Genomic DNA, 55,782 nt, shown 5'->3' with positions numbered 1-55,782 from the left:
CCCGCCATAGACCCAGTCCAGCAATTCGACCGTGTGGACGATGGGCAGTTTCGCTGCACTGGCAATCTGGGTGATGCAGCCGATATTGCCTGTCGCAATGACGCTGGCGCCCGTCGCCTCGATGTTTTTCACCTTGCGGTCGCGCAGCGTGCGGGCAATCTCCGCCTGCATGATATTGTAGGTCCCGGCCGACCCGCAGCAAAGATGCCCCTCGGCAGGCTCGCAGACGGTAAAGCCGGCGGCTTTCAGCAAATCCTTCGGCTGCCGCGTCAGCTTCTGCCCATGCTGCATGGAACAGGCGGAATGATAGGCGACGACGAGATCCGCCGGTTGCGACGGTGCAGGCAGATCGAGGGTCGTCAGATATTCGGTGATATCCCTGGCAAGCCCCGAGATGACAGCCGCCTTGTCGCGGTAGTCCGGATCGAGCCGCAGCATATGGCCGTAATCCTTGATCGTCGTGCCGCAGCCCGAAGCCGTGACGATGATGGCGTCGAGCCCACCCGCGTTCAACTCACGCGTCCAGACATCGACATTGCGGCGGGCATCATCCAGCGCAGCCTCGTCGCGGCCCATATGGTGGACGAGGGAGCCGCAGCAGCCCTCGCCCTTCGGCACGACGACTTCAACGCCGAGGCGGGTCAAAAGGCGGATCGTCGCCTCGTTGATGCCAGGTTTCAGCACCGGCTGAGCGCAGCCGGTCAGGATGGCGACACGGCCCCGCTTTTCCCGCGCCGGCTTGTGCAGGCCCGGCTCGGCAAAGCGTGATTTTGCCGGAACGGATTTCGGCGCGAGTTCAAGCATGGCTGCAACCGGTTTCAGCGCCGGGATGGACCGGAACAGCGGCGCCAAGGGACGGCCGAATTTCGCTGCCGTCAATGACAGCCGGAAGCGCTGGGGATGCGGCAGAACAAACGCCAGCAGCGCCCGGATGAAACGGTTCATCACGGGGCGTTTATAGGTTTTTTCGATGTGGGCACGGGCATGATCGACCAGATGCATGTAGTTGACGCCCGATGGACAGGTTGTCATGCAGGCAAGGCAGGACAGGCAGCGGTCGACATGCCTGACAATCTGCTCATCGGCAGGTCGGCCATTTTCCAGCATGTCCTTGATGAGATAGATGCGGCCGCGCGGGCTGTCGAGCTCATTGCCCAGCGTGACATAGGTCGGGCATGTGGCAGTGCAGAACCCGCAATGAACGCATTTGCGCAGGATCTTTTCGGATTCGGCAACACCGGGGTCAAGCAACTGCTGCGGGGTGAAATTGGTCTGCATGCTACACTCCTGCAACCATGCGGCCGGGATTGAGGATACCGTCCGGGTCAAACTGCTGTTTCAGCCGCTTCGACAGGGCCGCCAGTGCTGCGGGCTGCGGTTCGAAGACGGGGGTGGCCGCGCGGACCGCGTCGGGCGCGCGCACCAGCGTGGCATGGCCGCCGCCATATTTGCGGATGAGGGCCCGGACTGCCTCCGCTTCGGGTTCACCGTCGAGCCGCATCCAGATGAGTCCGCCCTGCCAGTCATAATAAGCATCGGCCGCAGCGCCCATGCGCATGGATGCCACCAGCTTGTGAGCTTCCATCGGTGCCATGGACACACGCCAGACCGGCCGCTCGGTTCCATCGGCGAACGGAATGACGTCGCGCACCTCCTGCCAGAGCTTGCGCGATATCTCCCCGGAAATTTCCTCGATGGCACCGGCGGATGACAGCAGGCCGCGCAGCATCGCCACACGGTCGGCAACGGAGGGGGCAAAGCCCTCCAGCCGGAGCAGTGTCGAAGACTCGCCTTTCAGAACGCCGTCGATAACCCGTCCGCAAATGTTCACCGGCAAATGCGCGGCAGACGCCACCTCGCCGCTCGATCCCATGGCGATGGCCATGGCCCGTGCGGCCTCATCGTCCATCAGGCCGCGAACAACCAGTGTTGTCTCCGTCTCCGGCGCAGGCAAAACCTTGAAGGTGATTTCCGTTGCAATGCCAAGGGTACCCCAGGAATTGGCCATGCCCTTGGACAGATCATAGCCAGTCACGTTCTTGACCACCCGGCCGCCTGATTTGAACAGTTCGCCCCGCCCCGAGACGACGCGTACGCCCAGCACGTGATCGCGGGCGGACCCCGCCTTCAACCGGCGCGGACCGCACAGATTGGCGGCAAGGACACCGCCAAGACTGCCCTGCCCCGCCGCCTGTCCCAGCAACGGTCCGTAATCCATGGGCTCGAACTGAAAGGCTTGGCCCTTGGAGGCAAGCAGGGCCTCCAGCTCGGCGATGGGTGTTCCGGCCCTGGCGCTCAATACCAGTTCATCCGGTTCATAGAGCGTCACGCCGGAATAGTTCGACAGGGCAATCGTGTGCTCGGTCTGCAGCGGACGGCCAAGTCCGCGCTTCGACCCATGGCCGCAGACTTCCACCGGCGCGCCTTCGGACAATGCCCATTGCACCGCCTCGACGATTTCGGTCTCGGTTGAAGGGGTCAATATGGTCATGTCAGCGCGCCATGGTCTCAAACGTGTACATCATCAACAGCATCGATCAGAATCTCGGAATATCGGGAAAGGGCACCTGGCCGCGATGCACATGCATCCGCCCCAATTCGGCACAGCGATGCAACTGCGGAAAAACCTTTCCGGGGTTGAGCAGGTGCTTGTCGTCGAAGGCGCATTTCACGCGGATCTGCTGGTTGAGATCGATCTCGTTGAACATTTCCGGCATCAGCTCACGTTTCTCGACACCCACGCCATGTTCACCGGTGAGAACGCCGCCCACCTTGACGCACAGCCGCAGGATATCGGCGCCAAAATCTTCCGCCTTGCGCAGTTCATCGGGAATATTGGCATCGTACAGGATGAGCGGATGCAGATTGCCGTCCCCCGCATGGAAGACATTGGCGACGCGCAGCCCGTATTTTTCCGAAAGCGCGCGCATGCCCGCCAGAACCTGCGGCAGTTCCTTGCGCGGAATCGTGCCGTCCATGCAGAGGTAATCCGGTGAAATGCGCCCGACGGCCGGAAAGGCCGCCTTGCGGCCCGCCCAGAACGTCATCCTTTCCTCTTCGCTCTGCGATATGATGCAGGAGGAGGCGCGGTTCCTGCCGGCGATCTTCTCGACCATGTCGATCAGGTGGTTGACCTCCACCGCCGGACCGTCGAGTTCGATGATCAGCAGCGCTTCCACATCAAGCGGATAGCCCGCATGGACGAAATCCTCGGCGGCGTGGATCGCCGGACGATCCATCATTTCCATGCCGCCCGGAATGATGCCGGCGGCAATAATATCGGCAACGCATTGCCCGGCGGTTTCGCTTGAGGGGAAACCCACCATCAGCGCGCGGGCCGTTGCGGGCTTCTGCAGGATGCGGACGGTGACTTCCGTCACCACGCCGAGCAGCCCTTCCGAGCCGGTCATCAAACCGAGCAGGTCATAGCCCTCCGAATCCAGATGCTTGCCGCCAAGTCGCACGACCTCGCCGCTGATCAGAACCATCTCCAGCCCGAGGACATTGTTGGCCGTGAGCCCGTATTTCAGGCAATGCACGCCACCGGAATTTTCCGCGACATTGCCGCCGATCGAACAGGCGATCTGCGATGAGGGGTCCGGCGCGTAATAGAATCCTTCGTGCTCCACCGCCTTGGTGATGCCGAGATTGGTCACGCCCGGCTGCACGACAGCGACGCGGTTCGGATAATCGATTTCAAGGATGCGGTTGAACCGCGACATGACCAGCAGCACCGCGTCTTCGAGCGGCAGGGCGCCGCCGGACAGCGATGTTCCCGACCCGCGCGGCACGACCTTCACATTGTTGTCGTGGCAATATTTCAGGATTTGCGAAACCTGCCGTACGGTCTGCGGCAGCACGACGACGAGCGGAAGCTGGCGATAGGCGGTCAGTGCATCGGATTCGAATGCGCGCATTTCGTTGGTAACGTCGACAACGCCTTCACCCGGAACGATGGCCTGCAAGGCAGCAACGATCTCCTTGCGGCGCGACATGGTCGCCGCATCGGCCTTCGGCATCACCAATCCGGACATGAAACCTCCTCCCAGCAAACTCCATCAACTGGTAAATTATGTTTACCAGTGTCCATTCGAGTTTGTAAACAGTCTAAACTGTTGAACGGAGGTGGCACACAGCCAAAGTGACGCGTCTCACAGCAGACTTTCAAAACCTGCGACAAGCGCGACAAGCCCGAATTCAAAACCTTCATCCGGCGGGACATTTTCGAGCTTCCGGAAGGCTTGGCCGAGCAGCGGAAACTGCGTGCCTATTTCCGATGCCAGATCGGCCCCTGTCCCGTGGTCCGGCAGACTGTTTGCTGCCATGGCGGCCTGCTGTTCGAGCACCGAACCGACGACATAATGCCCGGCCGCCTGCAGGATGTACCCGGCCGCCACACTATCAAATCCTGCGGCAACCATGAAACCGAGTTGCGCTTCCGCAGCGGGATAGAGTGCCGGACTGGGCCGTGACCCGGCATGGACCCTGGCCCCGTCGCGGTAGGCGAGCAGGGCGCGCCGGAAGCTGCGCGCATTCTCGATCAGGAAATGCCGCCAGTCTTCATCCGGCAGCGGCAGGGAGCGGCTGTGGTTTTCAATCAGGATGGCCTCGGCCAGCGCATCGAGCAAAGCGGCCTTGTCCTTGAAGTGCCAGTACAATGCCGGCTGCTGAACACCCAGAGCTGCCGCAATGCGTCTTGTGGTCAGGCCGTCGACCCCGGTTTCGCCGAGCAGATCCAGAGCGGCTCGTATGACCGCCTCGCGCTGCAATTTGATATCATTTCGTTTTGCCATGCTTGACAATTTATCATCGATAAGTGAAATGCGTCTAGTTACTTATCAATGATAAATAAGAGTTATCCATGACTTTCGACAAATCCCTGATCGTGATTCTGACGACTGTTACCCTTGATGCTGTCGGCGTGGGCATGATCATGCCCGTCCTGCCGGAACTGCTGACGGGGCTGACGCATGCGGACAACGTTGCCGCGCATTACGGCATTCTCCTTGCTCTCTATGCGCTGATGCAGTTTCTGTGCGCGCCGCTCCTGGGGGCGCTGAGCGACCGCTTCGGCCGGCGGCCGGTGATCCTTGTCTCCCTGGCCGGGGCGACGCTGGATTATCTGGTCATGGCGTCGGCCATGGTGCTGCCGCTGCTCTATATCGGCCGCATCATTTCAGGGGTCACCGGCGCAACCATGTCCGTCGCAAGTGCTGCCATCGCGGATATCACACCGGAAGACGGCCGCGCGCGGCGCTTCGGCATGATCGGCGCCTGTTTCGGCCTCGGTTTCATCGCCGGTCCCCTGCTCGGCGGCATTGCCGGAGGATTCGGCATCCACTACCCGTTTCTGCTGGCCATGGCGCTCAACGGCGTCAACTTCCTGCTCGCGCTTTTCTGCCTGCCGGAAACCAGCAAAGGTGTGAAAGCGCCGCTTGCGGCCCAAAACCTCAATCCGCTGGGCGGTTTCCGCGGGGCGACCGGCATCAAAAGCCTGACGCCGCTCATTGTCGTGTTCACCCTCATGCAGCTCGTCGGTCAGGTGCCTGCAGCGCTGTGGATCATCTACACGCAGGACCGGTTCGCCTGGAGCGTTTCGACTGTCGGTCTCTCACTCCCCGCATTCGGCCTGTGCCACGCGCTCGTCCAGGGGCTGCTTACAGGTCCCATCACTGAAAAACTCGGCGAAAGGCGCACGCTGATCCTCGGAATGGGCATGGATGGCATCGGCTATGTGCTGATGGCCTTTGCCAGCCAGAGCTGGATGGTCCTGCCGATCCTTGTCTTCCTGTCCATGGGCGGTATTGCCAGCCCCGCGCTCCAGTCGATCATCACGCGACAGGTGGATGAAACCAGGCTCGGCGAAGTCCAGGGCATCCTCGCCAGCGCGACAAGCCTGACCGGCATCATCGGGCCGGCGGCGTTTACCGCCATCTACGCCACCACCCGGACCGACTGGAGCGGCTTTGTCTGGATTTCCGGCGCGATGCTGTACATTCCCTGCGTTCCGTTGCTGCGCGCCATCGCCTATCGCCGGGCGGCAGGCCCTTCAGGGGCTTGACCTTGTGCTGATCCCGCGGAAAGAGTGCGCCGATGGATCATCTGAATGACATGGAAATTTTTGCGCGCGTGGTTTCATCCGGCAGCATGTCGGCGGCAGGACGGGAGCTCGGCGTATCGCCCGCCGTCATTTCCAAGCGGCTGCGGCGGCTTGAGGAACGGCTGGGCACGCGCCTCCTGCAGCGCACCACGCGGCAGATTGCCCTGACCGAAACGGGGCAAGGCTATTACGAGCGGGTCCTGGCGATCCTGTCGGGCGTCGAGGAAGCGGAAGCTTTCGTATCGCGCCGTTCCGAACAGGCACATGGCCTGCTGAAAGTCTCGGCGCCAACCACGTTCGGACGCATGCATATTGCGCCGCATCTCGAACCCTTCATGCGGGCCAATCCCGATCTGTCCATCAATCTCGTGCTGACGGATGAATTCGTCGATATCGTCGGGGAAGGCTATGATCTTGCCATCCGCATTGCCGAACTGTCCGATTCCAGCCTGGTGGCGCGCAAGCTCGCACCGGTGCAACGGTATCTTGTCGCCTCGCCGCGCTATATCGCAGAACACGGAGCCCCGCGCTCCATTGCCGATCTCGACAACCACATCTGCCTCGCCGCCCACAACGGCGACCCCTGGCGGTTGAACGGACCAGATGGCAGCGTATCCCTGCGCCCGACCGGGCCGATCCTGACCAATTCCAGTGAAGTGGTGCGCGCCGCGGTGCTTGGCGGACTTGGCATAGCCTTGCGCTCCACCTGGGATATCGGGCCGGAGCTTGCCGCCGGCCAGCTGGTGCGCGTGCTGACCGACTATGCCGCTTCGCATAATATCGCGATCTATGCGATTTATCCCTCGCGCCAGTTTCTGCCAGCGAAGGTGCGGGTGTTCATCGACTATCTCGCGGGCCTTTACGGCCCCGTGGCGCCATGGGACCGGGTCTGATCATTCATCCTTGTGCGATCTGCGGATCGATTTCACCACGAACCACATGGCGAGGATCGCTATGGGAACGAACGCCGCGGTGACAACGGACGAGTGCAGTTCCGGCATATAGGCCTCGGCACCCTTGGCTAGATAATAGAACAGACCAACGACATAGTAGGAAATCGCGGCCACCGACAGGCCTTCCACCGTCCGTTGCAGGCGCAATTGCAGTTGCGCGCGCCGGTCCATCGAGCTCAAGAGATCGCGATTCTGCCGTTCCAGTTCCACGTCCACCGACGTGCGCAGCAGCGTGGCGGCACGCGACAGCTTTTCCGACAGGTTTTCCTGCCGTCCGCTGACGGAATGGCATGTGCGCATGGCCGGCGCCATGCGCCGCTGGATGAACGCCGCCCAGGTTTCATAACCGGTCACTGGCTCTTCCTGCAGCGCTGCCAGCCGTTCCAGCACGATGCCATTGTAAGCCCGGCTCGCCCCGAACCGGTAGAGGCTTGAGGCCGCATCGGCTTCGAGTTCCGCCGCAAGGGATGTCAACTCGTCCAACAGTTTGTGATTGTCGGCATCCGGCGCGCGCATTTCCGTCGTCAGGCCCGCCAGGCGGTCTTCGATGCGGCGAATGCGCGGCGACAGGGAATGCGCCAGCGGCAGTCCGAGCATGGCGAGGGTACGGTAGGTCTCGATTTCGATCACACGCTGCGACAAGGCACCGGCGCGGGCGGGCGACAGGCCGTTGTCGAGGATGAGAATGCGGGTCATCCCGTCGCCATCCTGCCGGAAATCCGTCACGATGCAGGCAAGTCCGTTCTCGACATCGCTGTAGCAGAGGCTTGTCGGATCGAATGCCTCGATCAAAGCCGCGGCGCCGGCATCCTTGCGGATGATCTCCAGCCGCACACCGTCGATCACCGTGCCGGGCGGATTGAAGCCCTCTCCGAAGGGATGCTGTGCAGCCTGGCCGGTGCGCGGCAGCGGACCTTCCCACAGATAGGTCGAGAATTCCGTGTGCCGCTCCCAGCGCAGCGTGCCATTGCCCCAGGGCATGATGTGGTGACGGGCATCGCGCGCCGGAGAGGCGACACCTATGCTGCGACTGAGTTCCGCCAGAACCGCATGATCGACCGTGGACCCACCCTCGGTCATGAATGCAAGCTGGATAAGAATGCGCGGCGTATCGATCAATGGATAGGGCCGCGCATGCACTTCTCCCAGCGCCACGGAACGCTCCGCATGCCCCGGAAAGCCCATCACACCCGGACTCGTGGCGGAGTTTGAAAACGCCGCTGCGGTTTTCAGTCTTTTCCCCTTCATATCGGCCCCTTGGTATAGACTGTTCACAAGATGGTGAACGCAATGACCGGCCCTTTCAATGCTCCTTTACGCCGGAAGGCTGCGGCTATGCGACGCTTGCCCACTGGATCAAAGAATTGACCAGTTTCGTGATTTGCCGATACGCTGGCACGACACATCACTCCTGCGGACGACTTTCAACATGAGCAGCCCGGTCTTTGCCCGCATCCATTCTTCCCGAACGGCCGACGACATCGTCAGCCAGATCGAAACATTGATCCTTGAGGGTGTTCTGCGCGTGGGCGACCGTTTGCCCGGCGAACGGGACCTTGCCGTACAATTCGATGTCTCCCGCCCCATCCTGCGCAGCGCATTCAAAGTGCTGGAGGCCAAGGGATTGCTTGTCGTCCGCCACGGCGGCGGAACATTTGTTGCCGATGTCATCGGCGAGGTCTTTTCCAAGCCCGTCATGGACCTGATCTCGAGCCATCCGAAGGCCGCGGCGGACTATCTCGAATATCGCCGGGAGATTGAAAGCATCGCAGCGGACTATGCCGCCCGCCGGGCAACGGATGATGACCGCCTGCTTTTGCGCGGGATCGTTGACGCGATGCAGCGCGCCTACGAGACCGATGACTTCAAAAGGGAAGCCGAGCTGGATGTCGAGCTGCACAGCACCATCGGAGAATGCGCCCACAACATCATTCTGCTGCACACGCTGCGGTCGTGCTACCGGCTTCTCGCCGACGATGTGTTCTACAATCGTACGATCATCTACGGTTTTCCCGGCGCCCGGGAAAAGCTGCTGCAACAGCACACGTCCATCGCCGATGCCATCATGGCGTCAGACCCCGAGGGCGCGCGGGCTGCCGTGCACAGGCACATCGACTTTATTGAGCAGGCACAAAAGGACGCGGCACGCAGCAATGCCTGGCAGGAAACGTCGCGGCTGCGGCGCAGGCAGAGGGAGCTGGACCGCCCATGAAGACAGTCGACTTCAAGCATGCGCGCGGTCCCGACCGCCTGCGGGTTTATGCCATCGGCGACGTGCATGGCCGCCTCGATCTGCTGCAGGAGATGCACCGGCGCATTCTGGCTGAAAACGCCAAGTCGCCGCCGTTCGACTGGGTGGCGGTACATCTTGGCGACTATGTGGATCGGGGCCCGGATTCCAGGGGGGTGCTGGACTATCTGGTCAATGCCCAGAGGAAGAATCACCGCATGCTGACGCTGGCGGGCAATCACGATATCGGATTTCTGGATTTTCTGGCCACCGGCGACATCAATGGAATCTTCGCCCGGCACGGCGGCAGGCAGACGGCGCGCTCCTATGGCGTGACGATCGATTTTGACGATCCGGCCTCGGTATCGGCGGGACGCTCCGCCCTGCTGCGCGCCGTGCCGGCAACCCATGTGGAGTTTCTGCGCGGCTTGCGGCGCTCGATGACACTGGGCGATTTTTTCTTCTGTCACGCCGGCATCAGGCCCGGCGTTGATCTCGACCGGCAAAATCCCGAAGATCTGATCTGGATTCGCTGGGAATTTCTCGACGATCCCCGGTTGCATTCCAAGGTTGTCGTGCATGGCCATACACCGGCCAGCGATGTGGAAGTGCGGCAGAACCGGGTCAATCTCGATACCGGCGCCTATGCCAGCGGGCGCCTCAGCGCCATCAAGATCGACGCTGAAGGCAAGTCTTTTCTGGAAGCGATTGTCTAGAAAAAGTCTTAACGCGAAGCGGAGCTGATTCCGTAGCCGTCGCTCGATACGGTGCGGCCTCCGGCATCAACCGATACCAGTTCGGCGCCCATGAAAAGGATCGATGCAAGCATCATTGCGGTCAAAAGGGCGGCACTTTTCATAGTCATTCGGGCGTTTCCATCAGTCTCTACGGCCTGGCTTCATGCCAGCTAACCGGCCCGGCAACTACAGCGCACAATTCTTTCCAGCAAGTGAACGAAAGCCACGCTTCCCATGAATACCGACGGGGCAATTTGATTCAAATTTTGCCTGTTGCACAGATGCAACTGAATCGCCCGCCGCTAGATCAGCGCGACCCAGGCGCGCGCCAAAGCAAGACCCGCGGCATCGGCGGCAGCGCCACTTTCCGCGACCTGCGCCGGATAGTTTTCAAGCCAGGCCGGGTTGTCCCTCATGATCTCGTCGTGGAAAACATGCCGCCACTCCTCGACCAGTGCGGTGTCCGCCTCGAAGTGGAACTGGATGCCGTACACTGCCCGCCCGATGCGGAAGGCCTGATTGCGCGTCATCGCGCTTGAGGCGAGATGCACGGCGCCTTCCGGCAGGGAAAATGTATCCCTGTGCCAATGGAAGATCGGAAAGGTGTGAGGAACAGCGGACAGCAGGGGATCGGCTGCCGCTTCGGCCGTCGCCGTGACGGCATGCCAGCCGAATTCCTGCGGGCGTCCGAGAATGTTTTCGGCATCATAGCCGCGTGCGACAAGCTGACTGCCCAGGCAGATGCCAAGCACCGCCTTGTCCGCATCGCCAAAGCGGCGGATCAACCTGGCAAGCGCGGGAAGATAGGGAAACTGGTCATCGGCAAGGGCATTCTGATCGCCGCCGAGCGAGATCAGTGCATCGTAACCCGCATCATCGGCAGGCAGCGGTTCACCGGTATGGGCCTGCACCAGATCAATCTGTGCACCCGCCTCCGCCAAGGCCTGTCCAACCAGTCCCAATCCGGTATTCTGATAATTCTGTACAACGAGAACGCGCATTCTACCTGCCTGATGATCGCATTGACGATGATCCTGCGATAGCATGGACCCCTCACAGCCGGAAGCCATCAAATGCCCCTGCAAAACCGTGTCACACCCTTCGGCGATATCATCGCCGTTCCCCAGCGCGGGACCTTCATGGGCAATCGCGGCATCATCCACGACCCGTCAACGCGCACCCTCCTGAAACGGCGCTGGTCGACGAGAGCGTGGATCATCTGCGTCTGCGAATTCAAGAACGTCCGGCGTGCAGTCATGGCCCGGCAAAGCTGGACCGAACTGTTCTTCCTCGATGAAGCGACGGCGCTCAGCGCCGGACACCGCCCATGCTTCTATTGCCAGCAGCAACGGGCGAAGGCTTTTCAGGCCGCATGGGCCGATGGCGCGGCCAAACCATCGGCGCCGGAAATGGATCGCGTGCTGCACGGGGAGCGCCTCGAGGCGAACGGCGGCAAGAAACACCACCCGCTTGCAACAGCGATCCTGGACCTGCCGGACGGCAGCATGATCGCCTCCGGCGACAATGCCTATCTGGTGCATCGGGGCCAGACCTATCTCTGGTCGTGGGATGGCTATGCGGCCTGTCCGCCGCCCACAAAGTATATCAGCCTGCTGACACCACCCTCGACGGTGCGGGCTTTGGCCGCCGGTTATATCCCGGTCGTTCTGGGGATATAACAAATATGCATTATTCTATTTGAAAATGCATTCCAATTGGATATCATCCGGCTCCAGGGCCGCCAGCTCCGCGTCTGGCGCTTCCGTGACGACACAACCGAGACGCCGGTAAAAATTGACCGCATTTTCGGATGGTATCGCAGAAACGTACAGCCCTCGGGCGCCCATTTCCCTGGCAACATCCTTGCAATGCTCAAAGAGCTGCATACCCAGGCGCCGACCGCGATAGTTATTGCCGACATGGAGGAAACTCAACTGCAGGAGATCCTTCCCGGGGCCACGCCAAATGTTATCTACGGCCCCAACGCCCGCCAGTGTATCGCCGTCGAAAAAGCCGAAGAATTTTCCACCACGATCGAAACTTTCCTGCAGCAGGGGCGTGTATTTCTCCGCCTCGCCCTCTTCCCAGCCGGGAACATCAAAATATTCCGCATGCAGGACGAGCTTGCCGCCCCGCAGCGTATAAAGGTTTTCAATGATCTCGCGGCGATCGATGGTCCAGACCTGTTCGATCTCGCTGCGTTTCAGTGCGCGGAGTTCCATGTTCCTGCTCTATATCCGTTAGACATAATATGCTCTTTAGTGGCATATAGAACAAATGTGACATGGCAATCAAGTGGTATCCGCGATCAGATTTTGACACTTGCCGGCACCGACCGGCCCAGCTTCCATCCAAGGCTGGTGCCGGCCGCTGCGACGAGAATGGCTGCGGAACCCAGGAACTGTATCGGTTGCAGCTGATGCCCGAAGGCAAAATAGTCAACCAGAATGGCAGCGATGGGATAGATGAAGGACAACGATCCCGTGAGATGGGTCGGCAGCTTCTGGATGGCGCTATAGAGCAGAATGTACATCAATCCCGTATGGACCACACCGATCGTGAGGATGCTGCCCCATTCGGCTGCGCCTTTCGGCATGACACTGAAATCGGCAAGCGGCGCCATCAGCACGATACCAACGCAGACCTGAATCAGCGCAATCAGGTGCGGCGGCGTGCCCTTCAGCCGCTTGGCCACGATGGATGCGATGGCGTAGAGGAAGGCTGCACCCAGCGACAGGCCGATACCGGCCATGTAGTTCGTGCCCGTGTAACCGCCGCCGGGCTTGGCCTGAACGATCAGCAGCATGCCGGCAAATGCGACCGCCAGCCAGAACAGCTTGGTGAATGTCAGCTTCTCCTTGAAGATCAGAGCGCCCAGCACGACGAGCATGAACGGCTGCACATTGTAGACCGTCGTCGCAATGGCAATGGACGCTCGGGAATAGGCGGCAAAGAGCAACACCCAGTTGAGGACAATGGCAACCCCGCCAAGAACAGCAAGACCGAACAGCTTCAAAGAAATAACATTCGGACGCAGCAGACCGAGTGCGGCGCAAACGCCGAGCAATGTCAGTGCACCAAAGGCGCAGCGCCAGAACACGACGGATAAGACCGGCTGACCGGACATCAGCACAAACCAGCCGATCGTACCCGAAATCATCATCGCAGCTGTCATTTCCACGCTGCCTCTCGCTATGTCCCGTTCCATGCCACCTGTCCTTTCGTCTCGCACCACGAGACTATTCGGAGCAATGGCAATTTGATATATATGGAAAAAGGCGTAAAGTTCGCTCGACCTGTTTAATGCAGGCAAAACGCCTGATCTGCCTTACGAGGTTGCTATGCTCGATGAAATGGACAAGACCATCCTCGGTATCCTGATCGAAGATGCGCGAATCTCGCTGAAGGAACTGAGCCAGAAAGTCGGGCTCTCGTCTCCCAGCGTGTCCGAGAGGTTGCGGCGGCTCGAGGAAAAGAAGGTGATCCGCGCCTTCACCGTCGATATCGACCCGGCGGCGCTCGGCTATAGTCTGACGGCCATCGTGCGGGTCAGGCCCCTGCCCGGCATGCTGCATATTGTCGAGCGGCTGATCCAGGAGATGCCTGAAATCACCGAATGCGACAAGGTGACGGGCGACGATTGCTTTGTCGGCAAGCTGCATTTCCGCACCATGGAACAGCTGGATACGCTGCTCGACCGGCTGGCGGAAAAGGCCGAAACCAATACCTCCATCGTCAAATCCTCGCCGGTGAAACGGCGCCTGCCGCCTCTCGGCTGACATCGCCTGCTTGACCGCCCCATCCCCTCTCTGGCATCCATCTCCCATGCGCGCAAATTACAGAATGCAACGGCTTTATATTACCGCGGATCTGGCGGCCGGCAGGCGGGCGGACGCCCCGGCGGAAGCCGTCAACTATCTCGCCAATGTGCTGCGGATGAAGGACGGCGATGAAATCCTCGTTTTCAACGGTCGGGACGGTGAATGGCGCGCTGCCCTGCGCTTTGAAAGCAGGAAGAAGCTGGCGCTGGAGCCGCTTGAACTGACGCGGGTGCAGCCGGAATCACCCGATCTCATCTACTGCTTTGCCCCTCTCAAACAGGGACGGCTCGACTACCTCGTGCAAAAGGCCGTCGAAATGGGTGCTGGCATTTTGCAACCGGTGATTACCCAGCACACGCAGGTCGCCAGAATCGGCGTGGATCGGATCGAGGCCAACGCCATCGAAGCGGCAGAGCAATGCGGCGTTCTGGCCATCCCGGAAACGCGCGAGCCGGTCAGGCTCGAGAAACTGCTGGATGGCTGGGATCCGGACCGACGCCTGATCTTCTGCGACGAAGGTCATGATACCCATAACCCGCTGCCGCTGCTACAAAGTCTGCCGCGCGGGCCGCTCGGCGTTCTCATCGGACCGGAAGGCGGGTTCTCGGATGCGGAGCGCGAAACCCTGCGCAAGCTGCCGTTCGTCACCGCCATTCCGCTGGGTCAACGCATCCTGCGCGCCGACACTGCCGCCGTTGCCGCACTCGCGCTTATTCAGGCGACGATCGGCGATTGGTGAGTTACAAATTCTCTTGATGAGTGCATCAGCGAAATTTGCTTGCGCTCGTTTCCGAAAACAGCCAATCACGCCGCAAGTTCAAAAATTCTAGTGGGGAAGCACCATCCATGGCGCGCGATACAACAGACGAGACGCCCCTTTCCGGCACGGAAGAACTGGCGACCTACCTCGCCCAGGGCTCCAAGCCGCAATCAGCATGGCGCATCGGCACAGAGCACGAAAAATTCCCGTTCTATACCGAAGACAACAGCCCGGTTCCCTATGACGGTCCGCGCGGCATCCGCGCCATTCTGGAAGGCATGCAGTCGAAGCTGGGCTGGGAACCGATCATTGACGAGGGCAATATCATCGGCCTCGTCGAACCGACCGGACAGGGCGCGATTTCGCTAGAGCCGGGCGGCCAGTTCGAACTGTCGGGCGCTCCGCTGTCCACCATCCACCAGACCTGCCGCGAAACCAATGCGCATCTGGCGCAGGTGCGCGAGATAGCCGAGCCGCTCGGCATCCGCTTCCTGGGTCTTGGCGGCAGTCCGAAATGGTCCCTGGCGGAAACGCCGCGCATGCCGAAATCCCGCTACAACATCATGTCCAACTATATGCCGAAGGTCGGCAAGGACGGACTGAACATGATGTACCGCACCTGCACCATCCAGGTGAATCTCGACTTTGCCTCGGAAACCGACATGCGCCGCAAGATGCAGGTTTCGGTGAAACTGCAGTCCATCGCCACGGCGCTGTTCGCCATGTCGCCGTTCACCGAGGGCAAGCCGAACGGCCTGTTGTCCTGGCGCTCCAATATCTGGCGCGATACGGACAACAACCGCTCCGGTGTGCTGCCGTTCATCTTCAATGAAAATTTCGGCTTTGCCGATTACGTGGAATGGGCGCTCGACGTGCCTATGTATTTTGTCCTGCGCCATGGTCGTTACCACGACTGCACGCATGTGACCTTCCGCCAGTTCATGAACGGCGCGCTGAAAGATTCCATTCCGGACGCCACGCCCAATATGGGCGACTGGACGAACCACCTTTCAACGCTGTTCCCGGAAGTGCGGCTGAAGCGCTTCCTGGAAATGCGCGGCGCCGACGGCGGCCCGTGGCGGCGTATCTGCGCACTGCCTGCATTCTGGGTCGGCATTCTCTACGACGCCGAGGCACTGGATGCCGCGGAAGCCCTCACCCGCGACTGGACCTACCCGGAAGTGCAGGCCCTGCGCGACGAAGTGCCGGCAAAGGGCCTGCGCGCCACGCTGCGCAACCGCTCGGTGCACGACATTTCCCGCGATGTGCTGGCGATTTCGCGCCTTGGCCTGAAAAACCGCGCGCTGCTGAACAGCGAAGGCTTTGACGAGACGCACTATCTCGCCTCGCTGGAGGAAGTTGTCGCGCGCGGCACGACCTCCGCCGAGCAGATGCTCAGCCAGTACAACACGGTCTGGGGCGGCTCGGTTGAGCCCGCTTTTCTGGAGTATGCCTACTAATTCCGCCCTTTGGGAGACATGCGATGAGCAAGACCATCCTGATAACAGGCGCGAGCCGTGGCATTGGCCGCGCGGCGGCCATTCTTGCGGGTCAAAAGGGATGGTCGGTCGGCGTCAATTACATCGGCAACAGGGCGGCAGCGGATGACGTGGTCGCGACAATCATCGCGGCGGGCGGCAAGGCCAAGGCCATACAGGGTGACGTCGCCAACGAGGCCGACGTCATCGCCATGTTCAGGCAGACCGAAGAACTCGGCCCGCTCGACGGACTTGTCGTCAATGCCGGTATCGTAGCGCCCGCATCCAAGCTGATGGATATCGATACCGAACGTCTCAAGCACATGTTCGATGTGAACATTCTCGGCGCCTATGTCTGCGCCCGCGAGGGTGTCCGCCGGATGGCGCGGTCTCGCGGCGGCAAGGGTGGATCAATCGTCATCCTGTCGTCCGCTGCAGCCCGTCTTGGCGGGCCGTCGGAATATGTCGATTATGCCGGTTCAAAAGGCGCAATGGATACGCTGACCATCGGCCTTTCCAAGGAAGTCGGCCCCGAAGGTATCCGCGTCAATGCCGTCCGCCCCGGTCTGATCGAGACCGACATCCACGCCAGCGGCGGCCAGCCGGACCGGGCCCAGCGCCTCGGCGTGATGGCACCGCTCGGACGGCCGGGTACGGCTGACGAAGTCGGCGAATCCATCGTCTGGCTGCTCAGCGATGCCGCGTCCTATGTGACCGGGGCGCTTCTCGATGTAACCGGCGGGCGCTAACTCAGAATTTGACTCCCGTTCCTCGACTTATGTGTTATGCGGAAGCCAGATTGTCTGACGCGGATTCTTCACACCATGCCCACACACAAAGCGCTCACCGAAGCCTTCATTCCCGAACTGCCGAACTACTACCGCGGCAAGGTGCGCGAGAATTATGACCTGCCGGATGGGCGGCGCATCATTATCGCCACGGACCGCATCAGCGCATTTGACCGGATTCTCGCCTGCATTCCGCTGAAGGGCGAAGTCCTGACGCAGACCGCGCGTTACCAGTTCGAGCAGACCAAGGATATCTGTCCCAACCATGTGCTCGACTATCCCGACCCGAACGTCGTGGTTGCCCGCCGCCTCGATATCCTGCCGGTCGAAATCATCGTGCGCGGCTATCTCGCCGGAACCACCGGCACATCGATCCTGACACTCTACAAGGCCGGCAAGCGGGAGATGTATGGCACGACCTTCCCCGACGGCCTGCAGGACAATGAAAAGCTTCCAGCCCCGATCATCACGCCGACATCCAAGGCGTTCGATGGCGGCCACGACGAACCGCTGACCGCCAAGGAAATACTTGAGCAGAAGCTGCTGACGCAGGAGCAGTGGGATACGATTTCCGCCTATGCGTTCAAGCTTTTCGCGCGCGGACAGGAAATCGCCGCCAGCCGCGGCCTTATCCTGGCCGATACCAAGTATGAGTTCGGCACGGATGCGGATGGCAACATCGTGCTGGCCGACGAAATCCACACATCGGATTCCAGCCGCTACTGGTTTGCCGACAGCTATGCGCCGGGCAAGCGCCCGGTCAGTTTCGACAAGGATTTCATCCGCACCTGGGTGGTCGAGCGCTGCGATCCCTACAAGGATGAAATCCCCGAGATTCCGCAGGATATGATCGACGCGACGACCAAGGTCTATATCCAGGCCTATGAAACGATTACCGGTGCAACATTCACGCCCGGCGATCCCGCTATTGATCCGCTGGAACGTATCCGCAAGAATCTGGCGCAGTATTTTTAAGGTTTAATGGCCGGATTCATACCCCTGAACCGACCTGACTGAATCTGCGCCGGGCGTGGTTCGACAGGCTCACCATGAGGGAGGGTGAGGATTGCAGGGAGCCTTATTCTGCAACCTTCGCGATTGGTGTTGCGTCAAACCACTCCCCTCATGGTGAGCCTGTCGAACCACGCACTCTAACCCGATAAAAAGATTGAACTTTGCTTGTCGGCAGGGCTACTCTTCCCTCGTGCATCAGCCCGAAGGAGGATCGGCGCCATGAATCTCGTAGACATGTTCCTGAAGGGACAGGGTGGGCAGGCCGTGGAGGCATTGTCCCGCCAGTTTCAGCTCTCGCAACAACAGACAATCGCCGCCATCGAGGCATTAATGCCCGCCTTTTCGCAGGGCTTGCAGCGCAATACCGCCGATCCCATGGGTGTCGGCGCCTTCATCCAGTCGCTGTCGTCTGGCCAGCACGTCAATTATTTTGATAATCCGCAGGCGGCCTTCAATCCGGCAGGCATTGCCGACGGCAATGCCATTTTGAACAATCTGTTCGGCTCGAAGGAGTTGTCACGCGCCGTCGCCGATCATGCCGCGCGAATGACCGGGATCGCCGTCAGCACGCTGCAGCAGATGCTGCCCGTGCTCGCATCCATGACGATGGGCGGGCTCTACAAGCAGTCGACGGGCCAGTTTGCAGCGGCCGGGCTCGGCGGCGGCAATGTCATTGGCGATTTCATCGAGCAGATGATGCGGCAAAGCGGTGGCATCGGCGGCCAGACCGCTCCCAACCAGCCGGGCGCCGCCAACCCCTGGGGCCAGATTCTAGAAAGCATGCTCGGCGGCGGCGCTGCCGGAGCGCCGCAGCAGCCGCAGGGCCAGGCCAATCCGTGGGGCAACAATCCGCTTGGCCAAATCCTCGAACAGATGACACGCGGCGGGTTTCCCGGCGCCACGCCGCAAGGGCAGCAACCCGCAGGAAACGCGCAGAACCCGTTCGGCGACAATCCCCTCGGCAAAATCTTCGGCGATATGCTCGGCGGCGGCGCGCAACAGCGCACGGCACCGGAGCCTCAGCCCCGGCAGCCAGACCAGCCGCCCGCTGCCAACAATCCGTTCAAGGATGTCCTCGACCAGATGTTCGAAACGGGCCGGAAAACCAACGAGCAGTATCAGAAGGGTGTCGAATCGATTTTCGACCAGTATCTGCGCGGCATGGATCGCAACAAATAGCCGGTCCCATAAAGAAAAAGCCCGGCCAGAAGGCCGGGCAGTGGGCAGGCGGGGCACCGGGAGGGGATTCCGGTGTGAATGGGACGCCTGCTAAACCGTCAAAATCGATGCTCAGCTGATCGAGCGTGCTGCGCGCAAACGGGCCCGTACATCGGCCAATGCGCCCAGTTTTTCGCTCGGATCTTCAAGCAGCGACGTGCCAAGGGCCGAATGCAGATCACCGCGCGTGACACCGATGTCATGCAGCATTTGATCGTTCCACTCACCGAGGCTCAAAATCGTTTTGCGATTGCGGCGGGCGACGATCATTCGGGTGACAAAGCCAAAGGCCTGAGCCAGCGCGAAAGTGATCGCGGGCACCAATCCATTTACTTCAGTCGTTCTCGTTGTCGTCGTCATCGCCCTACTCCTTTTTTGAATGGCGCTGATCAAGAAGGGTTGAATCGCGTGGAAACCATTTTCTACGCATTACGCCCGGTATCGTTTCAACACAGGCGTCTCCTGAACATCCGTAGAATGATCCACAAAAATTGATTATTCAAACGAATGTTTTTCATGTAAACGTTCAATAATAATGATGGATTGAACCGTCCGGGAGCAAAGCCATGAGTGCGCCTCTTGATCTTGACCAATTGCAGACATTTATCGCCATTGCCGACAGCGGCAGCTTCACCAGAGCGGCTGATGCGGTCAACAAGACTCAGTCAGCGGTCTCCATGCAAATGCGCCGGCTGGAAGAGCGGGTTTCCAAGGCCCTGTTTGAGCGCGATGGCCGCACCAACAAGCTGACCGAAGACGGCGAACGTCTGCTGGCCTATGCACGGCGCATGATGCAGCTCAACGGTGAAACCATCGCCGCCTTTGACGATACGCAGCTGCAGGGTCATATCCGCATCGGCACGCCCGACGATTATGCCGATCGCTTCCTGCCGGAAATCATGGCGCGCTTTTCCCGCTCCAACCCGCGTGTCGAACTTTCGGTGGTGTGCGAACCCACGGTCAATCTCGACGAGATGATCCGCAAGGGGCAGCTCGATCTGGCGCTGGTCACCCAGTGCGACGACATGCGCCGTTCGGAAGTGGTGCGAAGCGAGCAATTGCTCTGGGTCACCTCGGCGCACCATACGGTGCATGAGGAGAAGGTGCTGCCGCTTGCCGTTGGCCGACCGACCTGCATCTGGCGCGCCGCGGCAATCGACGTGCTCGACACCATGCATCACGACTATCGCATCCTGTTCACCAGCTGGTCGGCGACGGTCCTGGCAGCAGCGGTGCTTGCCGGCCTTGCGGTCTCGATCCTACCGGAATGCGCCCTGCGCCCCGGCATGCGTGTGCTTAGCGAAGCCGACGGCTTTGGCCGCTTGCCGGAATTCGGCATCGGCATCATGCGCGGCCACACCAAGCCCTCCGCCATCGTGGATGCGCTGGCGCAGCATATCGTCGAAAGCCTCGACAACCTGTCGATGCCAACCCCGGTCAGCATGGCGCCGGCGGCCGCGCCGAACCAGGTCAACCAGCGCCTGCGGCAGGTGCGCTCGACAGAGCTGGTTCCGGGCTGGTAGGCGGTTACAGCCCGCCCTGCCACGCCTTGATGGCATCGAGCGGATAGATCAGCATCAAGACATTGAGGGTGAGATTGTCGCGAATGACATATCCCGCCAGCAATTCGAAGACGATGGCGATGATGAACGTCAGCCAGAGCGGCGCGCGGGACGCAAAGAAAAAGCCGATCACCATGAACAGGATATCGCACACCGAGTTCAGCACGCTGTCCCCGGTATAACCGAGCGCAATGGTCGCCTCGCGGTAGCGATTGATGACCATGTCGGTGTTCTCGAAAATCTCCCACGCTGCTTCCACCACGATGGCAAGGAGCAGGCGGAAGCCCGCCGGCTTGCTGCGCGCAACCAGCCACAAAAGGCCGTAGAACAGAAAGCCGTGGATGATGTGCGACAGGGAATACCAGTCGGAAATATGCTGGGAATTGTCAGACGAGTTGACTTCGCCCACCCAGAGCTTGACCGTTCCGCAGGTGCAGATGGGATTGCGGCCCATCCCCAGCAGGATGATGGCGGTCAGCGCGATCATCGCGGTGCCGATCATCAGATAATGGCGCAGACTGAGACGTTGCGTCATGAGCATTCCCCTTTTCATCCCCCGGCCCTGCAACACAGGCCTCGAAGACTTGACGCCATTCATCACCCCGTTAGGAATAGGGAATGACCGAAAAGTCCGAATCGACGTCCAACGTTGCCGAATATTCCGTATCCGAAATCTCGGGAGCGCTAAAGCGCACTGTTGAGGACACGTTCGGCCATGTGCGCGTGCGCGGCGAAATTTCCGGTTATCGCGGCCCCCATTCCTCGGGCCATGCCTATTTTTCCCTGAAGGACGACAAGGCCCGTATCGAGGCCGTCGTCTGGCGCGGCAGCATGAGCCGGCTGAAATTCCAGCCCGAAGAGGGCATGGAAGTCATCGCGACGGGCAAGCTGACCACCTATCCCGGCTCGTCGAAATACCAGATCGTCATCGAGCAGATGGAACCGGCCGGTGCCGGGGCTTTGATGGCGCTTCTGGAGGAACGCAAGCGCAAGCTCGGCGCCGAAGGCCTGTTCGATCCGGCCGCCAAGCAATTGCTGCCCTTCATGCCGCGCGTCATCGGCGTGGTCACCTCGCCCACGGGTGCTGTTATCCGCGATATCATTCACCGCATTACCGACCGCTTTCCGCTGCACGTGCTCGTCTGGCCGGTGCGCGTGCAGGGCGAAACCTCCGGCGCGGAAGTGGCCGCCGCCGTCAATGGCTTCAATACCCTGCAGCCGGGCGGCGCCTTGCCCCGGCCCGATGTTCTCATCGTGGCGCGTGGCGGCGGCAGCCTGGAAGATCTCTGGGGGTTCAATGACGAAATCGTCGTGCGCGCCGTTGCAGCCTCCGATATCCCTGTCATTTCAGCCGTCGGGCACGAAACGGATTGGACGCTGATCGATCTTGCCGCCGACGTCCGCGCGCCGACCCCGACCGGCGCCGCCGAGATGGCGGTACCCGTGCGGGCCGACCTGCAGGCAAGCGTCGTCACCTATGGCGCGCGGCTGGCGGCGGGCATGTCGCGTTACCTCGACAATCGCCGTCAGGCCCAGCGCGCCCTGTCGCGCGCCCTGCCCTCCGCCGACCAGCTGCTTGCCCTGCCCCGGCGGCATTTCGACGAAACCGCCGCCCGGCTCGGCCGCGCCTTGCAGGCGAACACCCAGAAAAAACGAGCGCATTTCGATGGCCGTGCCCGGCAATTGTCGCCGCGGGTCCTGCAGCAGCGGTTCCGCGAAAAGCAGCGGGAAGTGACTGTTTTCGGCGACCGCCTGCCGCGCAGCCTGAGCGTCTTCCTGCGTGACCGGCGCGCTGTCTTTGCCCGTCATACCCAGCGTCTGTCGCCTGAACCGATTGCCCGCCTTGCCGTGCGGGGGCGCCAATCGCTGACCCAGCTGGAACGGCGGCAGGATCAGGCCATCGGCATCACGCTGGACCGGGCCAGGCGACGCGGCAGCGAACTCGAACGGCTGATGAAGACCCTTTCGCACGAGAGCGTACTCGAGCGCGGTTTTGCCATCGTGCTCGACACGGCGGGCGCTCCTGTAAAACGCGCCGCTGCCATTGCCAGCGGCGATCATCTGACGCTGCGCTTCCAGGATGGCGAGGTTCAAGCCGTGGCCGGGGAAGGTGAAGCCAATCCGGTGCGGCCAAAGCCGGAACGCCCGGCTCCGGCAAAGAAGCCTGCCGCGCCCGGCACGGACCAAGGCTCGCTTTTCTAGCTTACTCCCGTGTCCATTCCGGGCTGTTGAGCTCGATCAATGAGCGCGACCAATCCTCGATGAAGCGCTGTCTCTGCGCCCAATCCTGCACTGCCAGCAGCCCCGGCCCGATGCGGATGGGTTGCGCGATTCCCGATTCCTTCAGGTTCTGCGGCCCGTCAACATCCGGCGGCAGGCCGCCCGTTTCGGAAAAATAGAACGCATTGCTCCGCGCAATCGACTGGCCGCGCTCCGACAGGAGATAATCCAGGAACTGCGCGCCAAGGTCGCTGCGCTCTGCGGATTTGGGAATGAGCGCTCCGCGGCTGAGCACCAGCGTATAGTCCCGCGGCACGACAACCCTGAGGTCCGGATGCCTTCGCGCCACGTCATAGGCATAGGAACCCAGCATGTTGTAGCCGATATAGAGGCGGCCGCTCGCCACCTCCTCAAGAATTTCGCCGGTGCAGCATCGCGCCACCGCAGAAGCCCGCGCCATGCTTTCCAGCAAGCGGCCGAAGACGGTGTTCGTCTGCCGCGCGTCGTTGAAGGCCAGCAAATAGCCAACGCCGGACAGGCGGATGTCGTAGGTGCCGACGCGGCCGCGATAATAATCAAGACGTTCGCGCAGGAGGTCGGCGAGTTCCACATGGGTGCGGGGCACCTCGGCCGGCGGGACCTTGCGGGTGTTGTAGACGAAGACGGCCGGTTCATAGGTGAAACCAAAAACCTCGTCGCGCCAGTTGGCCCAATCGGCCACACGCAGCGTTTCCGGCGATGTGTGCGATGCGGCACAGCCATCATTGGCCAGTTTCAGCAACTGATCCACTGACGACGACAGGAGCAGGTCTCCGAGCGGCTCGTCCTTGCGGCAGGCCTCACTGGCCAGCGCATGCAGTTCATTGGTGAGATACTCGATGTAATCAATCGATATGCCCGGTGCGGTGCGCTGAAAATCGTCGATCAGCGGCTTCATGGCAGCCAGGTCGGTGGTCGAATAGATCGTCAGCTTGCCGGTTTCCGTCTGCAGCGCCGGAAACCGCGTATGATTGTCCGTTGCCGCCGGAACCTGCGATGTCAGGGCAAGGATCGTGGCAATCATCGTAGCCATGAAACGTTTCATCATTTCGCGGGGCCCTTGTGCAACGGCAATGTCAGGATAACCGTGAAGCTCTTCTCGTCCCGTGCGCGAAAGCCCAGCGTGCCGCCATGGGCATTGACGACTTCCTGGGCAATGGCGAAGCCGAGGCCGGAACTGCCTTCGTGCGATTTCGATGTCGCGAAACGCTGGGTGGCTTTTTCCCAGCCCTCCGGCGGAATGCCGGGGCCGTCATCCTCCACCTCGACATAGGCATCGAGCGCATCGGAGCGTACCCGCACCTCAAGCCGCTGATCCGTCCCGTGCCGCAGGGCATTGTCGATGACATTGACGATAGCCTCGCGCAGGCTGACCGCATCGCCGAGGACAAAGGGGCGGTCATCGGGCGCTTCGAACGAGATGACGATATCGGGGTCCACGGTGATGGGAATGGCGGCGCGGTAGGCACGGCGGGCCACATCGACGAGGCTGATCGGCTCAAGCTGGATGGAGTCGGCGCGGTGGATGACCATGGCGTGGCTGAGTAGCTGGTTGGTCAGGCGCGCCAGCTCGCCGGTGCGCTGCTGCACCCGCTCGAAATGCTGCCGTCCGGTCTTGTCCAGCTTGTCGTGTCCGAGAAGGTCGATCTGCGCGGACAGGGCCGTCAGCGGTGTCCGGATCTGATGCGCGGCATCGGCGATGAACCGTTGCAGCAGGTCGACGCGTTCATTCAGGCGGCCCATGAAATGATTGATGGAACTGACAAACGGATCGAGTTCGCGCGGAACGCCGACCGAGACGGGCGTCAGGTCATGCGGGTCACGGCGGCGCACGGCGGCCCCCAATCGCTCCACGGGCTGCAAGGCATAGCGGATGGCCAGCATGGCACCGGCAAAGGCGAGAAAGCTCATGACGACGACAAGGATGGTGGCACGCAGCGTCAGTTCCCGCGTCAGGGCGGAGCGCGCCTCGTTGGTCTGCGCCACGACGACATAGGCATGCCCCGTCACCGACGGGTCCGCCAGCACGCGGGTGGCACGGGCTATGCGCACCGCCTCGCCCTTGTAGATACCTTCGCTGATGCTGACGGCGTCGCGCGCACCATCCGGTGGCGCCGGGTTTTGCAGATCATCATAGCCGGTCACGGTTTTGCCGTTGGTATCGATGACGCGGTAGAAAATCCGGTCGCGTTCGGCCAGTCCCAGCAATTCGAATGCCGATGTGGGCAAACGGGCGCTGAGCGCGCCTCTTTCGACGGAAAGACTCTCCGCCATTTGCAGGGCAGCGCCGACAAGCAGCCGGTCATAGGCCTTGTCGGCCGCCGTTTCCGCGTAATACCAGGCCGCGCTGACAAGAATCGCCGCACCGATACCCAGAACCAGCGAAATACGCCGGGCCAGACGGGCAAAGAGGGACGGCTCATGCTGCATCGCCGGCCACCAGTTGATAGCCCAGCCCGCGCACCGTCACGATGCGCGCCTGCGCGCCTTCCAGTTTCTTGCGCAACCGCCCGACATAGAGCTCGATGGCATTGGCATTGGCAGCCTCGTCGAACCCGAAGATCTGGTCGAGCAGTTCGTCCTTGCTGAAAACACGGCCCGGACGCGCCGCCATGACTTCAAGCAATGTCAGCTCGCGCCGCTTCAACTGGACTTCGCGCTTGCCGACATGGACGGACCGTGCGCCGCGGTCGATGGCGATATCGCCGCATTTGATCAGATTGGTCGCCTCGCCGCCGGTGCGCCGCCGGATCAGCACGCGGGCGCGCGCCTCAAGCTCGCGAAAATCGAAGGGCTTGACGAGATAATCATCCGCCCCCAGATCGAGGGCGCCGACGCGGTCCTCGATCTCGGAACGCGCCGTCAGCACGAGGACGGGAACGGCATTGCCGGATCTGCGCAGGCGCTTGAGAATCTCAAAACCGTCCATGCCCGGCAGCATGACATCAAGGATGATCAGCGAATATTCAGTGAAATCGATGATTTCCGCCGCGGCACGGCCGTCGGTTTCCCAATCGACAGCATGGCCGATCGCCTCGAAACGCTTGGCGATAGCCTCCCCCACATCATGCGTATCCTCAACCAGCAATATGCGCATGGTTTTCATTGGCATGAACGCCCGCCGGGATCAATTGACGATGAATGGTTTTACCATGCAGGGATTGAATGCAGCGGCCGGCCGGTGCGGGCTTGAGAACAGCGCCATTACCGGCGCGCGGCATCAGCCGCGGTGCGCAAAAGCAACCGGACCGCTGGTGGTTTGATCCGGCTTTGTATTTTGGGGAGGTTTTGGAAGAAGTGGTACGGACGGGTGGATTCGAACCACCGACCTCAGGAGCCACAATCCTGCGCTCTAACCAACTGAGCTACGACCGCGCACCGTCTTCTTTTCGACAGGGGTCACATACGTAAGATTGATGCTTTTGGCAAGCACCCGATGCAACAGAAAGGTAAAAACCAACAAAAAAGAAAAGGCCGGGGGAGGAACCGGCCTTTTCCATTAATGCAAGACCCATACGGGAGGAACTATCGGGTCTTGCTTGTCCAGCGGCCGGGAGGAGGAGTGCCGCCGGAGTATTTTTTCATCAAAGGCCTTTAAATCAGGCGACCTTGACGTCCTTGATTGCCTTCTCGACAGCCGACTTGACCGGAGCGGAGATTTCTTCAACAGCCTTGGTTGCAACTGTCTGGAATTCCTTGGCCTGGTCGGTCAGGGCTTCAGCCTGCTTGCGAACGAACGCGCTCTGCAGTTCGATGACTTCGCCGAAAGACTTAACACCGATCAGGGCTTCGATATGAGCGAAGCTGGCTTCGGTGTTGGCGCGCAGCGCAGCCAGAGCCTTGAGGGAGAGAGCTGCAGTGTTCGACTGTGCAGTTTCAAACGTGCTTTCGAGTGTCTTCTGGGCAGCTTCGGCCTGATCCTTGATCTTGGCATAGGCTTCCTTGGACTGGGCAACGCCCTTCTCGGTGAATTCGCGAACCTGATCGGTTACAGCGGTCGCATCAAAGGCAGGGATCGAGAACGCATCAGCAGTCTGTTTGGTGGTCTTGCTCATAACATGTTCCTTCCATGTGCAGCCGGTCTATGCGGCTGCTTGTGAATTCATGACCCGTGTATAACCCAATTTATTGTGCATTGCAACATTTCTTTTGCACCGCACAATCAAACGTCTGATTTTTCATCCAAATATTTTTGTGGAGCGTCTTCCAAGTTAACTAAACCAAGAGAAAGACGTGTGACGTAAGGGACTGTGAGTGGACGATTGATCGCCAGACGATTATTAACAGAGTATTAAGACAATCCGCAGACAGCGGATGCTTTATTGTGGAGTGCACCGGTCAAACGATGACGTCTGGAACTTACCCATTCATCGATATTGCCGTTCTGGATGAAATTCGCGAGCATTTTGCCAATGGCGATGCGCTTGTGGTCATTTCGCCGGATCTGGAGAATGTCATCTGGGCGAATGGCCAGGGTGCAAATGCGCTTGGCTACGCGACCATCGACGATATTCTCGATGCCGGCTCCGTGCTCAATGTACAGGCAAGACGCCAGCTCATGGCGCTCGACGGTTTCCCTGCCATCGGCCATGGCCGCACGGTGTCATTGCGTGTGGCCTTCGGCCTGGCCAGCCGCATCCTGACATTCCAGGCAAGCGACCTGACTCTGCCGCGCGGCGAAGCCGCCATCCTGCTGTCCATCGCCAATACGGCTCGGCTGACATCCGAAGCGGAGATAGCCGCGCTGGCCATCAAGGGCTTCGGTGACAGCACCACCCATGCGGCCATGATCGATGCCGCCGGCACGGTCTTGGCAGCCTCCGACCAGTTCCGCAGCATCGGCTTCAACGACAAGATGCTGGGCGATCTGGTGCGCGAAGTGCGTCTCGAACGCAACCGGCTGGTGAAGCGCCCGGTGCAGACAGCCAACGGTTTTGTGCCGGCCGGCATAGCGCGGCTGACCGACAGCCCTGCCCTGCATCTTCTCTTTGCCATCCGCGACGTCAATGCAAGCGCAGAGCAACCGGTAAAAGCCGCAGACAAGCAGCCCGAACCGCCCGCAGTATCGCCCATCACCGTTGTCCATGATGTCCGGGACAGCGGCGTCGAAGCCACGGAACCGCCGCACAGCATCGCCGCCGTTGAACCAGCGCCGCAACAGGCCGAGAACGCGGCGCCCGAGGATGGACCTTTTCAGTACAGGCCCTCCGACAACCCCGTCCGTTTTGTCTGGAAGGTGGATGCGGATGCGCATTTCGACGAAATATCTCCCGAATTTGTCGGTGCGGTAGGCCCCAACTCGGCGGCGGTCATCGGAAAATCCTTCCGCGACGTCGCCAACGTCTACGGGCTCGACAGCGGCGGCGAGATTGCCGAACTTCTCGAACGGCGCGACACATGGTCGGGCCGCTCCGTCCTGTGGCCGATCGAAGGCACCGATTTACGTGTGCCCATCGAATTGGCGGCCCTGCCGATCTATTCGCGCGAGCGGGTGTTCATGGGCTTTCGCGGGTTCGGCGTTGCCCGCATGGGTGATGTTACGACCGATCCCGAGGCGATTGGCAAGGCGCTCGCGCCCAAGCCCATTGCTCCCGTCGATGTATTCAATGGCGAAAAACCCGCCATTGCCATCACACCCGCCGCACCGGTTGAGCCTTCCCGCGACGTAGCCAGAGCCGAAACCATCGAAGGTAATGTCATCCCGTTGAAGACCAACCGTCTTCCGCGCGATGACGGGCGCCTGAACGATGCGGAACGCAATGCCTTCAGGGAAATCGCCGAACGGCTGCGCCGCGAAGTTCTGGCCGACAACCCGAAGGAAGCCGCCCCTGCGGCTGCCGTAACCAACGCCGAAGCGCCATCGGATCAGCCGGCAGTGCCCGCTCCGGTCGTGCCGCCCGTTCCCGATGCGGAAGTCGTCGGCCCCGGTTTCACCGTGTCGGCAGACAAAGAGGCAAAGGCACCTGCAGCCGATCCGGCACCGCAGACGGATTTTGCAGAGAATATCCGCACACAAGCCCGGCAAGGCGTCGATACCGCCGTTCTCGCGGCCCTGCCTCTTCCGGTCCTCATCCATCGCCATGGCATTCTTCTCTATGCCAACAGAGCCCTGCTCGACGCCACGCTTTATGAAACGCACGAGAGCATCAACGCGGCAGGCGGCCTGAATGCACTTTTTGCCGAAAATCCGGAACAGGCCGACAGCGAGACAGCGGACGGTGTGAACCTGCGTCTGAGCGATGGCACGACCCGGCGCGTTCAGGCGCACCTTCAGGCCGTGCGCTGGGACGAGGACGGCGAACGCGCTCTGCTGCTGGCCCTGTCGCCTGAGGCGCAGCCGCCCGTGCTGCAATCGCCGGAACAGCGGTTCGACGACAGCGAGCGGCAGCTCCTGCAAACCCGCATCGACGAGCTGAATGCGATTCTCGATACCGCGACGGATGGGGTTATCCTGCTTGATTCCGCCGGTGCCATCCGTTCGGTCAATCATTCGGCGGCGGCGCTGTTTGGCTATAATCCGGAAGAGGTGGAAGGCAAGGCGTTCTCCCTGCTCTTTGCCATCGAGAGCCAGCGGACGGCCATGGACTATGTCAGCAGCCTGTCGGACAACGGGGTTGCCAGCGTTCTCAATGACGGCCGCGAGGTCATCGGCCGCGAAAGCAAGGGGCGGTTCATCCCGCTGTTCATGACCATCGGCAAGCTCGATGCGTCAAAAGGCTTTTGCGTCGTGCTGCGGGACATCACCCATTGGAAACAGGCCGAGGAAGAACTGCTCAGCGCCAAGCGCGAGGCAGAGCGCACCTCCAGCCAGAAGAGCGAATTCCTCGCCCGGATCAGCCATGAAATCCGCACGCCGCTCAATGCCATCATCGGTTTTTCCGAGTTGATGGCGGACGAAAAATTCGGCCCTGTCGGCAATGAGCGGTATCGCGACTATCTCCACGATATCAGCCGTTCCGGCAATCACGTTCTGTCGCTGGTCAATGACCTCCTCGACATTTCCAAGATCGAGGCAGGTGCGGTGGAGTTCGACTTCCAGGCGGTTTCGCTGAACGACGCTCTCACCGAGGCCGTGGCGATCATGCAGCCGCAGGCAAACCGCGAGCGGGTGATCATCCGCTCCAGCCTTACCTCGCGCCTGCCCGACATTGTCGCCGATCAGCGGTCGATCACCCAGATTGCCCTCAACCTCCTGTCGAACGCCGTGCGTTTTACCGGACCGGGCGGACAGGTGATCGTTTCGACCAGTTACGAACCCAGCGGCGACGTGCTCCTGCGGGTGCGCGATACCGGCATCGGCATGACGCGGCAGGAAGTCGAACAGGCCCTGCGCCCCTACAAGCAGATCACCACGCCCAAACATGCGCGCACCGACGGCACGGGTCTCGGGCTGCCGCTGACAAAGGCCATGGCCGAGGCAAACCGCGCAAGCTTCGCCATCGATTCCGCGCCGGGGCGCGGCACGATGGTCGAAATCAGTTTTCCGTCGACCCGCGTCCTCGCCGACTGAAAATTGTAAGACAGCTTCCCATCGCCTCATTCAGTCCGCAATGCGGTGGCAAACGCTCTGCAACAAATTGGCGCCTGACGATCTCTGGCCCTTGAATTGCAACGCATCATCGCTAAACCGTAGATGGAGAAGCGTAAAACCTTCCGGCGTGCAGCCGGAAGAACAGCAGACATCGGAATATTCATGTCCTGGTACCGGCCGAGGAACATATTCGCGACAATCATCGCATTGGCTCTCGTCGCCGCGGGACTTCTCGCCGCTATTCCCTATCTCGTCAGCACGGATGTCATCCGTGCCCGGCTCATTCAGGAACTCAGCAACTGGACCGGCTACAGTGTCGAATCGCGGCAGACGCCGCAAATTTCGTTCTTTCCGGTCTTTTCCGCCTCGCTCGCCGACGTGACCATCCGCAATCCCTGGCAGAGTGAAGGCACGCCCTTCATGAAGGCGGAACGCATCGAAGTCGATCTGTCGCTGCTTTCCGCGCTGATGGGTCGGACGGAATTCACCGAGACAACCATTATCCGGCCGCGTTTTGTCATTGACGAGCCGATCAAAAGCCTGTCGCAGATCGGCGAATCCCTGGCAAAAACCGATGGGCGCATCGGCGACGTCATGCGCGAGGCACGGGCTGCCATCGAGGCCAATCCGGCAAAACCGGATATGAGCAATGTGTCGTCGCAGCCGTTCGGACGTATCCGGCTTGAAGATGCGATGGTGACGTTCAAGCGGCCGCTCAACGGGTCCGAAGAGCAGATTTCCAGCATCAGCGGCGTTTTTGAATGGCCGCAGACCTCGGGCGTCGCCAGCTTCCGCGGCAATGCCATCTGGCATGGCGAGGAAACCGAGATCGACAGCTCCGCCAGCAAGGCGCTGCTGCTGCTGGCCGGCGGCACCAGCCCGCTGCAGGTGAACCTGACATCGACGCCGCTCACCCTTGCTTTCAATGGCTCGGCCAATATTGCCAAGAACCAGTTCTTTCAGGGCACCCTGTCGTTGACCTCCCCGTCCCTGCGCCGGACGCTGGAATGGTCGAAGACCCCATCCATTCCCGGCGCGCCGATTGGCAGCTTCGCCCTCGACGCCACGGTTTCCGGCTCGGCCAACCGCATGAAGCTCGACGGTTTGACGGCAACCCTGAACAACAATCCCGCAAAGGGCGGCATTGAAATCGTCCTGAACGATGGAACGCCAAGCATCACCGGCACGCTCGCCTTCGAGACGCTTGACCTCCGCTCCGTGCTGTCAGGCTTCATGCCGCTGCCCGACGGGTCGGCCAACGCCAATGCGGTTATCGATACCCGCTTCCTCAAGCAGGCCAATGTGGACCTGCGCGTCTCCACCCAGAAAGCCACGGCAGGCTCGGTCAATCTGACGAATGTTGCCGCAACCGCGCAGGTTCGCAACGGCCGGGCCATTTTCGACATCGGCGAGGCCGCAGCCTTCAACGGCTCCATTGCCGCAAGTTTCCAGCTGGCCGAAGAAGGCGATGGCGGCGCCACGGGTGAACTGCGTCTCAACGGCACGGATGTGAACAGCGCGGCCATCGCCCCGCTGCTGGGGCTTGGCAACCGGTTCGAGCTCGGCAAAGGCACGATGTCTCTCGTTCTCAAGGGACCGATCACCCGGTGGTCATCGGCCATGGAGAACGCCAAGGGCACCCTCAGCATGCGCTTCGGCACCGGGCAGATCAAAAGCATCGATTTCAACAACCTGCTCAACCGGGCCAAAACGGACCGGTTTTTCAGCCTGAACGAGAAAACCGATGCCTGGCTGGCATTCGACCGGATGGAGATCAAGGCCAATATCATGGACGGCGTGGCAGCCCTCGAGACCGCGCAAGTCCAGATGAAATCCGGTGTGCTGAGCTTTGCCGGTATTGTCACCCTTATCGGCAAGAGCCTGGCCTTGACGGGAGACTATGCGGTGCCTGTTCCTGCTGCTGCGGCACCGGCACCGGCACCCGCGCCAGCGGCAATGCCAGCCCCTGCTCCAGCGCCCGCTGACGCGACGGCGCAGGCCGCACCCGTCGAGCAGAAGCCTGCGCCAGTATTCAACCACACGCGCTTCTTTATCGGCGGTTCCTGGGACAATCCGTTTATCTCGCCGATCATCGCACCGGCGAATTAGTGCACCGAGAGGTTAGTGACGGGCAGCAGCCTGCTCGTCGCGTGCCTTCTGCACCTCGCGGCGCTTGTTGGCAATCGATGCGATCACCACCCCCACCGCGACGACGGCGATCAGGATCGTACAGGCGGCGTTGATCTCCGGCGTCACCCCGAGACGCACCTGCGAATAAATGCGCATCGGCAGGGTGGTGGCGCCGGGACCCGAGGTGAAGCTTGAAATCACGAGGTCATCGAGCGACAGCGTGAAGGCGAGCATCCAGCCGGATACCACCGCCGGCATGATCACCGGCAGGGTAACCTTGAAGAAGGTGGTGACCGGCGTCGCGCCGAGATCCATGGCCGCCTCTTCGAGCGAGCGGTCGAACGTGACCAGGCGCGACTGCACCACGACGGCCACGAAACACATGGTGAATGTGATGTGGGCGAGCGTGACGGTCCAGATACCCCGGTCAAAGCCAATGGCCACGAACAGCAGGAGCAGCGACAGGCCGGTGATGACTTCGGGCATGACCAGCGGCGCATAGATCATCGCTGAAAACAGCATCCGCCCCCGGAAGCGCGTATAGCGGGTGAGTGCGAGGGCACCGAGCGTTCCAAGGATTGTCGCGAAGGTCGCCGAGATCAACCCGACGCGGATGGTCACCCACGCCGCATCGATAAAGCTCTTGTTGTTGAACAGCGACACATACCATTTGGTCGAGAAGCCGGCCCAGACGGTGACGAGGCGGGATTCATTGAACGAGAAGACAACCAGCAGCACGATCGGCAGGTACAGGAACGCGAAACCGATGACCAGCGAGACGATATTGAAGCGGGACCAGGTGGTGTTCATGTCACTTCTCGCTTTCCTGGGCTTTGGCTTCCGACCGCTGGAACAGCACGATGGGCACGACGAGCAGCGCCAGCAGAACCACGGCGACTGCGGAAGACAGCGGCCAGTCGCGGTTGGCGGAGAACTCGTTCCACAGGGTTTTGCCGATCATCAATGTCTCCGACCCGCCGAGAAGATCGGGAATAACGAATTCGCCGACGGCCGGAATGAAGACAAGGAAACATCCGGCGACAACGCCGGGCAGCGACAGCGGGAACGTGATTTTCCAGAAGGCGGTGATGGGCGGGCAGCCAAGATCCTCCGCCGCCTCAACCAGCGAGTAATCCATCTTTTCCAGCGTTGAATAGATCGGAAGCACCAGGAACGGCAGATAGGAATAGACAATGCCGATCAGCACCGCGGTATTTGTGTTGAGAATGTTCAGGGGCGTGTGGATGACATTGGCCCACATAAGAAACTGGTTGAGCAGCCCCTCGGGCTTGAGAATACCGATCCATGCATAGACGCGGATAAGGAAGCTTGTCCAGAAGGGCAGGATCACCAGCATCAGCAGGGTTGACCGGACGGTGGCGGGCGCCCGTGCCATGCCGTAGGCGATGGGATAGCCCACCAGCAGCGTCAGGAACGTCGAAATGGCGGCAATGATCACGCTGGACAGATAGGCTTTGACATAGAGCGGATCGCTCCCCAGGAACGTGTAATTGTCCCAGGAGAACTGCGACACGCTGTTGATCAGCCCCTGCCAGCCCGCCCAGACATCAATCGTCGGCGTGTAGGGCGGTATCGCCATCGTCACTTGCGAGAGTGAAATCTTGAAGACGATGATGAACGGGATGAGGAAGAAAATCAGCATCCACAGATAGGGAACGCTGATGACGAGGCGGCTGACGACGGACGCGATCAATTTTTGCATGGCAGCCCCCTAAGCCGTCAACAGGATGCCGGCGTCGGTATCGAAATTGACCCAGACCTTGTCGTCATAGCCAAGCGGGTCTTCGACCGTGCGCACCGCGTTCAAACTGGCTGCCTTGATGATCCGGCCACTTTCAAGCCGGACGTGGAAAACCGTCATGTCGCCGAAATAGGCAATATCGTAGAGCTCGCCATGCGCCGCGTTGACGGCAGTGTTTGCCGGTTCCTTGCGGCTGAGGCGGATTTTCTCCGGCCGGATGGCAAACCCGACGGACTGGCCGGTGGAGCAGTCGCGCGTTGCATCCGTACGAATGGTGATCCTGTCGGCGGGGACATCGATGTCGACCTTGCCCGGCATCACCGTCGAGGCTGTACCTTCGAACATGTTCACATTGCCGATGAAATCCGCCACAAACTTGGAATTCGGAGCTTCGTAGACTTCCGCAGGCGTTGCCACCTGCTTGACTTTGCCCTTGTCCATGACGGCGATGCGATCGGCCATGGTCATGGCCTCCTCCTGGTCGTGCGTCACGACGACGAAGGTCAGGCCAAGCTTCATCTGCAGGTCCATCAGCTCGAACTGCGTTTCTTCGCGCAGCTTCTTGTCGAGCGCCCCCAACGGTTCGTCCAGCAGCAGAACCTTTGGCCGTTTGGCAACGCAGCGGGCAAGCGCCACGCGCTGACGCTGGCCGCCGGACAGCTGATGCGGCTTGCGCTTGGCGAACTGCTCGAGCTTGACCAGCTTGAGCATTTCCGCAACACGCGCGTCGATTTCATTCTTCGGCATGCCATCCTGCTTCAGGCCGAAAGCGATGTTGCCCTCGACTGTCATGTGCGGGAACAGGGCATAGGACTGGAACATCATGTTCACAGGCCGCTTGTAGGGCGGGATGCCGCGCATATCCTGGCCGTCAAGCAGGATGCGGCCAGATGTCGGTTCTTCAAATCCGGCCAGCATGCGCAGGAGCGTGGACTTACCGCAGCCGGATGCGCCGAGAAGGGCGAAGAATTCACGATCGTAGATCGTCAGGGACAAGTCATCGACAGCGGTAAAGTCACCAAACTTTTTGGTTACATTCTCGAAGGAAATATAGGGTTTTGCTTCAGGATCATTCCAAGGTGCGAATTTACGGCGAAAGCTTCCCAGTGATTTCATGATTGCCCCGGCATTTTGGTCTTGACGTTAAAAACCCCGGCATTTTCTGCCGGGGTTTTCTCGAGATTTACTGGCCTGTTACCACTTTGGTCCAGAGCCGCGTGACGGTTCGCTGCGTTTTCGTATCGTAAGGCGTCACGGTAAAGAGCTTGGCCAATGTGGCCGCATCCGGATAGACCGACGGATTTTCCAGAATGGCCTTGTCGATGAATTCCTGCGAGGCCTTGTTGCCATTGGCATAGGACACGAAGTTCGAGGCTTTCGCTGCAACTTCCGGACGCATGATGTAGTTGATGAACTCGTGGGCTTCGGCCACATGCGGTGCATCGGCAGGGATGGCCATCACGTCAAACCACATCTGCGCACCCTGCGACGGAATGGCGTAGTCCAGCTTCACGCCGGCATTGGCCTTTTCCGCACGCGACTTAGCCTGCAGGATGTCACCGGAATAGCCGAGTGCCAGACAGATATCGCCGGCAGCGAGTGCATTGATGTATTCCGACGAATGGAACTTGCGGATCGACGGGCGAACCGCTGTCAACAGGTCTGCGCCCTTGGCGAGATCGTCGGGATTCTTGCTGTCCGGATCGAGGCCGAGATAGGCCAGCGTGGACGGCAGGACATCCGAGGCAGAATCAAGCACATGGACACCGCAATCCTTGAACTTAGCCGCCATCTCGGGTTTGAACAGGATATCCCAGTTCGGACGCGCATCCGATCCGAGAATTTCCTTCATCTTGTCGACATTGTAGCCAAGGCCCGTGGTGCCCCACATGTAGTCGACGGCATACAGATTGCCCGGATCATATTTTTCGATGCGCTGGTTGATCACATCCCACATGTTCTTCAGGTTCGGCAGCTTCGACTTGTCGAGCTTCTGGAACACACCGGCGGCAATCTGGCGTTGCAGGAAGGATGCGGTCGGAACAACGACGTCGTACCCGGTTCCGCCTGCCAGCAGCTTGGTTTCGAGGATCTCATTGGAGTCGAAGGTATCATAGACAACCTTGATGCCGGTTTCCTTGGTGAAGTCAGCCAGGATGCTGTCATCAATATAATCGGACCAGTTGTAGACATTGACAACGCGTTCCTGCGCGCCGGCTGCCGTGGCAAGCCCAAGGGCGAAAGTGGCCGTTAAAAGGATGGATTTGATACCCATAAAATGCCTCCATGCTGCTGGCACCTGATCTTTCAGCCGTGCCAGGGGTTCCCAAATTTCCCCTACCTTTTTAGATTGCGATCACTTCGTCAACAGGGTTGCAGCAACTCCCTCATCTAAAGTTGCTGATCAACGCAATTTTGATCGCCGCATTTTGGCGCACGGCGTCAGGCTGGTGGCTTTCGTGTCAAAGCCGCACGCTGGCGCCGGTATTCCCAGCCCAGATGAAAGAGCAATGCACAAAGGATGATACCGCCGCCAATGATGGTGCGCTGCGTCGGGATTTCATTGTGCAAAAGCCAGACCCAGACGGGCCCGAGCACAGGCTCGAGCGTTCCGATCAATGCGGCGAGCGCGGAGGGGATAAGACGGGCGCCACTGACGAAGAGGGCAAGGCCGAGACCAAGATTGACGGCCCCAAGAGCAAACAGGAAACCGAAATCCCGCGCGCTCGCCGAGAATGATCCGCTCATCACCGAGGCCGCACAGGCGGCCATCACCACGCCGAGAAAAACCGCGGGTGTCATGCGCAGATGCGCCTTGCGCCGCGTGATCACCGTGGCGGACGCAAAGGCGATGGCAATCAGCAAGGCGAGAAGGTCGCCGATGGGGGAAACCGCGCCATCCAGCGAATCGGAAACCATGATGGCAACGCCGGCGATCACCACGGCAATGGCACCCCAGGTTGCAAGGCTGACCCTTTCGCGAAAGAGCACCCAGGAAATCAGCGCCGCCAGCAGGGGCACCGCCGCCTGGAGCAGCAGGACATTGGCGACCGTCGTGTAGGACAGGGCAACGATGAAGCAGGACGACGCGATGGCAAAACAGATGCCGACGCCCACCCCGGCCAGCCCCATGTTGCGGAACAGCCGCAACGTTCCGTGCGGACCATCGCGGACCAGCATGAAACACAAAAGGAAAAGCCCGGCGAATACGGACCGCCAGAACACCACGGTCCAGTTGTCCGTGGTTTCAAGAAAACGGGTTAGAGCGCCGCCCGTACTCCAGGCGATTGCCGAGCCTGCAACCAGCAGGCAGCCGACCGCGGTCTCCGATGCGCTCTTGGCGGGATCGGGCGCAGCAACCGGCGGCAGCGGGACGGACGAAACACTCATGCGGGTACAATGCCAAATTTCAAATCTGCGGTAAGTTTGGGAAACGACTGGAGATTGTCGCTTTCTGCATCGTTTTCGCCCGCAAATCCAGCGGCATCATTGAAAATCGAAGGCACTGAGACCCGTCACCATCTCGTCCAGCCCCAACGGACGGGTGACCGGCGGCTCGGCACGCGAAAGACAGGCAGAGCGCTCGCAGAGACGGCAGGCCGGACCGACCGGCGTCGCACCGATATTCCTGCCGCCGAGCGCAGCGCCATAAACCGTTTCATCGGCGAAACCGATATCGCAGCCGAGCAGGATCGCCGTGCGCCGCGGGCGTTCATTGAAACTGCCTTGCGGCCCCTCAAGCGTGCGGGCAATGGTCATGAATTCAGCGCCACCCGGCATCTCGATGGCTTCCACTAGAATCTGCCCCGGCTGGGCAAAGGCGGCATGCACCGCCAGCTTTGGACACTCGCCGCCGAAGCGCGACTGCGGATAGCCCTGTGCCCCCGCCCGGCGGAAGCGGTTGCCCGCATGATCCACCTCCAGCATGAAGAACGGAATGCCCGCAGCCCCCTGTCTTTGCAGGGTCGTCAACCGGTTGGCCGCCTGCTCGAAGGAGACATTGAAACGCGAGCGCAGCACGTCGACATCATAGCGGGCGCGCAGGGCGGCGGTCTGGAATGCCTGATACGGCATCATCAGGGCCTGGGCGGCATAACGGGCAAGTTCGAACCGGGCGATGCGGCGCGCTTCGTCGGAGGATAGCTTCAGCTCCTGGATCTCCGCCGCGATGACCACCTGCATGCGGATGAGCACCGCCTCGATGGCCAGTTCGCGCAATTGATCGAATGGCGACAGCCGCTCCGAGATGAACAGGCGCTGCGAATGGCGGTCATAGCGCCGCCGCCAGTTCGGCATGGTCGCGACCGGCAGGACGCGCACCGTGATTCCATGCTCGCTTTTCAGCCATGCCTTCAAGGCGCCCGAGAGATCATCGCCCGGCTTGATCAGATGGATGAAGCTGTCAACCTCCCCTTCAATCCGGGCAAAATGATTGGGCTTGCGCTCCAGCACTTCGCGCACTTCGCTGAGCGGCAAACGCGTCGCCGACAGCGACGGCACATGCCCTTCCTTTGCCAGCATTCCAGAGAGGTCGGACAGTCGCTCCAGCGATTCCCGGTAGGCACGGTAAAGCTTGATGACACCAGCCGCCGCATTGGGCGCGGCATCGCCGATCTCGATCAGCTCCTGGTCGCCGGGCAATTCACCATTGAGCAAGGGATCGGAAAACACTTCTTTCAGTGCTGCCATGGACGAGCCGGTTTCGACCTGCAGCGTATCGAGTTCGATCTTGTAGGTCGATGACAGCTTCAACAGCAGCTGCACCGTCAGCGGACGCTGGTTGCGCTCGATGAGATTGAGGTAGGACGGCGAAATGCCCAGCGCGTCGGCCATGGCCGTCTGCGTCAGCCCCTGCTCGTTGCGGATGCGCCGGATGCGGGGACCGGCGAAAATCTTGCCTTCAGCCATTTCCACCCCTTATGTCAGCAATATTGACAAAATTTACACAATTCCCGGCAATCAACCAATATTACAAAATTTACAGATTTACAAATCTTATTTGTCAAAGCAGCGACATGCTAACTCGATAAATCCGCCGATTATAACGATATTTATTGGAATTACTGCACCGCAATGTAAATTCAGTCACATGAACGCAGCCATCGAAACTCCCAAACGACCTGTCTGCGATCGCGTCAACAGAAGCTGGAGAAAGATAATGACTGATTTTTACAATCTCGTACCCAATGCTCCGGGAGGTCGGTTCGATGGTATTGAACGTCCCTATACGCCTGACGATGTCAAAAAACTGCGCGGTTCGGTTCAGATCAAATATACTCTTGCTGAAAACGGCGCCAACCGACTGTGGCAGCTCATCCATGAAGACGGCTTCGTCAATGCCCTTGGTGCTCTGTCGGGCAACCAGGCGATGCAGATGGTGCGTGCGGGCCTTAAGGCGATTTATCTCTCCGGCTGGCAGGTTGCAGCCGACGCCAATACCGCTTCCGCCATGTATCCTGACCAGTCACTGTACCCTGCAAACGCTGCGCCGGAGCTTGCGAAACGCATAAACAAGACGCTGCAGCGCGCCGACCAGATCGAAACCGCGGAAGGCAAGGGCCTGTCGGTCGATACATGGTTCGCACCGATCGTTGCCGACGCGGAAGCCGGCTTCGGCGGCCCGCTCAATGCCTTCGAGATCATGAAGGCTTTCATCGAGGCCGGTGCTGCGGGTGTGCATTATGAGGACCAGCTGGCATCGGAAAAGAAGTGCGGCCATCTCGGCGGCAAGGTTCTGATCCCGACCGCTGCCCATATCCGCAACCTGAATGCCGCGCGGCTTGCTGCCGACGTCATGGGAACGCCGACACTGGTCATCGCCCGCACCGATGCGGAAGCGGCAAAGCTCCTGACCTCGGATATTGACGAGCGCGACCGCCCATTCGTCGATTATGATGCCGGACGGACCACGGAAGGCTTCTATCAGGTCAAGAACGGTCTCGACTCCTGCATCGCCCGGGCGATCGCCTATGCGCCGCACGCGGACCTGATCTGGTGCGAGACGTCGAAGCCGGATCTCGAACAGGCCAAGCGTTTTGCCGAAGGTGTGCGCAAGCAACATCCGGACAAGTTGCTCGCCTACAACTGCTCGCCGTCGTTCAACTGGAAGAAGCATCTGGACGAAGCGACGATTGCCAAGTTCCAGCGCGAGCTGGGCGCGATGGGCTACAAGTTCCAGTTCATCACGCTGGCCGGGTTCCATCAGCTCAACTTCGGCATGTTCGAGCTGGCCCGCGGCTACAAGGAACGTCAGATGTCCGCCTATTCGGAGCTGCAGGAAGCGGAATTCGCCGCCGAGGTAAACGGCTACACCGCCACCAAGCACCAGCGCGAGGTTGGAACGGGCTATTTCGATGCGGTCTCGCTGGCCATCACGGGCGGTCAGTCTTCGACGACGGCCATGAAGGAATCGACCGAGACGGCACAGTTCCGTCCGGCAGCCGAGTAACAGGCACCCAATCCGGACCGCCGGCGAGGCCCTTACATGCCGCCGGTCCACCCCGGGCAGTCACAGGGACTGCCCACTGCAACGCCAGCAACAAGGAGCATCATCATGGCACCGCAGACACGCGTGAAGGAACGGGCCGAGGAGCAATCATCGGCCATGAATGCAGACCAGCAGGCTGTCATTCGCATGGTCGCGAATGATCTGCATCGCCTCAACCAATCCGTCATGAAGGCAGTGGATGCCGGCGTGTCCGTGGAGCTGGTCCGCTCCGCCCGCCACCATGGCGGCGACGGCAACTGGGGCGACCTGCTGATCCCGGTGGTCGTCACCCGGCAATAGCTCACCGTGGCCTTCTCTGGTTTCGGTCTGGAACCAGCACGGCGCGCTGAACCGTCCGCAAGCGATTGCGGACGGTTTTGGTTTTTGACGACGAATTAGCCGAAAGTCTGGATTGATTGACGTCATCGCATTTGTAATCTAATTATTACATGCTTGAGCTACGTCAAACACAGGTCTTCGCGGATTGGCTGGATCGCCTGAAGGATAGGCACGCCAGGCACATGATAGCGCAAAGGATTGTGCGTCTTCGGCATGGGCACAGCGGCGACGTGCAGCCTGTCGGCGAGGGTGTCAGCGAGCTTCGTCTTCACCACGGCCCCGGCTATCGCCTTTATTTTGTCCAGCATGGAACGGTCTTGATCATTCTTCTGTGCGGTGGCGGCAAAAGCAGCCAGCAGAAAGACATCCGGAAGGCTAAAGCTCTCGCTGCTGATTTGGAGAAAGAAAAATGACGATCAGGACAACCCCCTTCGACCCGGCGCGCTATTTCGATACGCCGGAGTCACAGGCCGAACTCTTGAGCGACGCATTTGAAACAGGCGATGCAAGCTATATTGCCGACGCTCTTGGAATCGTTGCCCGCGCAAAAGGCATGACACAAATTGCCAGGGAAGCAGGTGTCACGCGGGAAGCCCTGTACAAAACGCTGAGCGCCAAGGGTGATCCCAAACTGACCACCTTGCTTGGCGTCCTGAAGGCGCTGGGTGTGCAGCTTGCTGTTACGCCGAAACATGCCGCATAGAGTTCAGCTTCGTACCTTTGCACCGTCCGCAAGCGATTGCGGACGGTTTTGGTTTTTGACGGCAAAAAACACGACCACAATTTTCTCGCGCCAGCCTTCCCATAGCGATGAGTTTTGATCTATCATCCGAAAACCGCAATAAATTCTGGTGATTGATGCCTTCTGAAACCCCTGAGAAGAAACCCGCACGGACCTCAACGCGGCGGCGCACGCCCGCCTATGTCAAAGCCACACGCGGCGTAAAAAACTGGCGTGAAGCTTCCGAGTGGCTGGCCTGGCGGGATATCGAAGACATCGAATGCATCACTCCCGATCAGGCGGGCGTTGCCCGCGGCAAGATGATGCCGTCGAAGAAATTCACCTCCAACACATCCCTGGCGCTGCCTTCCGCGGTGTTCATGGCGACGATTTCCGGTGACTATCCCGAAGACGGCTATGGCTTCTCCTATCCGGAAGACGACGGCGACCTCAAACTGATGCCGGATTTGTCGACCCTTTCCGTCGTGCCCTGGGAGAGCGATCCCACGGCACAGGTCATTTGCGACCTCGTGAACAAGGATGGCGCCGCGGTGGAATTCACCCCGCGCAACGTGCTCAAGCGCGTTGTTGCCGCCTACAACAAGAAGGGCCTGAAGCCTGTCGTCGCGCCCGAGATCGAGTTCTATCTCGTCAAGAAGAACCCCGATCCCGATTATCCGCTGACCCCGCCTGTCGGCCGGTCCGGCCGGGCGATTGGCGGCGGCCAGGGCTATTCCATCGCCGGCGTCAACGAGTTCGACGAACTGATCGACGATATCTATCATTTCTCCGAGGGCCAGGGCCTGGAGATCGACACGCTGATCCATGAAGAGGGTGCGGCACAGCTGGAAATAAACCTGCGCCATGGCGATCCCGTCGAGCTTGCGGACCAGGTGTTCCTGTTCAAGCGCACCATCCGCGAAGCGGCGCTGAAGCACGATATGTATGCAACCTTCATGGCCAAGCCCATCCAGGGCCAGCCCGGATCGGCCATGCATATCCACCAGTCGATCGTCGACAAGAAGACCGGGCGCAACGTGTTTTCCAATCCCGACGGCAGTGAAAGCGAGGCCTTCCGCCACTTCATCGGCGGCATGCAGAAGCATGTTCCGGCCTCTCTGGTCATGTTCGCGCCTTACGTGAATTCATACCGGCGGCTGACACCGGCGGCTTCTGCGCCGGTCAATGTCAAATGGGGCTATGACAACCGCACGACGGCCTTCCGCGTGCCGCGTTCGGATCCCAATGCCCGGCGTGTGGAAAACCGCATTCCGTCGTCCGACGCCAATCCCTATCTTGCCCTGGCGGCGTCGCTCGCCTGCGGCCTGCTCGGCATGAACAACCGGATCGAGCCGGATGCGCCTGCGTCGACCACGGTCAATGACAACCTCATCGAGCTGCCACGCGGGCTGATCGAGGCGACCATATTGTTCGAGCAGGACAAGGACCTCACGGCCATGCTGGGACAGTCCTTTGCCATCACCTACGCGGCCATCAAACGTGCAGAATTCGAGACTTTCATGGAGGTTATCAGTCCATGGGAGCGCGAATATCTGCTCCTCAACGTCTGACCCGTAAAACATGCCCTATCAGTCACCGATTTCCCCCGGCGTTTCCTGGTATGAGTCGACCATTGCGGATCGCACCGAGTATCCGGCACTGGACGGTTCGCGCACCGCCGACGTTGTCATCGTGGGCGGCGGCTTTACCGGCCTTTCCGCCGCCGTTCACCTCGCCTCGGCGGGCGTCGACGTCGTCCTGCTGGAAGCCTACCGTTTCGGTGACGGCGCCTCCGGGCGCAATGGCGGTCAGCTCGGCACCGGGCAGCGCGCCTGGGCGGAGGAGCTGGAAGGACAGTATGGCTTTACCCGCGCCAAGGCGCTGTTCGACCTTGCCGAAGAGGCGAAGGCGCACCTTTTGCAGTTCGCCGACACACACAAGATCGACATCGAATTCGTGCCGGGGCAAATGTCCGTTGTGCACAAGAAGCGCTATCTGAAAGATTACCGCGCCCATGCCGAACTGATGGCAACCCGTTTCGGCTATCCGCATATTCATTACATGGATGCGGCGGAGACAGCGGAACGCCTCGGCTCCGCGCGCTATCTCGGCGGCGTTTACGATGCGGGCACCGGTCATATCCAGCCGATGAAACTTGTGGTTGGCACAGCACAAGCGGCGGCCCGGGCCGGAGCCCATCTTCACGAGAATACCCGGGTTACCGGCATCACCTCGCAAAACGGACGGGTGACGGTGGCAACGGCCAAGGGCAATGTGACGGCCGCCAAATGCCTGATCGCAGTCAACGCCTATGGCGGCAATCTTGAACCGATCAGCGCTTCGCATGTCATGCCGATCCGCTCGTTCATCGGCGCCACGGTGCCGCTTGGCCAAGACAGTCCGGTCCTGCCCGGCGGCGAAAGCGTCGATGACTCGCGCTTTGTCGTGCGCTATTTCCGCCGCTCCAAGGATGGGCGGCTGCTGTTCGGCGGACGGGAAGCCTACACCGCAGACAATCCGCTCGATATCAGCACCCATATCCGCCGGCAGATCGCCGAGATCTATCCGGCACTCGCCGACGTGGAAATCACGCAGGCCTGGGGCGGCTCCGTCGGCATCACCCTGCCGCGGCAGCCTTTCGTGCGCGAAGTCATGCCCAACGTCATTTCGGCGGGCGGCTATTCCGGTCATGGCGTGATGCTGTCGAACTACGTCGGCAAGCTCTATGCCGAGACCGTCGCCGGCAACCGCGACCGCCTGAAACTGCTGGAAGAGCTGAAAGTACCGGCCTTTCCGGGCGGGCGCACCTTCCGCGCGCCGCTGCTGTTTCTCGCGCTCAGCTGGTATGCCCTGATGGACCGGATCTGAATCCCAGCTAATTTCCCCGGTACACGGGCGATCGCCGCCCGATCCAGGCATTCAACCCTTCCCGCGTATCGTGCGAGGCGGCGACACGGGCAAACTGTTCGCTTTCCATCTGCAGCCCCTCGCCGATGGGCATGTTCAGCCCGCGTGTGACGGCGGTGATGATGCCCGCAGCCACCACCGGGGAATGACGCAGAATACGGCCGGCAAGCTCAAGCGCTGCGGGAAGCAGGTCTTCGTGGGGAACCACTTTGTTGACAAGCCCGAGTTCCAGGGCTCTCGCCGCTGAAAAGGTATCGCCGGTCAACAACAGTTCCAGCGCGCGCTTACGGCCGGCAAGGCGCGGCAAGCGCTGCGTACCGCCAAAGGTTGGCGGGATGCCGATATTGATTTCAGGCTTGGCAAACACGGCCCGCTCGCTCGCAACGGCCAGATGCACCGCCTCGGTGATTTCACAACCGCCGACGAAGGCAATGCCATTGACGGCAGCAATGATCGGTTTGCGAAACGCCTCCATCCGCGCGGTCATCGCCTGCCCCCGCCGCACGAACGCCCTGACGGCGATATCGATGCCCTTGCTTATGCTTTGCGAGAATTCATGAATGTCTCCGCCGGCGGAAAATGCCCGGTCGCCCGCGCCCGTCAGAATGACGGCGCGGATGCCGGGATCATCCTCGATGCGATCGAGAAGCTGCAGCAACAGATCATTGGTTGCGTAGTTCAGGGCATTGAGCTTTTCCGGCCGGTTCAGGGTCAGAAACGCGATATTGCCTTTGATTTCGAAGAGCACGGGATCGGACATCGATTTTGCCTTTCACTGGGAAGTGATCAAGGCCGAAGATGTAATGCTCCATGCGCATTGTGTATATTCACTGGTTGGTATACTTTATCGTCATGCCAAGGACATCCGACCCGACCCGCGACCGCATTCTCGATGCTGCCAGCCGCCTGTTCTATGCGGAGGGCATTCGCGCCGTCAGCGTGGATGCCGTTGCGGAAGCGGCGGAGCTCACAAAGCGGACGCTGTACTATCATTTCAAGAGCAAGGACGATCTGGTTGCCGCCTATCTCCAGTCCCGCGACCAGCCTAATCTTGCGCTGTTTGCCAAGTGGTTCAACGCGGCGGACGGCACGATTGCGGACAAGGTCGAAGCGATCTTCACCCATCTGGCCAGGGCTGCGCGGCACAAAAAATGGAAGGGCTGCGGTTTTCTGCGGACAGCTGCCGAACTGGCCAACATGCCCGGCCACCCCGCCATCAAGATCGGTTCCGCGCACAAGAAGAAATTCGAAGCGTGGCTGGCGGATGTTCTGGCAACTGCCGGAGTGGAAGAGCCGCAAGGCCTCGCCCGGCAGATCGTGCTGCTGATGGACGGGGCCTTTTCCATCATGCTTGTCCATCGCGATGCCAGCTATGTCGAGGCCGCGGGCAAAGCGGCGGCGGCACTTGTTCACCTGTCGGAAATCAGGGATGCCGAGCGATATTCGCTTGCAAACAAGTCTCAGTCGTCCAAATAGCTTCCAGGACTGTAGAGAAGCTGGACTCGCCTGGCGTTCATCAACTGCTTGGGAGAGAACCAGAAAAATCTCTCGCTCTCAGGATCGTCATCAATGGCAAATTGCAAGCTGCGGAAGATCGCCAGCCAGACAAGCTTGGAACAATAGAAGCCGGAATCGTCGTTCAAATCCAGATTGAAGAATTCATAAGGGCGGCCAAGATATTTCTTTGCTTCGGCTGGTATTTTTGAGCGCTGTACCTGCGGCAGGTCCGCAACGCGGCCATGCCAGACCTCTTCCCCAGGACGGGAAGCAAGCCAATTTTCATAGGGTTGCCTGACAACGCCCTTGCCGGAAACGGCTTCAACCACAAACGGCTTGGCATCGGAAATTTCAAGGATAGCCACATGTCCGACGTAGACGATTGATCCCGTCCCCAGCGATTCCTTGCTCAGCTTCTGCGGCCCGTGATATCGTTTTGCGAACGCTTCAAAATCCAGCCTGTTGAGCCGGGCTTCTCCCGCTGCAGTGAAGTCCGGATCGGATTTTGCCGCCCGCTCCAGGTAAGCACGCTTCTCGGTCTCGAATTTTTGCCTGTCGTAAAAATCAGTTGGAACCTGCCGCATGTCAGGCGCGTAGGCCGCGGAATAGGGAACGATAACGCCCGGCTTCTTCGGCCACACAAAATCACCTGACTGAAACTCCGACGGATCGGGCCGCAACGTCTTCGCCGTGGTGACAGGCTCTGATGCCGCCAAGCTACACCTTCCTCACAATCACGCTGCCGACCGAATAGCCGGCACCGAAGGAGCAGATGACGCCGAGACTGCCCGGTGCAAGGTCGTCGGAATATTGGGAGAAGGCGATGATCGAGCCTGCGGAGGATGTATTGGCATAGTCCTGCAGGATGTTCGGCTGTTCTCCCGCTTCCGGTTCACGCCCCAGCACCTTCGAGCCGATCAGATCGTTCATGCCCTTGTTGGCCTGATGCAGCCAGAGCCTCGACAGATGCGCCGGTGCGATATTCTCGTCGGCAAGGTGGGTAAGGATCAGGTCGGAAACGATCGGCACGACCTGCTTGAAGACCTTGCGGCCTTCCTGGCGGAACAGCATGTCGCGGCGGTCGGTCATGTGGCCCTCGCGCGTGCGGCGCAGGAACCCGTTATTGTTGCGGATATTGTTGGAGAACTGGGTGAGGCAGCGGGTCGAGATGATCTCGAACCGGTCCGATGCGGTTGCGAGGTCGTCGCGCTCCAGCAGCACTGCGGTGCAGACATCGCCGAAAATGAAATGACAGTCGCGGTCACGCCATTCGAGATGGGCGGAGCAAATCTCCGGGTTGACCATGAGGATGGCACGGGCTGACCCCGAGCGGATCATGTCGGCCGCCGCCTGAATGCCGAATGTCGCCGATGAACAGGCAACGTTCATGTCGAAGCCGAAACCCTGTATTCCCAGCGCTTCCTGCACCTCGATGGCAATCGCCGGATAGGGGCGCTCGTGATTGGACGCGGCGCAGATCACGGCATCCACGTCGGCAGCGGTTCGGCCGGCCTTGGCCAGTGCCGCGGTTGCCGCCTTGACCGCCATTTCGGCCATGACTGACAGTTCATCGTCACTGCGCTCCGCCAGGACGGGATGCATGATCGCCGGATCGAGAATTCCCGACTTGTTGAGCACGTAGCGCCGCTCGATCCCCGATGCGCGGACGATGAAGTCTTCCGCGGACATCGTCATCGGTACGCGCGTGCCTGCCGCAATCTCATCGGCATGGATTTCGTTCTGCCGCGCGGCATAGCTGTTGAATGCTTCAACGAGTTCGGCATTGCTGATGGAGAGTTCCGGCGTAAAGACACCGGTACCGCTTATGACAACCTTATGCATGGCGTTTCCATAGTTTTTATCTGTCTCAAGCGTTAGACGCTCAAACGTCCGCGCGCAAGTTGTCATCAAGAGTTCACGCGCCGGCCTTAGCGTTCCCCCTAGTGTTTGAAGCAAATACTGGGGATTTCCTGATGACGGTAAGCAATGCGACTGACACACGTCTGTTGAAAGACGAACACCCGCTCGACAAGCCAAGCAATTTAGGCAATTGGCCTAATTATGCGGTGGTCGCCATCCTGATCGGCGGCCTTTTTTATGTCGGATATTCACTCACCCAGGATTTGACCAGCTCGGTCGCCGTGCCGTGGATTCTTCTGGGGCTTGCACTGGTTACGGCCCTGGGCTTTGAATTCGTCAACGGTTTTCACGACACCGCCAATGCCGTTGCAACGGTGATCTATACGAATTCGCTGCCCGCCGAGATCGCCGTGATCTGGTCGGGCATTTTCAATTTCCTTGGGGTCATGACCGCAAGCGGTGCCGTTGCCTTCGGCATCATCTCGCTTCTGCCGGTGGAACTGATCATGCAGGTCGGTTCGAGCGCCGGTCTTGCCATGGTGTTTTCACTTTTGACCGCCGCCATTCTGTGGAACCTCGGCACCTGGTATCTGGGCCTGCCTGCCTCCAGCTCGCACACGCTGATCGGTTCGATCGTCGGCGTCGGTCTCGCCAATCAGTTCCTGGCCCCGACAGGCACTGCCACCAGCGGCGTCGACTGGTCGAAGGCCACGGAAGTCGGCATGTCGCTGCTGATTTCGCCGCTCGTCGGCTTCGGCATGGCCGCCCTGCTGCTGCTGGCGATGCGGCTGCTGATCAAAAACAAAGCGCTCTATGAAGCACCGAAAGGCCAGACTCCTCCGCCTTTGTGGATCCGCGGCCTGCTGATTTTCACCTGCACCGGTGTCAGCTTCGCCCATGGCTCCAATGACGGCCAGAAGGGCATGGGCCTGATCATGCTGATCCTGATCGGTGTCGTACCGACATCCTTCGCGCTCAACCGCACCCCGGATATCAATTATCTCGAAGCCTACAAGTCCGCCGCGACTGCAGCCGCGACAACCTTGCGCAGCTATGAAAAGCCCGGCATCACCGTCACCGACGCCAATGCGGTGGTCAGCAATGCGGTGCGCAACAAGACATGGAGCGACGAGACCACCGTCGCATTGCGCCAGTTCATTGACCAGACCAATGCCAGCATATCGCCCTACGGTTCCGCATCGACGGTTCCGGTCGGTATGGTCAGCAACACCCGCAACAACATGTATCTGACCGGCGAAGCGTTGAAGCTGATCGACAAGGCCAAGCTGCTGCCGATGCAGCCCGCTGACCTTGCCACCATCAAGACCTACCATCAGGCCATCGACAATGCGACGAAGTTCATCCCGACCTGGGTGAAGGTTGCCGTGGCTCTGGCCCTCGGTCTGGGCACGATGGTCGGCTGGCGGCGGATCGTCGTCACCGTCGGTGAAAAGATCGGCAAGACGCACCTCACCTATGGGCAGGGTGCTTCGGCCGAACTGGTTGCCATGGGCACGATCTTCACTGCCGACACGCTGGGCCTGCCGGTCAGCACGACCCACATTCTCTCGTCAGGCGTGGCGGGGTCGATGGTGGCAAATGGCTCGGGCCTGCAGATGTCGACGGTGCGTAACCTGCTGATGGCCTGGGTGCTGACACTGCCGGTGTCGATTGCCCTGTCCTTCACCCTGTTCGTGATCCTGCGCCAACTGATTTAGGCCAGAATGAAAAATGGCCGGCATTGCCGGCCATTTTCGCTTGATCAGGATCCCTTCGGCGCATCGGCGCCTTCGGTTACCTCGGCCCAGGCATCAAAATCCCGCTGCAGTTCGGTAATCTTGCCGCGGGCTCCGGCTAGTGCAAACTTGCCAAGCAGCAGGCGCAACGGCGGCGTGTCCGCTTCCACGGCCTGGACGATCGCCTTGACCGCCCGCACCGGATCGCCCGGCTGATTGCCGCTGGATGTCCTGATCTGCTGCATGCGCTGATCGGACGTCTCGCGATAATCCTCAATGGTCGTGGGTGCCTCGTTGGCCGAGCGTCCGGCCCAGTCCGTGCGGAAACCACTGGGTTCCACGATCAGAACCTTGATCCCAAGGTGCGCGACTTCCTTGGACAGGGCTTCCGAAATCGCTTCGACGCTGAACTTGGTGGCATTGTAGAAGCTCACGGCCGAATTGGCCACGAGACCGCCAATCGATGAAATATTGACGACAGTCCCCGACCGCTGCTTGCGCATGACGGGCAAGACGGCCCGGGTCATGTTGACGAGGCCCCAGACGTTGATTTCGAACATCTTGCGCACTTCATCGATGTCGCTCTCTTCGAGCGAACCGAAATAGCCGATACCGGCATTGTTGACGAGCACATCGATACGGCCGAAGCGGGCTTCCGCCGCCTTGACGGCAGCGGCGATATCGTCCGCATTGGTCACGTCGAGTTTGAGGACAAGCGCCTTGTCTTCATTGCCCCGCGCCAGGTCCTCGACCTGTGCGGGGTTACGTGCGGTGATGACGGTGGGATAACCCAGTTCAAGCGTATGGCGCGCCAGCTCGCGGCCAAAACCGGTTGAACAGCCAGTGATAAACCAGACAGGTTTCGATGTCATGATCATGTCCTTGAAAGATGAGCCGCGCCGCTGATCGGACCACGATCAGCCGGATACAGCCATTGGGAAAATTGGACGACACTCCGGATGTAGGCCGATCTGCTTCCGGTTCAAGACAAAATCAGTTGATCCCGTCTAAATGCAGCGCCCGCCGTCGACTTCCAGCGCCACACCCGTGATGAACTCAGCTTCACTGGAAGCGAGCCAAAGGGCAGCATTGGCGATATCGAGCGGTGTCGACAGGCGGCCGAGCGGGATCGAAGCCTTGAACTGCGCGCGCTTTTCCGGCGTGTCCTCGCCCATGAACAGGCTGAGCATGCCGGTATCGCCCGCCACGGGGCACAGGCAATTGACCCGGATATTCTTCGGTGCCAGTTCAACCGCCATGGATTTCGTCGCGGTGATCGCCCAGCCCTTGGACGCATTGTACCAGGTCAGGCCGGGCCGCGGACGCAAGCCAGCCGTCGAGGCCGTGGTGATGATGGAGCCGCCGCCCTGCATTTCCATGATCGACACCACGGCAAGCGTGGCGTAGTAGATCGCCTTCATATTCACGGCCGTGATCAGGTCGAAGGTGCTTTCATCCACCTCCAGCATGGAACCGTTGCGGTGCGTGAACCCGGCATTGTTGATCATGATGTCAACGCGGCCGAATGCATCCATTGCAGCTGCAACCATCGCATCGATATCGTGTTTGCGCGAAACGTCCACCTCTACGGCAATCGCCTTTTTTCCGATGGCGGCAGCAACCGTTTCCGCACCCTTGTGGTTCAAATCGGCAACGACGACATTGGCTCCCTCTTCGGCAAAGCGCTTCGCCATTCCCTCGCCGAAACCGGCGGCTGCGCCGGTGATGATCGCTGTCTTGCCTGCCAAACGGGTCATGTCATTTCCTCATGCTATTGATCTTGAAGGGGATTGTTCCGGGTGTCGGCCCGGTCAGTCGTGGCGGAACACGACCGTTTTGGTTGCGGACATATCGAAGAGCGCTTCAAAGCCCTTTTCCCGTCCGTGACCGGACTTCTTGAAACCGCCAAACGGCAGTTCGACGCCGCCGCCAGCACCATAGGCGTTGACGAAAACCTGTCCGGCGCGAACTTTCTTGGCGACACGGTGCTGGCGGGCACCGTCCCGGGTCCAGATACCCGCGACGAGACCGTAATCGGTGCCGTTGGCAAGCCTGATGGCATCCGCCTCGTCATCAAAGGCAAAGAGCGATAATACCGGCCCGAACACTTCTTCCTGTGCCAGAACCGACGCGGGATCGACAGCGCCGAAAAGCACGGGGGCGACGTAGTAGCCCTCCAGCGGCGCTTCAACATGAATGGAGCCGCGGGCAACAACCTCGATCCCGGACTCGGCAGCGGATGTGATGAAGTTCTCGACCTTGCGCTTCTGCGCCGGGTTCACCATCGGGCCAAGGTCAAGGTCCATGTCGTGCGGTGCGGCGACAAGCTTGCTGAAGCGCTCGCCAAGGGCGGCAGCGACGTCATTATAGAGAGGACGCTCGATCAGGATACGGCTTCCCGCCGAACAGGTCTGACCGCCATTCTGTATGATCGCATTGACCAGAACCGGCAGGGCCTTTTCCACATCCGCATCGGCAAACAGGATTTGCGGCGACTTGCCGCCCAGTTCCATGGTGACGCCGCGATTGTTCGCGGCGGCGGCCTGCTGGATCGCGGTCCCGGTGACAGGCGAGCCGGTGAAGGTGACGTAATCGATCCCCGGATGCGATGACAGTGCGGCACCTGCATCACGGCCATAACCGGTGATGACATTGAGAACGCCATCGGGAAATCCTGCCTCAATGGCCAGTTCACCGATACGGATGGTGGACAGCGAGGCATCCTCGGCCGGTTTGATGACCAGCGTGTTGCCCATCGCCAACGCGGCGCCAACCACGCGCGCCATGATCTGCATGGGATAGTTCCATGGAATGATGCCGGCAACCACGCCATGCGGCTCGCGCAGCGTCAGCGCCGTGAAGCCGTCGAGAAAGGGAATGGTATCGCCATGAATCTTGTCGGCGGCACCGCCGTAGAATTCATAGTAGCGCATGGTCGCGGCGACATCCGCCTTGCCCTGACGGACCGGCTTGCCGGTATCGCGCGATTCGAGTGCTGCAAGTTCGTCGCCATGCTCTTCGACGAGCTGGCCGAGCCGTGTCAGCAGGCGGCCACGCTCGAAGGCCGGCATCCGGCTCCAGGGGCCCTGTTCGAAGGCTTGCCGCGCTGCACGCACGGCGCGATCCACATCATCGGCATTGCCCGCCGGGATGGTGGCGAAGGGCAAACCATCGGACGGACACAAAACAGTGATCGTTTCCTGCGAGAGTGCGGCGACCCGCCGGCCATTAATGATATTCAGGAAATTCTTATCCTGTGCGACAATTCGAGAGAGATTCTGATCCATGACGGGTTCCTGCTTTGCACCGATGGTATTGGAATTGAACCGTCTTGGGAATGCATTTTGACGCAGAAGACGGATCGGCGCTGGCCTTTTTAAATCGATTAGATTATACAGGCCTGCATCAGCGGAACACCTATTTTTGGCATAGCGAGACTTAATCTTATGACAAGCCAGATTATCCCGGTTGAACCTTTTGACTGCATCGTCTTCGGTGGCAGCGGCGATCTTGCCGAGCGCAAACTGATCCCCGCGCTCTATCAACGCCAGCGGGACGGACAGTTGACGGAGCCCACGCGCATCATCGGCGCATCGCGTTCGGCGATGTCCGATGCCGACTACCGCAAGTTTGCGGAAGCCGCGATCAAGGAACATGTCAAACCAGAAGAGATCGACAAGAAGCAGGTCGAGCAATTCCTGCAGCGCCTGTCCTATGTTGCAGTCGACGCAACATCGGACAATGGCTGGGACGATCTCAAAAGCGCGATTGGCGACGCGAACAGGAAGATCAGGGCGTTTTACCTCGCGGTCAGCCCGAGCCTGTTCGGCGACATCGCCAGCCGCTTGAAGAAATATGAACTGATCACCGATCAGACCCGCATCATCGTCGAAAAGCCGATCGGCCGCGATCTTAAATCCGCCATTGCGCTCAATGACACGATCGGCAGCGTCTTCAACGAACAGCAGATTTTCCGCATCGATCACTATCTCGGCAAGGAAACGGTGCAGAACCTGATGGCGCTGCGCTTTGCCAATGCGCTGTACGAGCCCCTGTGGAACTCGGCGCACATCGATCACGTGCAGATCACCGTCGCGGAAGCGGTCGGCCTCGAAGGCCGCGCCGGTTACTACGATACGGCCGGTGCGCTGCGCGACATGGTGCAGAACCACATGCTGCAGCTTCTCTGCCTTGTTGCGATGGAGCCTCCCGCATCCATGGATGCCGATGCTGTGCGCGACGAGAAATTGAAAGTCCTGCGCTCGCTTGCCCGCATCGATGCCAAGAATGCCGAAGAGCTGACCGTGCGCGGCCAGTACCGTGCCGGTGCGTCCGCCGGCGGCCCGGTCAAGGGTTATCAGGAAGAACTGGGCGCGACGAGCAATACGGAAACCTTCGTCGCCATCAAGGCCGAGATCGCCAACTGGCGCTGGGCCGGCGTTCCGTTCTACCTGCGCACCGGCAAACGCCTTGCCACGCGGGCCTCTGAAATCGTCGTTTCGTTCAAGCCCATTCCGCACTCGATCTTTGGCGAGAGCGCGGGCCGGGTCGTCGCCAATCAGCTGGTGATCCGCTTGCAGCCCGACGAAGGCGTGAAGCAGTGGATGATGATCAAGGATCCGGGTCCGGGCGGCATGCGCCTGCGTCACGTTCCGCTCGACATGAGTTTTGCGGAATCGTTCCAGGTCCGCAGCCCCGATGCCTATGAACGCCTGCTGATGGATGTGGTGCGCGGCAACCAGACCCTGTTCATGCGCCGCGACGAAGTTGTTGCCGCATGGCGCTGGATCGATCCGATCCTGAAAGCCTGGACCGACAATGACCAGTCCGCAGCAGGTTATACCGCCGGTACATGGGGACCATCCGCGGCCATCGCCTTGATTGAACGCGACGGACGCACCTGGCACGAGACATGATCATGCAGCAGACACTGAACAGTTTTGCCGATGGAAACGCTCTTGCGGAAGCACTGGCGACCGGTGTTGCAGCACACCTGCAGGCCGCATGCGATGCGCGCGGCAAGGCGGTTCTGGCCGTATCGGGTGGAACCACCCCTGCCCGCTTTTTCAAGGCGCTGTCGGTCAAGGACCTGCCCTGGACCCGGATCACCGTCACGCTGGTGGACGAACGTTTCGTGCCGCCAAGCAATGACCGCTCCAACCAGAAGCTGGTGACGGAGCTGCTTCTGCAGAACGCCGCAGCGAAGGCCAATTTCGTCGGGCTCTATCATGCGTCTGCGGATGCGGACGCTGCCGTTCAATCCGCGGCGGCCGCCATCGCCGCACTGGGCCAGCCTTTCGACGTGACTATACTCGGCATGGGCGGCGATGGTCACACGGCCTCGTTCTTCCCCGGTGGCGACCGCCTTGCCGACGCGATTTCGATGACGCAGTCGGCGCTCGTCCTGCCAATGCAGGCGGAAGGTGCCGGTGAGCCGCGCCTGACACTCACCCTGCCGGTGATCGTTCATTCCCGGTTCGTTGTCCTGCACATCGAAGGCGACGGCAAAAAAGCCGTTCTCGACAAGGCGCTTGGCGACGGGGCAACCGCTGACATGCCCATTCGCGCTGTCCTGCGCCACACACCCATCAATCTTGAGATTTTCTGGGCTCCATAAGGAGAAAACCGATGACCGTCCTGCAAAGGGTCAAAAGCATTACCAACCGCATCCGTGAGAGGTCGATCCCGACCCGCGATGTCTATCTCGACCGTCTGCGCGAAGCTGCTTCCCACAAGCCGAAACGCTCTGCATTGGCCTGCGCCAATCTCGCCCACGGCTTTGCCGCCTGCGGACCGTCCGACAAGGCCGCGCTGGCTGGCGACGTTGTGCCCAATATCGGTATCATCACCTCATACAACGACATGCTGTCGGCGCATCAGCCGTTCGAAACC

53 protein-coding genes and 1 tRNA gene (2 of these 54 running past the window's edge) are annotated in these 55,782 nt (G+C 60.3%); 26 read left to right on the top strand and 28 right to left on the bottom strand.

The window, feature by feature from the left end:
* The 4 genes from glcF to ACZ5FP_RS06415 form a co-directional block, all read right to left on the bottom strand.
* On the bottom strand, positions 1–1,278 hold the 5' portion of the coding sequence (gene glcF, locus ACZ5FP_RS06430; RefSeq protein WP_464662796.1) for a glycolate oxidase subunit GlcF. 48 nt of this gene lie to the left of the window's left edge; only the first 1,278 of its 1,326 coding nucleotides appear in the window; it begins with the start codon at positions 1,276–1,278; its stop codon lies beyond the left edge, outside the window.
* Between the two features lies 1 nt (position 1,279).
* Positions 1,280–2,491, bottom strand: a complete 1,212-nt coding sequence (gene glcE, locus ACZ5FP_RS06425) for a glycolate oxidase subunit GlcE (protein ID WP_464662795.1) — start codon at positions 2,489–2,491, stop codon at positions 1,280–1,282.
* Positions 2,492–2,537: 46 nt separating this feature from the next.
* Positions 2,538–4,034 carry an FAD-linked oxidase C-terminal domain-containing protein gene (locus ACZ5FP_RS06420; protein WP_464662794.1) on the bottom strand — a complete coding sequence of 499 codons (1,497 nt, stop codon included), beginning with the start codon at positions 4,032–4,034 and terminating at the stop codon, positions 2,538–2,540.
* A gap of 117 nt (positions 4,035–4,151) precedes the next feature.
* Positions 4,152–4,793, bottom strand: coding sequence for a TetR/AcrR family transcriptional regulator C-terminal domain-containing protein (locus ACZ5FP_RS06415; RefSeq protein ID WP_464662793.1), 642 nt, complete (start codon positions 4,791–4,793; stop codon positions 4,152–4,154).
* 68 nt (positions 4,794–4,861) lie between these two features.
* Between ACZ5FP_RS06415 and tet the strand changes: the two genes are divergently transcribed.
* Both tet and ACZ5FP_RS06405 read left to right on the top strand, forming a co-directional pair.
* On the top strand, positions 4,862–6,061 hold the full coding sequence (tet, locus tag ACZ5FP_RS06410) for a Tet(A)/Tet(B)/Tet(C) family tetracycline efflux MFS transporter (RefSeq protein WP_464662792.1): 1,200 nt from the start codon (positions 4,862–4,864) through the stop codon (positions 6,059–6,061).
* A gap of 32 nt (positions 6,062–6,093) precedes the next feature.
* The gene (locus ACZ5FP_RS06405; RefSeq protein WP_223611704.1) at positions 6,094–6,993 is read left to right on the top strand and encodes a LysR family transcriptional regulator; all 900 of its coding nucleotides are present in this window, start codon (positions 6,094–6,096) and stop codon (positions 6,991–6,993) included.
* On the opposite strand, the gene ACZ5FP_RS06400 is transcribed toward ACZ5FP_RS06405, so the two are convergent.
* The gene (locus ACZ5FP_RS06400) at positions 6,994–8,301 is read right to left on the bottom strand and encodes a DUF3422 family protein (protein ID WP_464662791.1); all 1,308 of its coding nucleotides are present in this window, start codon (positions 8,299–8,301) and stop codon (positions 6,994–6,996) included. It abuts the gene before it with no gap.
* A gap of 181 nt (positions 8,302–8,482) precedes the next feature.
* Between ACZ5FP_RS06400 and ACZ5FP_RS06395 the strand changes: the two genes are divergently transcribed.
* Positions 8,483–9,265, top strand: a complete 783-nt coding sequence (locus ACZ5FP_RS06395) for an FCD domain-containing protein (protein ID WP_288192005.1) — start codon at positions 8,483–8,485, stop codon at positions 9,263–9,265.
* Positions 9,262–9,999, top strand: coding sequence for a metallophosphoesterase (locus ACZ5FP_RS06390; RefSeq protein ID WP_464662790.1), 738 nt, complete (start codon positions 9,262–9,264; stop codon positions 9,997–9,999). The genes ACZ5FP_RS06395 and ACZ5FP_RS06390 overlap by 4 nt, the downstream gene beginning before the upstream one ends.
* A gap of 8 nt (positions 10,000–10,007) precedes the next feature.
* Here the strand turns inward: ACZ5FP_RS06390 and ACZ5FP_RS06385 are convergent, their stop codons facing one another.
* Together ACZ5FP_RS06385 and ACZ5FP_RS06380 are read right to left on the bottom strand one after the other, a co-directional pair.
* Positions 10,008–10,148, bottom strand: coding sequence for a hypothetical protein (locus ACZ5FP_RS06385; RefSeq protein ID WP_165401767.1), 141 nt, complete (start codon positions 10,146–10,148; stop codon positions 10,008–10,010).
* A gap of 174 nt (positions 10,149–10,322) precedes the next feature.
* Positions 10,323–11,021 (bottom strand): type 1 glutamine amidotransferase, encoded by a 699-nt coding sequence (locus ACZ5FP_RS06380; protein ID WP_464662789.1) that lies wholly within the window; start codon positions 11,019–11,021, stop codon positions 10,323–10,325.
* Positions 11,022–11,093: 72 nt separating this feature from the next.
* Here ACZ5FP_RS06380 and ACZ5FP_RS06375 point away from each other — a divergent pair, with 72 nt between their 5' ends.
* Positions 11,094–11,699, top strand: a complete 606-nt coding sequence (locus tag ACZ5FP_RS06375) for a hypothetical protein (RefSeq protein ID WP_464662788.1) — start codon at positions 11,094–11,096, stop codon at positions 11,697–11,699.
* A 15-nt stretch (positions 11,700–11,714) separates the two neighbouring features.
* Here the strand turns inward: ACZ5FP_RS06375 and ACZ5FP_RS06370 are convergent, their stop codons facing one another.
* Complete coding sequence (locus ACZ5FP_RS06370) at positions 11,715–12,242, bottom strand: GNAT family N-acetyltransferase (protein ID WP_464662787.1); 528 nt, start codon at positions 12,240–12,242, stop codon at positions 11,715–11,717.
* A gap of 86 nt (positions 12,243–12,328) precedes the next feature.
* Complete coding sequence (locus ACZ5FP_RS06365) at positions 12,329–13,228, bottom strand: DMT family transporter (protein ID WP_464662786.1); 900 nt, start codon at positions 13,226–13,228, stop codon at positions 12,329–12,331.
* Between the two features lie 133 nt (positions 13,229–13,361).
* Between ACZ5FP_RS06365 and ACZ5FP_RS06360 the strand changes: the two genes are divergently transcribed.
* The 6 genes from ACZ5FP_RS06360 to ACZ5FP_RS06335 all read left to right on the top strand — a co-directional run bounded on the left by ACZ5FP_RS06360 (position 13,362) and on the right by ACZ5FP_RS06335 (position 19,060).
* Positions 13,362–13,799 (top strand): Lrp/AsnC family transcriptional regulator, encoded by a 438-nt coding sequence (locus tag ACZ5FP_RS06360; RefSeq protein WP_464662785.1) that lies wholly within the window; start codon positions 13,362–13,364, stop codon positions 13,797–13,799.
* A gap of 46 nt (positions 13,800–13,845) precedes the next feature.
* Positions 13,846–14,580 carry a 16S rRNA (uracil(1498)-N(3))-methyltransferase gene (locus ACZ5FP_RS06355; protein WP_464662784.1) on the top strand — a complete coding sequence of 245 codons (735 nt, stop codon included), beginning with the start codon at positions 13,846–13,848 and terminating at the stop codon, positions 14,578–14,580.
* A 107-nt stretch (positions 14,581–14,687) separates the two neighbouring features.
* Positions 14,688–16,061, top strand: a complete 1,374-nt coding sequence (locus tag ACZ5FP_RS06350) for a glutamate--cysteine ligase (RefSeq protein ID WP_223611719.1) — start codon at positions 14,688–14,690, stop codon at positions 16,059–16,061.
* Between the two features lie 23 nt (positions 16,062–16,084).
* Positions 16,085–16,828, top strand: a complete 744-nt coding sequence (locus ACZ5FP_RS06345) for an SDR family oxidoreductase (protein WP_464662783.1) — start codon at positions 16,085–16,087, stop codon at positions 16,826–16,828.
* 75 nt (positions 16,829–16,903) lie between these two features.
* Positions 16,904–17,842: a phosphoribosylaminoimidazolesuccinocarboxamide synthase gene (locus ACZ5FP_RS06340; RefSeq protein ID WP_464662782.1), complete on the top strand. Its 939-nt coding sequence runs from the start codon at positions 16,904–16,906 to the stop codon at positions 17,840–17,842.
* 258 nt (positions 17,843–18,100) lie between these two features.
* Positions 18,101–19,060, top strand: coding sequence for a DUF937 domain-containing protein (locus ACZ5FP_RS06335; protein WP_464662781.1), 960 nt, complete (start codon positions 18,101–18,103; stop codon positions 19,058–19,060).
* A gap of 111 nt (positions 19,061–19,171) precedes the next feature.
* On the opposite strand, the gene ACZ5FP_RS06330 is transcribed toward ACZ5FP_RS06335, so the two are convergent.
* A complete protein-coding gene (locus ACZ5FP_RS06330; protein WP_223611725.1) occupies positions 19,172–19,459 on the bottom strand; it encodes a DUF1127 domain-containing protein in 288 nt (95 codons plus the stop codon).
* A gap of 206 nt (positions 19,460–19,665) precedes the next feature.
* Here ACZ5FP_RS06330 and ACZ5FP_RS06325 point away from each other — a divergent pair, with 206 nt between their 5' ends.
* Positions 19,666–20,622 (top strand): LysR substrate-binding domain-containing protein, encoded by a 957-nt coding sequence (locus ACZ5FP_RS06325; RefSeq protein WP_346305508.1) that lies wholly within the window; start codon positions 19,666–19,668, stop codon positions 20,620–20,622.
* A gap of 4 nt (positions 20,623–20,626) precedes the next feature.
* On the opposite strand, the gene ACZ5FP_RS06320 is transcribed toward ACZ5FP_RS06325, so the two are convergent.
* On the bottom strand, positions 20,627–21,196 hold the full coding sequence (locus tag ACZ5FP_RS06320) for a DUF2585 domain-containing protein (RefSeq protein ID WP_464662780.1): 570 nt from the start codon (positions 21,194–21,196) through the stop codon (positions 20,627–20,629).
* Between the two features lie 83 nt (positions 21,197–21,279).
* Between ACZ5FP_RS06320 and xseA the strand changes: the two genes are divergently transcribed.
* Positions 21,280–22,863, top strand: a complete 1,584-nt coding sequence (gene xseA, locus ACZ5FP_RS06315; RefSeq protein WP_464662779.1) for an exodeoxyribonuclease VII large subunit — start codon at positions 21,280–21,282, stop codon at positions 22,861–22,863.
* A gap of 1 nt (position 22,864) precedes the next feature.
* On the opposite strand, the gene ACZ5FP_RS06310 is transcribed toward xseA, so the two are convergent.
* From ACZ5FP_RS06310 to ACZ5FP_RS06290, 5 genes are all read right to left on the bottom strand, one after another.
* On the bottom strand, positions 22,865–23,953 hold the full coding sequence (locus ACZ5FP_RS06310) for an ABC transporter substrate-binding protein (RefSeq protein ID WP_464662778.1): 1,089 nt from the start codon (positions 23,951–23,953) through the stop codon (positions 22,865–22,867).
* An 11-nt stretch (positions 23,954–23,964) separates the two neighbouring features.
* Positions 23,965–25,350 (bottom strand): sensor histidine kinase, encoded by a 1,386-nt coding sequence (locus ACZ5FP_RS06305; RefSeq protein WP_223611735.1) that lies wholly within the window; start codon positions 25,348–25,350, stop codon positions 23,965–23,967.
* A complete protein-coding gene (locus ACZ5FP_RS06300) occupies positions 25,340–26,017 on the bottom strand; it encodes a response regulator transcription factor (RefSeq protein WP_223612394.1) in 678 nt (225 codons plus the stop codon). Before ACZ5FP_RS06300 ends, ACZ5FP_RS06305 begins: the two co-directional genes overlap by 11 nt.
* A gap of 201 nt (positions 26,018–26,218) precedes the next feature.
* Positions 26,219–26,295: transfer RNA gene (locus ACZ5FP_RS06295), tRNA-His, on the bottom strand.
* A 224-nt stretch (positions 26,296–26,519) separates the two neighbouring features.
* Complete coding sequence (locus ACZ5FP_RS06290; protein WP_105736338.1) at positions 26,520–26,975, bottom strand: phasin; 456 nt, start codon at positions 26,973–26,975, stop codon at positions 26,520–26,522.
* Between the two features lie 290 nt (positions 26,976–27,265).
* Here ACZ5FP_RS06290 and ACZ5FP_RS06285 point away from each other — a divergent pair, with 290 nt between their 5' ends.
* Together ACZ5FP_RS06285 and ACZ5FP_RS06280 are read left to right on the top strand one after the other, a co-directional pair.
* Entirely contained in the window at positions 27,266–30,430 is a 3,165-nt protein-coding gene (locus ACZ5FP_RS06285; protein ID WP_464662777.1) for a histidine kinase dimerization/phospho-acceptor domain-containing protein, read from the top strand.
* A gap of 183 nt (positions 30,431–30,613) precedes the next feature.
* Positions 30,614–32,560 carry an AsmA family protein gene (locus ACZ5FP_RS06280; RefSeq protein ID WP_464662776.1) on the top strand — a complete coding sequence of 649 codons (1,947 nt, stop codon included), beginning with the start codon at positions 30,614–30,616 and terminating at the stop codon, positions 32,558–32,560.
* A gap of 12 nt (positions 32,561–32,572) precedes the next feature.
* Here ACZ5FP_RS06280 and ACZ5FP_RS06275 read toward each other — a convergent pair whose 3' ends face one another.
* From ACZ5FP_RS06275 to ACZ5FP_RS06250, 6 genes are all read right to left on the bottom strand, one after another.
* Positions 32,573–33,391, bottom strand: coding sequence for an ABC transporter permease (locus ACZ5FP_RS06275; RefSeq protein WP_223611740.1), 819 nt, complete (start codon positions 33,389–33,391; stop codon positions 32,573–32,575).
* A gap of 1 nt (position 33,392) precedes the next feature.
* On the bottom strand, positions 33,393–34,304 hold the full coding sequence (locus ACZ5FP_RS06270; RefSeq protein ID WP_288192018.1) for an ABC transporter permease subunit: 912 nt from the start codon (positions 34,302–34,304) through the stop codon (positions 33,393–33,395).
* Positions 34,305–34,313: 9 nt separating this feature from the next.
* Positions 34,314–35,459, bottom strand: coding sequence for an ABC transporter ATP-binding protein (locus ACZ5FP_RS06265; RefSeq protein ID WP_426136737.1), 1,146 nt, complete (start codon positions 35,457–35,459; stop codon positions 34,314–34,316).
* 67 nt (positions 35,460–35,526) lie between these two features.
* Complete coding sequence (locus tag ACZ5FP_RS06260) at positions 35,527–36,618, bottom strand: polyamine ABC transporter substrate-binding protein (protein WP_464662775.1); 1,092 nt, start codon at positions 36,616–36,618, stop codon at positions 35,527–35,529.
* 167 nt (positions 36,619–36,785) lie between these two features.
* Positions 36,786–37,733, bottom strand: coding sequence for a DMT family transporter (locus ACZ5FP_RS06255; protein WP_464662774.1), 948 nt, complete (start codon positions 37,731–37,733; stop codon positions 36,786–36,788).
* 96 nt (positions 37,734–37,829) lie between these two features.
* Positions 37,830–39,251 (bottom strand): helix-turn-helix domain-containing protein, encoded by a 1,422-nt coding sequence (locus ACZ5FP_RS06250; RefSeq protein ID WP_464662773.1) that lies wholly within the window; start codon positions 39,249–39,251, stop codon positions 37,830–37,832.
* Positions 39,252–39,501: 250 nt separating this feature from the next.
* Between ACZ5FP_RS06250 and aceA the strand changes: the two genes are divergently transcribed.
* From aceA to ACZ5FP_RS06220, 6 genes are all read left to right on the top strand, one after another.
* Positions 39,502–40,791: an isocitrate lyase gene (aceA, locus tag ACZ5FP_RS06245; RefSeq protein ID WP_403170000.1), complete on the top strand. Its 1,290-nt coding sequence runs from the start codon at positions 39,502–39,504 to the stop codon at positions 40,789–40,791.
* A gap of 105 nt (positions 40,792–40,896) precedes the next feature.
* Entirely contained in the window at positions 40,897–41,130 is a 234-nt protein-coding gene (locus ACZ5FP_RS06240) for an SMc00767 family acetate metabolism repressor (RefSeq protein ID WP_027230260.1), read from the top strand.
* A gap of 149 nt (positions 41,131–41,279) precedes the next feature.
* The gene (locus ACZ5FP_RS06235) at positions 41,280–41,582 is read left to right on the top strand and encodes a type II toxin-antitoxin system RelE/ParE family toxin (protein ID WP_464662772.1); all 303 of its coding nucleotides are present in this window, start codon (positions 41,280–41,282) and stop codon (positions 41,580–41,582) included.
* The gene (locus tag ACZ5FP_RS06230; protein ID WP_288192023.1) at positions 41,579–41,872 is read left to right on the top strand and encodes an addiction module antidote protein; all 294 of its coding nucleotides are present in this window, start codon (positions 41,579–41,581) and stop codon (positions 41,870–41,872) included. Before ACZ5FP_RS06235 ends, ACZ5FP_RS06230 begins: the two co-directional genes overlap by 4 nt.
* Before the next feature lie 155 nt (positions 41,873–42,027).
* Positions 42,028–43,461: a glutamine synthetase family protein gene (locus tag ACZ5FP_RS06225; protein ID WP_105736357.1), complete on the top strand. Its 1,434-nt coding sequence runs from the start codon at positions 42,028–42,030 to the stop codon at positions 43,459–43,461.
* A 10-nt stretch (positions 43,462–43,471) separates the two neighbouring features.
* On the top strand, positions 43,472–44,758 hold the full coding sequence (locus ACZ5FP_RS06220; RefSeq protein ID WP_464662771.1) for an NAD(P)/FAD-dependent oxidoreductase: 1,287 nt from the start codon (positions 43,472–43,474) through the stop codon (positions 44,756–44,758).
* Between the two features lie 7 nt (positions 44,759–44,765).
* On the opposite strand, the gene ACZ5FP_RS06215 is transcribed toward ACZ5FP_RS06220, so the two are convergent.
* Positions 44,766–45,557, bottom strand: a complete 792-nt coding sequence (locus tag ACZ5FP_RS06215) for a crotonase/enoyl-CoA hydratase family protein (RefSeq protein ID WP_464662770.1) — start codon at positions 45,555–45,557, stop codon at positions 44,766–44,768.
* Positions 45,558–45,649: 92 nt separating this feature from the next.
* Here ACZ5FP_RS06215 and ACZ5FP_RS06210 point away from each other — a divergent pair, with 92 nt between their 5' ends.
* Entirely contained in the window at positions 45,650–46,273 is a 624-nt protein-coding gene (locus ACZ5FP_RS06210) for a TetR/AcrR family transcriptional regulator (RefSeq protein ID WP_464662769.1), read from the top strand.
* Here ACZ5FP_RS06210 and ACZ5FP_RS06205 read toward each other — a convergent pair.
* Positions 46,258–47,010: a YiiX/YebB-like N1pC/P60 family cysteine hydrolase gene (locus ACZ5FP_RS06205; protein ID WP_464662768.1), complete on the bottom strand. Its 753-nt coding sequence runs from the start codon at positions 47,008–47,010 to the stop codon at positions 46,258–46,260. The genes ACZ5FP_RS06210 and ACZ5FP_RS06205 overlap by 16 nt on opposite strands.
* Before the next feature lies 1 nt (position 47,011).
* Complete coding sequence (locus ACZ5FP_RS06200) at positions 47,012–48,136, bottom strand: beta-ketoacyl-ACP synthase III (protein WP_464662767.1); 1,125 nt, start codon at positions 48,134–48,136, stop codon at positions 47,012–47,014.
* A 131-nt stretch (positions 48,137–48,267) separates the two neighbouring features.
* Here ACZ5FP_RS06200 and ACZ5FP_RS06195 point away from each other — a divergent pair, with 131 nt between their 5' ends.
* Entirely contained in the window at positions 48,268–49,872 is a 1,605-nt protein-coding gene (locus ACZ5FP_RS06195; protein WP_223611766.1) for an inorganic phosphate transporter, read from the top strand.
* Between the two features lie 44 nt (positions 49,873–49,916).
* Here ACZ5FP_RS06195 and ACZ5FP_RS06190 read toward each other — a convergent pair whose 3' ends face one another.
* The 3 genes from ACZ5FP_RS06190 to ACZ5FP_RS06180 form a co-directional block, all read right to left on the bottom strand.
* The gene (locus ACZ5FP_RS06190) at positions 49,917–50,762 is read right to left on the bottom strand and encodes an oxidoreductase (RefSeq protein ID WP_464662766.1); all 846 of its coding nucleotides are present in this window, start codon (positions 50,760–50,762) and stop codon (positions 49,917–49,919) included.
* Between the two features lie 135 nt (positions 50,763–50,897).
* A complete protein-coding gene (locus ACZ5FP_RS06185; RefSeq protein ID WP_464662765.1) occupies positions 50,898–51,647 on the bottom strand; it encodes an SDR family oxidoreductase in 750 nt (249 codons plus the stop codon).
* Positions 51,648–51,701: 54 nt separating this feature from the next.
* Positions 51,702–53,177 carry an aldehyde dehydrogenase family protein gene (locus ACZ5FP_RS06180; RefSeq protein WP_464662764.1) on the bottom strand — a complete coding sequence of 492 codons (1,476 nt, stop codon included), beginning with the start codon at positions 53,175–53,177 and terminating at the stop codon, positions 51,702–51,704.
* Positions 53,178–53,336: 159 nt separating this feature from the next.
* Here ACZ5FP_RS06180 and zwf point away from each other — a divergent pair, with 159 nt between their 5' ends.
* The 3 genes in view from zwf to edd are tightly spaced (at most 11 nt apart) and all read left to right on the top strand, a layout consistent with a single transcriptional unit that may run on beyond the window.
* Positions 53,337–54,806 carry a glucose-6-phosphate dehydrogenase gene (zwf, locus tag ACZ5FP_RS06175; RefSeq protein WP_464662763.1) on the top strand — a complete coding sequence of 490 codons (1,470 nt, stop codon included), beginning with the start codon at positions 53,337–53,339 and terminating at the stop codon, positions 54,804–54,806.
* Positions 54,807–54,808: 2 nt separating this feature from the next.
* Positions 54,809–55,507 (top strand): 6-phosphogluconolactonase, encoded by a 699-nt coding sequence (gene pgl / locus ACZ5FP_RS06170; RefSeq protein WP_464662762.1) that lies wholly within the window; start codon positions 54,809–54,811, stop codon positions 55,505–55,507.
* 11 nt (positions 55,508–55,518) lie between these two features.
* On the top strand, positions 55,519–55,782 hold the 5' end (the start) of the coding sequence (gene edd, locus ACZ5FP_RS06165) for a phosphogluconate dehydratase (RefSeq protein ID WP_464662761.1). Its footprint extends 1,554 nt past the window's final position; only the first 264 of its 1,818 coding nucleotides appear in the window; its start codon is at positions 55,519–55,521; its stop codon lies off the right edge, out of view.

It is taken from the genome of Phyllobacterium sp. T2-21, assembly GCF_055378485.1.
Note: the sequence above shows the minus strand (reverse complement) of the source record. Positions and strands in the feature narration are given on the sequence as shown.

What these genes read in the sequence shown, in the direction of transcription:
- glcE (WP_464662795.1), bottom strand. Translation starts at nt 2,491, where the DNA reads ATGACCATATTGACCCCTTCAACCGAGACCGAAATCGTCGAGGCGGTG.
- ACZ5FP_RS06420 (WP_464662794.1), bottom strand. Translation starts at nt 4,034, where the DNA reads ATGTCCGGATTGGTGATGCCGAAGGCCGATGCGGCGACCATGTCGCGC.
- ACZ5FP_RS06415 (WP_464662793.1), bottom strand. Translation starts at nt 4,793, where the DNA reads ATGGCAAAACGAAATGATATCAAATTGCAGCGCGAGGCGGTCATACGA.
- tet (WP_464662792.1), top strand. Translation starts at nt 4,862, where the DNA reads ATGACTTTCGACAAATCCCTGATCGTGATTCTGACGACTGTTACCCTT.
- ACZ5FP_RS06405 (WP_223611704.1), top strand. Translation starts at nt 6,094, where the DNA reads ATGGATCATCTGAATGACATGGAAATTTTTGCGCGCGTGGTTTCATCC.
- ACZ5FP_RS06400 (WP_464662791.1), bottom strand. Translation starts at nt 8,301, where the DNA reads ATGAAGGGGAAAAGACTGAAAACCGCAGCGGCGTTTTCAAACTCCGCC.
- ACZ5FP_RS06395 (WP_288192005.1), top strand. Translation starts at nt 8,483, where the DNA reads ATGAGCAGCCCGGTCTTTGCCCGCATCCATTCTTCCCGAACGGCCGAC.
- ACZ5FP_RS06390 (WP_464662790.1), top strand. Translation starts at nt 9,262, where the DNA reads ATGAAGACAGTCGACTTCAAGCATGCGCGCGGTCCCGACCGCCTGCGG.
- ACZ5FP_RS06385 (WP_165401767.1), bottom strand. Translation starts at nt 10,148, where the DNA reads ATGACTATGAAAAGTGCCGCCCTTTTGACCGCAATGATGCTTGCATCG.
- ACZ5FP_RS06380 (WP_464662789.1), bottom strand. Translation starts at nt 11,021, where the DNA reads ATGCGCGTTCTCGTTGTACAGAATTATCAGAATACCGGATTGGGACTG.
- ACZ5FP_RS06375 (WP_464662788.1), top strand. Translation starts at nt 11,094, where the DNA reads ATGCCCCTGCAAAACCGTGTCACACCCTTCGGCGATATCATCGCCGTT.
- ACZ5FP_RS06370 (WP_464662787.1), bottom strand. Translation starts at nt 12,242, where the DNA reads ATGGAACTCCGCGCACTGAAACGCAGCGAGATCGAACAGGTCTGGACC.
- ACZ5FP_RS06365 (WP_464662786.1), bottom strand. Translation starts at nt 13,228, where the DNA reads ATGGAACGGGACATAGCGAGAGGCAGCGTGGAAATGACAGCTGCGATG.
- ACZ5FP_RS06360 (WP_464662785.1), top strand. Translation starts at nt 13,362, where the DNA reads ATGCTCGATGAAATGGACAAGACCATCCTCGGTATCCTGATCGAAGAT.
- ACZ5FP_RS06355 (WP_464662784.1), top strand. Translation starts at nt 13,846, where the DNA reads ATGCGCGCAAATTACAGAATGCAACGGCTTTATATTACCGCGGATCTG.
- ACZ5FP_RS06350 (WP_223611719.1), top strand. Translation starts at nt 14,688, where the DNA reads ATGGCGCGCGATACAACAGACGAGACGCCCCTTTCCGGCACGGAAGAA.
- ACZ5FP_RS06345 (WP_464662783.1), top strand. Translation starts at nt 16,085, where the DNA reads ATGAGCAAGACCATCCTGATAACAGGCGCGAGCCGTGGCATTGGCCGC.
- ACZ5FP_RS06340 (WP_464662782.1), top strand. Translation starts at nt 16,904, where the DNA reads ATGCCCACACACAAAGCGCTCACCGAAGCCTTCATTCCCGAACTGCCG.
- ACZ5FP_RS06335 (WP_464662781.1), top strand. Translation starts at nt 18,101, where the DNA reads ATGAATCTCGTAGACATGTTCCTGAAGGGACAGGGTGGGCAGGCCGTG.
- ACZ5FP_RS06330 (WP_223611725.1), bottom strand. Translation starts at nt 19,459, where the DNA reads ATGACGACGACAACGAGAACGACTGAAGTAAATGGATTGGTGCCCGCG.
- ACZ5FP_RS06325 (WP_346305508.1), top strand. Translation starts at nt 19,666, where the DNA reads ATGAGTGCGCCTCTTGATCTTGACCAATTGCAGACATTTATCGCCATT.
- ACZ5FP_RS06320 (WP_464662780.1), bottom strand. Translation starts at nt 21,196, where the DNA reads ATGACGCAACGTCTCAGTCTGCGCCATTATCTGATGATCGGCACCGCG.
- xseA (WP_464662779.1), top strand. Translation starts at nt 21,280, where the DNA reads ATGACCGAAAAGTCCGAATCGACGTCCAACGTTGCCGAATATTCCGTA.
- ACZ5FP_RS06310 (WP_464662778.1), bottom strand. Translation starts at nt 23,953, where the DNA reads ATGGCTACGATGATTGCCACGATCCTTGCCCTGACATCGCAGGTTCCG.
- ACZ5FP_RS06305 (WP_223611735.1), bottom strand. Translation starts at nt 25,350, where the DNA reads ATGCAGCATGAGCCGTCCCTCTTTGCCCGTCTGGCCCGGCGTATTTCG.
- ACZ5FP_RS06300 (WP_223612394.1), bottom strand. Translation starts at nt 26,017, where the DNA reads ATGCGCATATTGCTGGTTGAGGATACGCATGATGTGGGGGAGGCTATC.
- ACZ5FP_RS06290 (WP_105736338.1), bottom strand. Translation starts at nt 26,975, where the DNA reads ATGAGCAAGACCACCAAACAGACTGCTGATGCGTTCTCGATCCCTGCC.
- ACZ5FP_RS06285 (WP_464662777.1), top strand. Translation starts at nt 27,266, where the DNA reads ATGACGTCTGGAACTTACCCATTCATCGATATTGCCGTTCTGGATGAA.
- ACZ5FP_RS06280 (WP_464662776.1), top strand. Translation starts at nt 30,614, where the DNA reads ATGTCCTGGTACCGGCCGAGGAACATATTCGCGACAATCATCGCATTG.
- ACZ5FP_RS06275 (WP_223611740.1), bottom strand. Translation starts at nt 33,391, where the DNA reads ATGAACACCACCTGGTCCCGCTTCAATATCGTCTCGCTGGTCATCGGT.
- ACZ5FP_RS06270 (WP_288192018.1), bottom strand. Translation starts at nt 34,304, where the DNA reads ATGCAAAAATTGATCGCGTCCGTCGTCAGCCGCCTCGTCATCAGCGTT.
- ACZ5FP_RS06265 (WP_426136737.1), bottom strand. Translation starts at nt 35,459, where the DNA reads ATGAAATCACTGGGAAGCTTTCGCCGTAAATTCGCACCTTGGAATGAT.
- ACZ5FP_RS06260 (WP_464662775.1), bottom strand. Translation starts at nt 36,618, where the DNA reads ATGGGTATCAAATCCATCCTTTTAACGGCCACTTTCGCCCTTGGGCTT.
- ACZ5FP_RS06255 (WP_464662774.1), bottom strand. Translation starts at nt 37,733, where the DNA reads ATGAGTGTTTCGTCCGTCCCGCTGCCGCCGGTTGCTGCGCCCGATCCC.
- ACZ5FP_RS06250 (WP_464662773.1), bottom strand. Translation starts at nt 39,251, where the DNA reads ATGGCTGAAGGCAAGATTTTCGCCGGTCCCCGCATCCGGCGCATCCGC.
- aceA (WP_403170000.1), top strand. Translation starts at nt 39,502, where the DNA reads ATGACTGATTTTTACAATCTCGTACCCAATGCTCCGGGAGGTCGGTTC.
- ACZ5FP_RS06240 (WP_027230260.1), top strand. Translation starts at nt 40,897, where the DNA reads ATGGCACCGCAGACACGCGTGAAGGAACGGGCCGAGGAGCAATCATCG.
- ACZ5FP_RS06235 (WP_464662772.1), top strand. Translation starts at nt 41,280, where the DNA reads ATGCTTGAGCTACGTCAAACACAGGTCTTCGCGGATTGGCTGGATCGC.
- ACZ5FP_RS06230 (WP_288192023.1), top strand. Translation starts at nt 41,579, where the DNA reads ATGACGATCAGGACAACCCCCTTCGACCCGGCGCGCTATTTCGATACG.
- ACZ5FP_RS06225 (WP_105736357.1), top strand. Translation starts at nt 42,028, where the DNA reads ATGCCTTCTGAAACCCCTGAGAAGAAACCCGCACGGACCTCAACGCGG.
- ACZ5FP_RS06220 (WP_464662771.1), top strand. Translation starts at nt 43,472, where the DNA reads ATGCCCTATCAGTCACCGATTTCCCCCGGCGTTTCCTGGTATGAGTCG.
- ACZ5FP_RS06215 (WP_464662770.1), bottom strand. Translation starts at nt 45,557, where the DNA reads ATGTCCGATCCCGTGCTCTTCGAAATCAAAGGCAATATCGCGTTTCTG.
- ACZ5FP_RS06210 (WP_464662769.1), top strand. Translation starts at nt 45,650, where the DNA reads ATGCCAAGGACATCCGACCCGACCCGCGACCGCATTCTCGATGCTGCC.
- ACZ5FP_RS06200 (WP_464662767.1), bottom strand. Translation starts at nt 48,136, where the DNA reads ATGCATAAGGTTGTCATAAGCGGTACCGGTGTCTTTACGCCGGAACTC.
- ACZ5FP_RS06195 (WP_223611766.1), top strand. Translation starts at nt 48,268, where the DNA reads ATGACGGTAAGCAATGCGACTGACACACGTCTGTTGAAAGACGAACAC.
- ACZ5FP_RS06190 (WP_464662766.1), bottom strand. Translation starts at nt 50,762, where the DNA reads ATGACATCGAAACCTGTCTGGTTTATCACTGGCTGTTCAACCGGTTTT.
- ACZ5FP_RS06185 (WP_464662765.1), bottom strand. Translation starts at nt 51,647, where the DNA reads ATGACCCGTTTGGCAGGCAAGACAGCGATCATCACCGGCGCAGCCGCC.
- ACZ5FP_RS06180 (WP_464662764.1), bottom strand. Translation starts at nt 53,177, where the DNA reads ATGGATCAGAATCTCTCTCGAATTGTCGCACAGGATAAGAATTTCCTG.
- zwf (WP_464662763.1), top strand. Translation starts at nt 53,337, where the DNA reads ATGACAAGCCAGATTATCCCGGTTGAACCTTTTGACTGCATCGTCTTC.
- pgl (WP_464662762.1), top strand. Translation starts at nt 54,809, where the DNA reads ATGCAGCAGACACTGAACAGTTTTGCCGATGGAAACGCTCTTGCGGAA.